General features: G+C 52.9%; 53 protein-coding genes, 1 tRNA gene and 1 other RNA gene (2 of these 55 cut by a window edge). 25 read left to right on the top strand and 30 right to left on the bottom strand.

All coding sequences use genetic code 11. The features are described from left to right. The 3 genes from M4I31_RS01100 to M4I31_RS01090 all read left to right on the top strand — a co-directional run. A protein-coding gene (locus M4I31_RS01100; RefSeq protein ID WP_085049065.1) for a LysR family transcriptional regulator crosses the window boundary here: on the top strand, window positions 1-190 show its final stretch. The gene continues 710 nt to the left of window position 1, outside the view; 190 of the gene's 900 nt are visible here — the last part of the coding sequence; its start codon lies beyond the left edge, outside the window; its stop codon occupies window positions 188-190. A 47-nt stretch (window positions 191-237) separates the two neighbouring features. Next, window positions 238-1,263, top strand: a complete 1,026-nt coding sequence (yhjD, locus tag M4I31_RS01095) for an inner membrane protein YhjD (protein ID WP_085049066.1) — start codon at window positions 238-240, stop codon at window positions 1,261-1,263. A gap of 349 nt (window positions 1,264-1,612) precedes the next feature. Beyond that, window positions 1,613-2,935, top strand: coding sequence for an MFS transporter (locus M4I31_RS01090; RefSeq protein ID WP_069323751.1), 1,323 nt, complete (start codon window positions 1,613-1,615; stop codon window positions 2,933-2,935). 43 nt (window positions 2,936-2,978) lie between these two features. Here M4I31_RS01090 and M4I31_RS01085 read toward each other — a convergent pair whose 3' ends face one another. Together M4I31_RS01085 and pdeH are read right to left on the bottom strand one after the other, a co-directional pair. Further along, window positions 2,979-5,039 (bottom strand): AsmA family protein, encoded by a 2,061-nt coding sequence (locus M4I31_RS01085; protein ID WP_085049067.1) that lies wholly within the window; start codon window positions 5,037-5,039, stop codon window positions 2,979-2,981. Window positions 5,040-5,116: 77 nt separating this feature from the next. After that, window positions 5,117-5,884, bottom strand: coding sequence for a cyclic-guanylate-specific phosphodiesterase (gene pdeH / locus M4I31_RS01080; RefSeq protein ID WP_038635128.1), 768 nt, complete (start codon window positions 5,882-5,884; stop codon window positions 5,117-5,119). 230 nt (window positions 5,885-6,114) lie between these two features. Here pdeH and M4I31_RS01075 point away from each other — a divergent pair, with 230 nt between their 5' ends. Further along, complete coding sequence (locus M4I31_RS01075; RefSeq protein WP_038635130.1) at window positions 6,115-7,044, top strand: sugar kinase; 930 nt, start codon at window positions 6,115-6,117, stop codon at window positions 7,042-7,044. A gap of 93 nt (window positions 7,045-7,137) precedes the next feature. Here the strand turns inward: M4I31_RS01075 and M4I31_RS01070 are convergent, their stop codons facing one another. The 5 genes from M4I31_RS01070 to M4I31_RS24035 all read right to left on the bottom strand — a co-directional run bounded on the left by M4I31_RS01070 (window position 7,138) and on the right by M4I31_RS24035 (window position 12,956). After that, window positions 7,138-8,631 (bottom strand): pitrilysin family protein, encoded by a 1,494-nt coding sequence (locus tag M4I31_RS01070; protein ID WP_085049068.1) that lies wholly within the window; start codon window positions 8,629-8,631, stop codon window positions 7,138-7,140. Between the two features lie 222 nt (window positions 8,632-8,853). Further along, the gene (gene dctA, locus M4I31_RS01065) at window positions 8,854-10,140 is read right to left on the bottom strand and encodes a C4-dicarboxylate transporter DctC (RefSeq protein WP_006687518.1); all 1,287 of its coding nucleotides are present in this window, start codon (window positions 10,138-10,140) and stop codon (window positions 8,854-8,856) included. A 157-nt stretch (window positions 10,141-10,297) separates the two neighbouring features. Continuing rightward, entirely contained in the window at window positions 10,298-12,304 is a 2,007-nt protein-coding gene (hmsP, locus tag M4I31_RS01060) for a biofilm formation regulator HmsP (protein WP_085049069.1), read from the bottom strand. A gap of 225 nt (window positions 12,305-12,529) precedes the next feature. Further along, a complete protein-coding gene (locus M4I31_RS01055) occupies window positions 12,530-12,637 on the bottom strand; it encodes a type I toxin-antitoxin system toxin Ldr family protein (protein ID WP_085049070.1) in 108 nt (35 codons plus the stop codon). A gap of 85 nt (window positions 12,638-12,722) precedes the next feature. Then, window positions 12,723-12,956 (bottom strand): hypothetical protein, encoded by a 234-nt coding sequence (locus M4I31_RS24035; RefSeq protein ID WP_139815586.1) that lies wholly within the window; start codon window positions 12,954-12,956, stop codon window positions 12,723-12,725. 105 nt (window positions 12,957-13,061) lie between these two features. On the opposite strand from M4I31_RS24035, the gene megL reads away from it, so the two are divergent. Continuing rightward, complete coding sequence (gene megL / locus M4I31_RS01045) at window positions 13,062-14,258, top strand: methionine gamma-lyase (RefSeq protein ID WP_061380953.1); 1,197 nt, start codon at window positions 13,062-13,064, stop codon at window positions 14,256-14,258. Window positions 14,259-14,375: 117 nt separating this feature from the next. Continuing rightward, window positions 14,376-15,674: an aromatic amino acid transport family protein gene (locus M4I31_RS01040; RefSeq protein ID WP_038635139.1), complete on the top strand. Its 1,299-nt coding sequence runs from the start codon at window positions 14,376-14,378 to the stop codon at window positions 15,672-15,674. Window positions 15,675-15,707: 33 nt separating this feature from the next. Here M4I31_RS01040 and M4I31_RS01035 read toward each other — a convergent pair whose 3' ends face one another. From M4I31_RS01035 to M4I31_RS00985, 11 genes are all read right to left on the bottom strand, one after another. Beyond that, window positions 15,708-16,910 (bottom strand): sigma-54-dependent Fis family transcriptional regulator, encoded by a 1,203-nt coding sequence (locus tag M4I31_RS01035; RefSeq protein WP_085049071.1) that lies wholly within the window; start codon window positions 16,908-16,910, stop codon window positions 15,708-15,710. Window positions 16,911-17,086: 176 nt separating this feature from the next. Next, window positions 17,087-18,091 carry a dipeptide ABC transporter ATP-binding subunit DppF gene (dppF, locus tag M4I31_RS01030; protein ID WP_038635143.1) on the bottom strand — a complete coding sequence of 335 codons (1,005 nt, stop codon included), beginning with the start codon at window positions 18,089-18,091 and terminating at the stop codon, window positions 17,087-17,089. Continuing rightward, window positions 18,088-19,071, bottom strand: coding sequence for a dipeptide ABC transporter ATP-binding protein (dppD, locus tag M4I31_RS01025; RefSeq protein ID WP_085049072.1), 984 nt, complete (start codon window positions 19,069-19,071; stop codon window positions 18,088-18,090). The genes dppF and dppD overlap by 4 nt, the downstream gene beginning before the upstream one ends. 10 nt (window positions 19,072-19,081) lie before the next feature. Then, on the bottom strand, window positions 19,082-19,984 hold the full coding sequence (dppC, locus tag M4I31_RS01020) for a dipeptide ABC transporter permease DppC (protein ID WP_038635146.1): 903 nt from the start codon (window positions 19,982-19,984) through the stop codon (window positions 19,082-19,084). 9 nt (window positions 19,985-19,993) lie between these two features. Continuing rightward, window positions 19,994-21,013 (bottom strand): dipeptide ABC transporter permease DppB, encoded by a 1,020-nt coding sequence (gene dppB, locus M4I31_RS01015; protein ID WP_032940634.1) that lies wholly within the window; start codon window positions 21,011-21,013, stop codon window positions 19,994-19,996. Between the two features lie 166 nt (window positions 21,014-21,179). Continuing rightward, window positions 21,180-22,787, bottom strand: a complete 1,608-nt coding sequence (dppA, locus tag M4I31_RS01010; RefSeq protein WP_038635147.1) for a dipeptide ABC transporter periplasmic-binding protein DppA — start codon at window positions 22,785-22,787, stop codon at window positions 21,180-21,182. Continuing rightward, the gene (locus M4I31_RS01005) at window positions 22,702-22,938 is read right to left on the bottom strand and encodes a hypothetical protein (RefSeq protein WP_162267364.1); all 237 of its coding nucleotides are present in this window, start codon (window positions 22,936-22,938) and stop codon (window positions 22,702-22,704) included. Before M4I31_RS01005 ends, dppA begins: the two co-directional genes overlap by 86 nt. 581 nt (window positions 22,939-23,519) lie before the next feature. Then, window positions 23,520-23,652: non-coding RNA, RtT sRNA (locus M4I31_RS01000), on the bottom strand. Between the two features lie 32 nt (window positions 23,653-23,684). Then, a tRNA-Pro gene (locus M4I31_RS00995) sits at window positions 23,685-23,761 on the bottom strand. Between the two features lie 92 nt (window positions 23,762-23,853). Next, complete coding sequence (gene eptB, locus M4I31_RS00990) at window positions 23,854-25,548, bottom strand: kdo(2)-lipid A phosphoethanolamine 7''-transferase (protein WP_085049073.1); 1,695 nt, start codon at window positions 25,546-25,548, stop codon at window positions 23,854-23,856. 209 nt (window positions 25,549-25,757) lie between these two features. Continuing rightward, a complete protein-coding gene (locus tag M4I31_RS00985; protein ID WP_038635150.1) occupies window positions 25,758-26,960 on the bottom strand; it encodes an MFS transporter in 1,203 nt (400 codons plus the stop codon). Here M4I31_RS00985 and M4I31_RS00980 point away from each other — a divergent pair. After that, window positions 26,959-27,135 carry a hypothetical protein gene (locus M4I31_RS00980; protein ID WP_159121630.1) on the top strand — a complete coding sequence of 59 codons (177 nt, stop codon included), beginning with the start codon at window positions 26,959-26,961 and terminating at the stop codon, window positions 27,133-27,135. The two genes, M4I31_RS00985 and M4I31_RS00980, sit on opposite strands and share 2 nt — an antisense overlap. A 76-nt stretch (window positions 27,136-27,211) precedes the next feature. Here M4I31_RS00980 and M4I31_RS00975 read toward each other — a convergent pair whose 3' ends face one another. Next, window positions 27,212-27,913, bottom strand: coding sequence for an autotransporter outer membrane beta-barrel domain-containing protein (locus tag M4I31_RS00975; RefSeq protein WP_038635151.1), 702 nt, complete (start codon window positions 27,911-27,913; stop codon window positions 27,212-27,214). A gap of 159 nt (window positions 27,914-28,072) precedes the next feature. Here M4I31_RS00975 and tag point away from each other — a divergent pair, with 159 nt between their 5' ends. Together tag and M4I31_RS00965 are read left to right on the top strand one after the other, a co-directional pair. Next, window positions 28,073-28,642 carry a DNA-3-methyladenine glycosylase I gene (gene tag / locus M4I31_RS00970; protein WP_038635153.1) on the top strand — a complete coding sequence of 190 codons (570 nt, stop codon included), beginning with the start codon at window positions 28,073-28,075 and terminating at the stop codon, window positions 28,640-28,642. Then, window positions 28,632-29,072 carry an N-acetyltransferase gene (locus M4I31_RS00965; RefSeq protein ID WP_085049074.1) on the top strand — a complete coding sequence of 147 codons (441 nt, stop codon included), beginning with the start codon at window positions 28,632-28,634 and terminating at the stop codon, window positions 29,070-29,072. The genes tag and M4I31_RS00965 overlap by 11 nt, the downstream gene beginning before the upstream one ends. On the opposite strand, the gene M4I31_RS00960 is transcribed toward M4I31_RS00965, so the two are convergent. Next, window positions 29,041-31,374 (bottom strand): molybdopterin guanine dinucleotide-containing S/N-oxide reductase, encoded by a 2,334-nt coding sequence (locus M4I31_RS00960; protein WP_085049075.1) that lies wholly within the window; start codon window positions 31,372-31,374, stop codon window positions 29,041-29,043. The two genes, M4I31_RS00965 and M4I31_RS00960, sit on opposite strands and share 32 nt — an antisense overlap. Window positions 31,375-31,533: 159 nt before the next feature. Between M4I31_RS00960 and M4I31_RS00955 the strand changes: the two genes are divergently transcribed. The 6 genes from M4I31_RS00955 to ghrB all read left to right on the top strand — a co-directional run bounded on the left by M4I31_RS00955 (window position 31,534) and on the right by ghrB (window position 37,448). Further along, window positions 31,534-32,196, top strand: a complete 663-nt coding sequence (locus tag M4I31_RS00955; protein ID WP_003827397.1) for an OmpA family lipoprotein — start codon at window positions 31,534-31,536, stop codon at window positions 32,194-32,196. 101 nt (window positions 32,197-32,297) lie between these two features. Beyond that, window positions 32,298-33,314, top strand: a complete 1,017-nt coding sequence (locus M4I31_RS00950; RefSeq protein WP_038635169.1) for a LacI family DNA-binding transcriptional regulator — start codon at window positions 32,298-32,300, stop codon at window positions 33,312-33,314. A 100-nt stretch (window positions 33,315-33,414) separates the two neighbouring features. Then, window positions 33,415-34,164 (top strand): sugar phosphate isomerase/epimerase, encoded by a 750-nt coding sequence (locus M4I31_RS00945; protein ID WP_085049076.1) that lies wholly within the window; start codon window positions 33,415-33,417, stop codon window positions 34,162-34,164. A 3-nt stretch (window positions 34,165-34,167) separates the two neighbouring features. Next, on the top strand, window positions 34,168-35,106 hold the full coding sequence (locus M4I31_RS00940; protein WP_085049077.1) for a sugar kinase: 939 nt from the start codon (window positions 34,168-34,170) through the stop codon (window positions 35,104-35,106). A 64-nt stretch (window positions 35,107-35,170) separates the two neighbouring features. After that, a complete protein-coding gene (locus M4I31_RS00935; RefSeq protein ID WP_038635177.1) occupies window positions 35,171-36,451 on the top strand; it encodes an MFS transporter in 1,281 nt (426 codons plus the stop codon). A 22-nt stretch (window positions 36,452-36,473) separates the two neighbouring features. After that, a complete protein-coding gene (ghrB, locus tag M4I31_RS00930) occupies window positions 36,474-37,448 on the top strand; it encodes a glyoxylate/hydroxypyruvate reductase GhrB (protein WP_085049078.1) in 975 nt (324 codons plus the stop codon). A 57-nt stretch (window positions 37,449-37,505) separates the two neighbouring features. Here ghrB and M4I31_RS00925 read toward each other — a convergent pair whose 3' ends face one another. Continuing rightward, on the bottom strand, window positions 37,506-38,216 hold the full coding sequence (locus M4I31_RS00925) for a DUF3053 domain-containing protein (protein WP_038635187.1): 711 nt from the start codon (window positions 38,214-38,216) through the stop codon (window positions 37,506-37,508). 380 nt (window positions 38,217-38,596) lie between these two features. On the opposite strand from M4I31_RS00925, the gene M4I31_RS00920 reads away from it, so the two are divergent. The 3 genes from M4I31_RS00920 (at window position 38,597) to cueP (ending at window position 40,106) form a co-directional block, all read left to right on the top strand. Beyond that, complete coding sequence (locus M4I31_RS00920; RefSeq protein ID WP_003024273.1) at window positions 38,597-38,887, top strand: HTH-type transcriptional regulator; 291 nt, start codon at window positions 38,597-38,599, stop codon at window positions 38,885-38,887. Between the two features lie 280 nt (window positions 38,888-39,167). Further along, window positions 39,168-39,380 carry an RNA chaperone/antiterminator CspA gene (gene cspA / locus M4I31_RS00915; RefSeq protein ID WP_000014594.1) on the top strand — a complete coding sequence of 71 codons (213 nt, stop codon included), beginning with the start codon at window positions 39,168-39,170 and terminating at the stop codon, window positions 39,378-39,380. Window positions 39,381-39,566: 186 nt separating this feature from the next. Further along, window positions 39,567-40,106 carry a copper-binding periplasmic metallochaperone CueP gene (cueP, locus tag M4I31_RS00910; protein WP_001620860.1) on the top strand — a complete coding sequence of 180 codons (540 nt, stop codon included), beginning with the start codon at window positions 39,567-39,569 and terminating at the stop codon, window positions 40,104-40,106. A 66-nt stretch (window positions 40,107-40,172) separates the two neighbouring features. Here cueP and glyS read toward each other — a convergent pair whose 3' ends face one another. The 3 genes from glyS to M4I31_RS00895 all read right to left on the bottom strand — a co-directional run bounded on the left by glyS (window position 40,173) and on the right by M4I31_RS00895 (window position 43,561). Then, window positions 40,173-42,242 (bottom strand): glycine--tRNA ligase subunit beta, encoded by a 2,070-nt coding sequence (gene glyS / locus M4I31_RS00905; RefSeq protein ID WP_085049079.1) that lies wholly within the window; start codon window positions 42,240-42,242, stop codon window positions 40,173-40,175. Window positions 42,243-42,251: 9 nt separating this feature from the next. Next, complete coding sequence (gene glyQ, locus M4I31_RS00900; protein ID WP_001168552.1) at window positions 42,252-43,163, bottom strand: glycine--tRNA ligase subunit alpha; 912 nt, start codon at window positions 43,161-43,163, stop codon at window positions 42,252-42,254. 95 nt (window positions 43,164-43,258) lie between these two features. Then, a complete protein-coding gene (locus M4I31_RS00895; RefSeq protein WP_038635204.1) occupies window positions 43,259-43,561 on the bottom strand; it encodes a YsaB family lipoprotein in 303 nt (100 codons plus the stop codon). A gap of 172 nt (window positions 43,562-43,733) precedes the next feature. Between M4I31_RS00895 and M4I31_RS00890 the strand changes: the two genes are divergently transcribed. Then, the gene (locus M4I31_RS00890; protein WP_069323830.1) at window positions 43,734-44,729 is read left to right on the top strand and encodes an acyltransferase; all 996 of its coding nucleotides are present in this window, start codon (window positions 43,734-43,736) and stop codon (window positions 44,727-44,729) included. Here the strand turns inward: M4I31_RS00890 and yiaB are convergent. The 3 genes from yiaB to xylA all read right to left on the bottom strand — a co-directional run bounded on the left by yiaB (window position 44,726) and on the right by xylA (window position 48,107). Further along, window positions 44,726-45,091: an inner membrane protein YiaB gene (gene yiaB / locus M4I31_RS00885; RefSeq protein ID WP_069323738.1), complete on the bottom strand. Its 366-nt coding sequence runs from the start codon at window positions 45,089-45,091 to the stop codon at window positions 44,726-44,728. The genes M4I31_RS00890 and yiaB overlap by 4 nt on opposite strands. A 166-nt stretch (window positions 45,092-45,257) precedes the next feature. After that, a complete protein-coding gene (xylB, locus tag M4I31_RS00880) occupies window positions 45,258-46,712 on the bottom strand; it encodes a xylulokinase (RefSeq protein ID WP_085049080.1) in 1,455 nt (484 codons plus the stop codon). A gap of 72 nt (window positions 46,713-46,784) precedes the next feature. Continuing rightward, window positions 46,785-48,107 (bottom strand): xylose isomerase, encoded by a 1,323-nt coding sequence (xylA, locus tag M4I31_RS00875; RefSeq protein WP_038635208.1) that lies wholly within the window; start codon window positions 48,105-48,107, stop codon window positions 46,785-46,787. A gap of 358 nt (window positions 48,108-48,465) precedes the next feature. Between xylA and xylR the strand changes: the two genes are divergently transcribed. Next, window positions 48,466-49,644 (top strand): D-xylose utilization transcriptional activator XylR, encoded by a 1,179-nt coding sequence (gene xylR, locus M4I31_RS00870; RefSeq protein WP_038635210.1) that lies wholly within the window; start codon window positions 48,466-48,468, stop codon window positions 49,642-49,644. Window positions 49,645-49,714: 70 nt separating this feature from the next. Here xylR and M4I31_RS00865 read toward each other — a convergent pair whose 3' ends face one another. Beyond that, window positions 49,715-50,539, bottom strand: coding sequence for a protein bax (locus M4I31_RS00865; RefSeq protein ID WP_038635213.1), 825 nt, complete (start codon window positions 50,537-50,539; stop codon window positions 49,715-49,717). Between the two features lie 316 nt (window positions 50,540-50,855). On the opposite strand from M4I31_RS00865, the gene malS reads away from it, so the two are divergent. Both malS and avtA read left to right on the top strand, forming a co-directional pair. Next, the gene (gene malS, locus M4I31_RS00860) at window positions 50,856-52,886 is read left to right on the top strand and encodes an alpha-amylase (RefSeq protein WP_085049081.1); all 2,031 of its coding nucleotides are present in this window, start codon (window positions 50,856-50,858) and stop codon (window positions 52,884-52,886) included. A 176-nt stretch (window positions 52,887-53,062) separates the two neighbouring features. Then, on the top strand, window positions 53,063-54,313 hold the full coding sequence (avtA, locus tag M4I31_RS00855; RefSeq protein WP_085049082.1) for a valine--pyruvate transaminase: 1,251 nt from the start codon (window positions 53,063-53,065) through the stop codon (window positions 54,311-54,313). Between the two features lie 34 nt (window positions 54,314-54,347). Here avtA and M4I31_RS00850 read toward each other — a convergent pair whose 3' ends face one another. Both M4I31_RS00850 and yiaJ read right to left on the bottom strand, forming a co-directional pair. Beyond that, on the bottom strand, window positions 54,348-54,821 hold the full coding sequence (locus M4I31_RS00850; protein ID WP_038635221.1) for a 4Fe-4S dicluster domain-containing protein: 474 nt from the start codon (window positions 54,819-54,821) through the stop codon (window positions 54,348-54,350). A gap of 117 nt (window positions 54,822-54,938) precedes the next feature. Beyond that, window positions 54,939-55,754, bottom strand: a complete 816-nt coding sequence (gene yiaJ / locus M4I31_RS00845) for an IclR family transcriptional regulator YiaJ (protein ID WP_038642923.1) — start codon at window positions 55,752-55,754, stop codon at window positions 54,939-54,941. 217 nt (window positions 55,755-55,971) lie between these two features. On the opposite strand from yiaJ, the gene yiaK reads away from it, so the two are divergent. The 3 genes in view from yiaK to M4I31_RS00830 are tightly spaced (at most 13 nt apart) and all read left to right on the top strand, a layout consistent with a single transcriptional unit that may run on beyond the window. Beyond that, window positions 55,972-56,970 carry a 3-dehydro-L-gulonate 2-dehydrogenase gene (yiaK, locus tag M4I31_RS00840; protein WP_085049083.1) on the top strand — a complete coding sequence of 333 codons (999 nt, stop codon included), beginning with the start codon at window positions 55,972-55,974 and terminating at the stop codon, window positions 56,968-56,970. 11 nt (window positions 56,971-56,981) lie between these two features. Further along, a complete protein-coding gene (locus tag M4I31_RS00835; RefSeq protein WP_085049084.1) occupies window positions 56,982-57,446 on the top strand; it encodes a YhcH/YjgK/YiaL family protein in 465 nt (154 codons plus the stop codon). Window positions 57,447-57,459: 13 nt separating this feature from the next. Then, window positions 57,460-57,671: the start of a DUF4862 family protein gene (locus tag M4I31_RS00830; RefSeq protein WP_085049085.1), read on the top strand. It continues 721 nt past the right edge of the window; only the first 212 of its 933 coding nucleotides appear in the window; the start codon lies at window positions 57,460-57,462; its stop codon lies off the right edge, out of view.

Genomic DNA, 57,671 nt, shown 5'->3' with positions numbered 1-57,671 from the left:
CATTATTCAGGTGCCACGCGTCGGCGTACGCGACGCCCTGCGCGCCGGTACGCTGGTCGAGGTGTTAGGGCAGTATCGTGCCGAGCCGATGCCGGTTTCTCTGTTGTATCCGCATCGCCGCAACCTCTCCCGCCGGGTTCATCTGTTTATGGAATGGCTGACCGGCGTAATGAAAGATTATGTGGACTGACAAGCTATACTGTCCTGAGAATGAACAGAACAAGGAATACTGGCCTGATGACGCAGGAAAAAGAGATAAAACGCCCCATTCAGGAACTTGAGCACGCACCGATCCCAAAAATTGAGACCCAGGAGCGTGAAAAAACAGAAACCAACGGTACGACCAACCAGGCATTGCAAACAGCCCTGACCCTCGCCGATAAAATTCAACGCCAGCCCGTCATCGCCCATATGATTCGAGCCGCAGAGCGTTTTAATGACCGCATGGGAAACCAGTTTGGCGCCGCTATTACCTACTTCTCGTTCCTGTCGATGATCCCTATCCTGATGGTGTCATTTGCCGCCGCCGGTTTTATTCTCGCCTCCCACCCTACGCTGTTGCAGGATGTCTTCAGCAAAATACTGCTTAACGTCAGCGACCCGACGCTCGCCTCCACGTTAAAAAACACCATTAACACTGCCGTTCAGCAGCGAACCACCGTGGGTCTGGTCGGGCTTGGGATCGCCCTTTATTCCGGGATTAACTGGATGGGTAATCTGCGCGAAGCGATTCGTGCCCAGTCGCGAGATGTCTGGGAGCGTACGCCGCAGGATCAGGAAAAAATTTGGGTTAAATACCTGCGCGATTTTGTTTCATTGATTGGTTTGTTGATTGCGCTGATTGTCACTCTGTCCATTACTTCTATCGCCGGTTCCGCCCAGCAGATGATTATCTCTGCGCTGTATCTCGACGGCATCGAATGGCTGAAGCCCGCCTGGCGCCTGATCGGCCTGACCATCTCTATTTTCGCCAACTATTTGCTTTTCTTCTGGATTTTCTGGCGACTGCCGCGTCACCGACCACGTAAGAAAGCACTCATTCGCGGCACATTTATCGCGGCGCTGGGGTTTGAAGTTATCAAAATGATCATGACCTACACGCTGCCGTCACTGGTGCAATCGCCGTCAGGCGCAGCGTTTGGTTCCGTGCTTGGACTGATGGCGTTCTTCTACTTCTTCGCTCGTCTGACGCTGTTTTGCGCCGCCTGGATAGCCACGGCGGAATACAAAGATGACCCGCGGATGCCGGGGAAAACGCAATAGCCACCGCCGGATTAGTTGTCAATTGCCGGATGGCGACGCACGCGTCTTATCCAGCCTACGGGTGAGTTTGTAGGCCGGATAAGCGCAGCGCCATCCGGCAATTATAATGCCGCCTGTTCTTACTGATTTAGTGAATAAATCCAACCCGTAACTTTTATTTAACCAAAAACCAGTTTTATCATCCAAGTTTTAAATTATGTGAAGCATTTCATGGAAGTGAAATCTTCAGCCTGAATATTATCCCCTTTTTGCTCTTTTTTTGACCAATTGCAGGGTTTGTTACAGATTGAAATATCGCTTTTGCTGTGCGTAATATGGCCTTTCGTTCGGCCAAAAATAAGAAAATATTATGCAAGCAACAGCCACAACACTCGACAACGAACAGGAACACACCCCGGTCAACTCGCGCAATAAAGTTGTCGTCGCCTCCCTCATTGGTACCGCCATTGAGTTCTTCGACTTCTATATCTACGCGACCGCCGCGGTGATCGTGTTTCCCCATATTTTCTTCCCGCAGGGAGATCCGACCGCGGCTACGCTGCAGTCCCTCGCCACCTTCGCTATCGCTTTTGTGGCCCGGCCAATCGGCTCCGCGGTGTTCGGCCATTTCGGCGATCGCGTAGGCCGTAAAGTCACGCTGGTTGCTTCACTGCTTACCATGGGGATTTCAACGGTTGTCATTGGCCTGCTGCCGGGCTATGAAACTATCGGCATTTTCGCCCCGTTGCTGCTGGCGCTGGCGCGTTTTGGCCAGGGTTTAGGTCTGGGCGGTGAGTGGGGCGGCGCGGCGTTGCTGGCAACGGAAAACGCGCCGCCGCGTAAACGCGCGCTGTACGGGTCATTCCCGCAACTGGGCGCGCCTATCGGCTTTTTCTTCGCCAACGGCACTTTTCTGCTGCTCTCCTGGCTGCTGACCGATGAACAGTTTATGAGCTGGGGCTGGCGCGTACCGTTCATCTTCTCTGCGGTACTGGTGATCATCGGCCTGTACGTTCGCGTTTCATTGCATGAGTCCCCGGTCTTCGCCAAAGTCGCTGCAGCGAAAAAACAGGTGAAAATCCCGCTGGGTACCTTACTGACAAAGCATATTCGCGTAACGATCCTCGGCACGTTCATCATGCTGGCGACCTATACACTGTTCTATATCATGACCGTCTATTCGATGACGTTCAGTACAGCCGCCGCGCCTGTAGGGCTTGGCCTGCCGCGTAATGAAGTGTTGTGGATGCTAATGATGGCGGTAATTGGCTTTGGCGTTATGGTGCCAGTGGCGGGTCTGCTGGCCGACGCGTTTGGTCGCCGCAAGAGCATGCTCATCATCACCACGCTTATCATTCTGTTTGCGCTGTTTGCCTTTAAACCGCTGCTCGGATCTGGCAATCCGGCGCTGGTGTTCGCTTTCCTGCTGCTGGGTTTAAGCCTGATGGGACTGACATTTGGTCCGATGGGCGCGTTGCTGCCGGAGCTGTTCCCAACCGAGGTTCGCTACACGGGCGCATCATTCTCATATAACGTTTCGTCGATTCTTGGCGCTTCCGTTGCCCCGTATATTGCCGCATGGCTGCAGGCTAACTACGGCCTGGCAGCGGTAGGAACGTATCTGGCATCGATGGCGGCGTTGACATTGATCGCGCTGCTGTTAACCCATGAGACCCGTCATCAGTCATTGTGATTCTTTTGCCGGATGCGGTGTAACCATCGCATCCGGCCTGACATCACTTCTTCATTTGCGACAGTATCGCCCGGCACTGGTTGGCTTCCCCTTCGGAAGGAGAAATCAGCGCCAACAGTGCCGCCGCTGGAGTGACTAACGTGGCTAATGCGGCGGCAACCGCACCACGCGCAATCAATGGCCCAGCTTTTACACCTGCCTGCGGGTTCTTGAAGGTCCCGCGAACATACAGCGGCGAACGCAGCGTAATAATACGAATACCTTTGCTCTCTGGATCGATGGTTAAATCCAGTTGCTCAGAGGCAAAACTCGCGGTCCCGGTCACATTGATCACCGCATTTTCCGTATCAAAAGCAAAGATTTGAGGACGCGCCACGCCGTTAACGATATCCAGATTCGCCGCCGCGCAGTTCACCCGGACCTCATCGTCACCAAATATCTGACCAACGAGATAGTTACCCAGATTTAATCCCACAATTTCCATCAGATTCCGGCTGATTAAGCCATCGTTCATCAGCAGCTTCAGGTTGCCATTGCTGTTCCCCAACAGCGCGGCCACCGAGTTTCCGCTGCCGCTAAATTTAGCGTCACCGTTCATTTCACCGAGCGTTTTCTGCATCAATTCTACATCCGGCATGAGCTCTTTTAGCTTCAGGCGGCGAGCCTGAATATCCGCCTGCCCACGCATCGGCTTTTTATCCCCTTCCAGATGGATTCTGGAAACAATGCTGCCTCCCGCCAGGCCAAATTTCAGCGGCTGCAGGCGCAGGTCGGCATTTTTCAGGATGATATGGGTGGAGAGATCGCTAATCGGTAGGCTGCTGCCGTGTTCAATGCGCCGACCTTTGAAACGTACGTCAGCATCCATCACATTCCATTTGTCAGTTTCGAAACGGTCATACGGTAAGACTTTATCGGCAGGCTGGACGCTCTTCTCACCTTTGCGCTGTTCAGACTGTTTGGCCTTTTCCGCGCCTTTCCCCGAATCCACACCAATCAGCGGTCCCAAATCAGCCAGTCTCAGCTGGCGTGATTCGACGTCCCCTTCCAGTTTCGGACGCGGCTTACCGGTCGTATAAGTTAGCGTCCCATGAATATCGCTGTCGCCAATGCGGCCATTAAAATCGCGGTAATCAAAAACAGAGGATTTTTCCGGGTCGATTTTCGCCACCAGACGCCCGTCGGTTTCAAACGGCGGCGTATCCGGGAGCAGCACCCCCGTCAAATCGTACAAATCCCCTAGCGAATCACCCGAGAATTTAAGCCGCAGATCCACGCCGCCCATATTCATCGGGTCATTTACCGTACCGGTAAATGCTACGCGCGTATTGCCCGAGCGGAAATCAGCCTGCACCGGGAAAGGGGTTCCTTCGCCCCTCAGCGCCAGCATCCCGCCTATTTTTCCGCTACCGCTTAGCGGTTCGTCGTTATAGCGTCCTTTGGCCTGCAAACCAAATACGTAGTCCTCAACGCGGGTTTGACTCTCTTTATTTTTTGCGCCCGTCACTTCGCTAAAAGGCAATGGCTTACCCAGCGGATCGACCAGGATCTCAAGCTCCGAGCGGGTCACCTTATCGTTTATAGCGATGCGTCCTTGATCGAAGAGAATATTATCCAGCCGGAAAGACCACGCAGAGGGCGACGCATTAGGATCGCGGTTTTCAGCTTCTGCGAGGGTAAAAGTCCAGTTATTATTTTTCTCCGACAGGCGAATAAGGCGCGCATCAGGCTTTACCAGCTTGACCCACGGTAGCCAGACGGTTTTTGTCAGCAATGCCAGCGGCGCGAGCGTGGCTTCCACGCGGGGAAGATGCACCATGGTGACGTCGGGAATGTCCGGCGGGTTGCCAAGGATAATATCCTCGGCATGAACGTGCGGCCACGGAACCCAGCTACGCCAGCCGGTTTCCTGCTTCTGGCGCTCCCAAACCACGCCCAGATCGCCCCGTATAGCGAAGGGCCGGTTGAGTTCTGTAGAGACTTTCTGGTTGATGGTCGGTTTGAGCCGGTTCCAGTCAAATGTCGCAATCACAATGATGAATACGACGATCAACAACAAGAAAACCCCTAATACTGATGCGGTTATTTTGCCTGCTTTTGTCATAGTTAGCGTCCTCACTTCCTTCCTTGCCTGTCCTAAAGATAGTCCAGCAGGGCAAAATGAGGGACGCTACATCCGAATCAAAGCGACAGGATCACCTCTTCGAGGGTGTGCAGAGGTACTGGACGAGAAAGAAAATAGCCTTGCGCCGCGAAAGCCGGTGAGTTTTGCACATCACGCCACTCTTCAAGTGTTTCAACACCTTCAACAATTACCCCGCGGCAATAGCGGTTCATCAGCTGTAACAACAGCGTGAAGAGATTGCGGCCTTCCGGCGTCTGGCGCAGCATGACAAACAGATCCCGCGCCACTTTAATATAGTCGTAACTCACTTCGCTCAGGGCCGAGAAGTTCGCCATTCCGGTACCAAAATCATCCAGCCAGAGGGGACCAAACTCGCACATTGAGGCGAACGACGACCCCTTCGGCAGGCGGATATGCTCCACCAGCTCAAAACGCAGCCACGGCAGGCATTCGATGATTTTCAGGATTTCAGGATCCTGGCGCATCGCAATCAGCGTTGGGCCATCGACATTCACTGAAGCCAGCAGGTTATTGGCTCTGAAAAAGTCCTTTTTCAGCTCAAGCTGCAGGAGCTGCTCTTTCACGACCTCTATACGGTGTCGGACGGCCACTTCAGCAAAATAGCGATCTGGCGCAATACGTTGGGCAGGATTATCAGGATGGGTCACGACGGTCAGCAGTTCAACGGCCATCAGCCGTCCGTCGGTCTGGTAAATCGGCTGATAGGTGTAAGCACGCTCGCACTGCAGCCAATAGCGTCTCGCCTGCAAGCTTTCGATACTCGCATCGGGCGTAATGAGCTGCTGGGTAACCTGCTTTATCATCAAAGATGTCCTGTAAATAAGAGTGTGACTGACCGGACTCGTCAAAGGTTATCGGCGCTCAGGCGCAGAACTTTACGTTCCGCCGCAGGCAAAATAAAAACCAGGCGGCAAAAAACAACACAGAACACGTGCTGGCTCAAAAAAATAATGGAACGTTGTTTTAATATGGTTGACCACTTAACACCCACAGCGCACACTAACGCTAATTTTTTTCAGAGCAGGTTACGACTATGTCCAGAAAGATTGCCGTGATTGGCGAATGCATGATTGAGCTGTCACAGAAAGGCGCCGACGTTCAGCGCGGATTCGGTGGCGACACGTTGAATACATCCGTTTATATCGCCCGCCAGGTCGATGCGGCGGCGCTTTCGGTACACTATGTGACTGCACTGGGTACTGACAGTTTCAGCCAACAAATGCTGGACTCCTGGCAGGGTGAAAATGTTGACACCTCATTAACCCAGCGTATGGAAAACCGCCTGCCGGGCCTCTATTACATTGAGACCGACAGCACCGGCGAGCGCACCTTCTACTACTGGCGTAATGAAGCTGCCGCAAAATTCTGGCTGGAGAGCGAACAGTCCGCCGCGATTTGCGAAGAGCTGGCGACATTTGACTATCTGTATCTGAGCGGAATCAGCCTAGCGATTCTAAGCCCGGCCAGCCGTGACAAACTGCTGACGTTACTGCGTGAATGCCGCGCTAACGGTGGAAAAGTCATTTTTGACAATAACTACCGCCCACGCCTGTGGAGCAGCAAAGAAGAAACGCAGCAGGTTTATCAGCAGATGCTGGAATGCACCAATATCGCGTTCCTGACGCTGGATGATGAAGACGCATTGTGGGGTGAAAAACCTGTAGCCGAGGTGATTGCCCGTACTCACGCGGCTGGCGTTCAGGAAGTCGTGGTGAAGCGCGGCGCAGACTCTTGTCTGGTTTCTATCGAGGGTGAAACGCTGATCGACGTCCCGGCCGTTAAATTACCGAAAGAGAAAGTGATTGATACCACCGCAGCGGGAGACTCCTTCAGCGCCGGGTATCTGGCGGTACGTCTGACCGGTGGCAATGCCGCCGATGCCGCAAAACGTGGTCACCTGACGGCAAGCACGGTGATTCAGCATCGCGGGGCGATTATCCCACGCGACGCTATGCCGCAATAACGTGTTGTTCTTGTAGGCCGGGCAAGCGAAGCGCCCCCCGGCCTACCCACCCAAGGCCGGATGGCAGCGTAATCGCCTTATCCGGCCTGGAGGTTACTGTACCGGCGGGATATCCGTCACTTCAGGATGTGATTCATCCGTTTCTACCGGCGTTGCCGCCGCGGTAACGGGCGCCATAATGCTATCCCACGTCGCCTGCAGTTCCTTCATATTGAATTCAGGCTCCCCCTTCGGCTGCAGCAGAATTAACGCCATATCTTGCGACAATTGCTGGCGCAGATCCTGATTCAGCATCTCAACGTTCAGACTGTTGAGGAAGCTCTGGCGTAAACGCTGATACTGTTCAGGCGCGATATCCACCACCTGATTTTGCAGCGAGCGCAAACGCTGGCTGATCAAAATGTCGGTATCGGTACGGCCATAGGTGGCAAACAGTTTCTGCAGTTCCAGATTTTTTTGCGCCACCAGCGCATTGAACTCTTCTTCCGGCAGGCCCTTATCACGCACTTTCGCCAGCTCACGCGCAACCGTACCGAGGTTCGCATTGAGCTTACCGTTCGGCGATTCCACGTTGATAGCGCACTGGGCACGCAGGAACAGCACCCGACAATCAAATCCAAGGCCGATATCTTTGGCATTGTTTTTGGTCAGTTCCTGCTGAATATGCCAGAACAGCGCTTCACGGGCTAAATCAGCGCGCCAGTAGCGCAACAGCGCGGCGGATTCACGGATTGGCTGCCATGGCGTGTCCCACATGATGGAAAGGCGATCCTGACGTACCGCATCGGTCATAATGCTCACGGCTTCCGCACGCAGCGGCGAAAGCGTCGGCACCGGCGCTGGGGTTTCCCGTTTTCCTTTTAACTCGCCAAAGGTTTTATTGATTTGTTCAGCCACGCTGCGCGCATCTACGTTACCCACGATAATCAGCGTCATCGCGTCCGGGGTATACCATTTCTGGTAGAAGGACTGGATTTTCGCGGCATCGACAGGCGTTTTTAGCGGATCAGCTGGATCGTGCCCCAGTAGAGTTGATCCCTTCAGACGGTAACGCCACCACCCCTCTTTGGTATCTGACGGCCAGGTTGCGACCATATCTTCGCTACTCAGCGCATGATTAACCGTTTCAGGAGTGATGCTCAGATTGCCGGAAATATTCGCCAGGTAAGTAAGTGACTCTTTCAGCAAGTCGTTACGGCTGTTAGGCAGACTGAGGTTATATAGCGTGGAATCATAAGAAACGATAACGGGCGGCATGGGACGTTTGGGATCGAACCCCTGCTGCCACAGTGAACGGGCTTGCGTGGCATCGAGGCCACCGCTTTGCGTCAGCGCGATACGCGGGATCGCATGGCTGAAACCACTCTGTTGCGTACTTTCGGTGAGTGAACCGGTATTGACCAGCAGGCGAACCTCAATACGGTCGCTGGGGCGCTGGGGAGTGGCTAGCACTTGCCACTGTAGACCATTTGTCAGCGTGCCCTGTTGCCACGCCGGGTCAGGCTGGAGCGCATCTGCCTGCACATAGCCGGCAGTGGCCATCATCAGCAAGCCGCCCGCTAAAAGTCGAATTTTTGTGCCCTGCATGTGAACCCCTGATCAACTATCCTGGTAATAAAAAGACAGCCCGCGAAAGGACTCTCTGAATATGACGTTAAAAACACTTCGTGTTAGACCGCAAGAACATGAAAATGTCACGGAGGAAGTGAAAAAATCCCGACGCCGCCGAATCGACGGTTTCAGGCACAGGGGGTAATTATGCGCAAACACCCGCAGTCCTGGAAGGGACTACGGGCATAAGTGACGAGATTAAGAGGATAAATCGTGCGTTTTGCCATCCGGCGCACGATTATTCAGCGTGTCATCCAGCTTTTTGGTATCCAATTCTTTCACCCATTTAGCCACAACGACAGTTGCCACACCGTTACCAATCAGGTTGGTCAGCGCACGGGCTTCAGACATAAAGCGGTCAATACCGAGAATCAGCGCCAGGCCAGCGACCGGTAAATGCCCCACCGCAGAGATAGTCGCGGCCAGAACAATGAAGCCACTCCCGGTCACACCCGCAGCCCCTTTTGAGGAGAGCAGGAGCACGACCAGCAGGGTTATCTGATGGAAAATATCCATATGACTGTTGGTGGCCTGAGCGATAAACACCGCCGCCATCGTCAGATAGATTGATGTCCCATCAAGGTTAAACGAGTACCCCGTGGGTATAACCAACCCGACAACCGACTTCCGACAGCCCAGTTTCTCCATTTTATCGAGCATACGCGGCAGTGCGGATTCAGATGAAGACGTACCCAGTACGATCAGCAGTTCTTCACGGATATAGCGGATGAATTTGAAGATGCTGAAGCCAGTCGCGCGAGCAATGGAACCCAGTACCAGAACCACAAACAGAATACAGGTGATGTAGAAGCAGATTATCAGCTGCCCCAGTTGCACCAGCGTTCCGACGCCATATTTACCGATGGTAAAAGCCATGGCACCGAAAGCACCGATCGGCGCCAGGCGCATGATCATATTGATGATGCCGAAAATAACCTGCGAGAAGCTTTCAATTACGTTGAAAATCATCTGGCCTTTGCTGCCCAGACGATGCAGAGCAAAACCAAACATTACCGCAAACAGCAATACCTGCAGGATATTACCGCTGGCAAACGCGCCAATGACGCTCGCAGGGATAATGTCCATCAGGAAACCTACGATCCCCTGGTCTTTTGCCTGTTCGGCGTAAATCGCTACCGCTTTGGCATCCAGCGTTGCCGGATCGACGTTCATCCCGGCACCAGGTTGCACCACGTTGACGATGATGAGGCCGATGATCAGCGCAATCGTACTGACAATTTCAAAATAGAGCAGTGCAACCGCACCGGTGCGGCCTACTGCTTTCATACTTTCCATGCCTGCAATGCCGGTCACGACAGTACAGAAGATGACAGGTGCGATGACCATCTTGATGAGCTTAACGAAAGCATCACCAAGCGGCTTCATTTGGGCGCCTAATTCAGGGTAGTAATGGCCAAGGAGAATACCAATGGCAATTGCTGTCAGGACCTGAAAGTAAAGGCTTTTGAATATAGAGGTCTTCATAGGGTGTCCTTAAAGTAAAAACCACAGGTCTTGTAAGGTTTTGTTTAACCTGCGGCCTTAAAGTAACACCCACTCAACATGACAGAAATGCACCTGGATCATAATTGATACAAAAATGTTAAAAATTTTGAGCTGGCTCGCACAAGCGAGACCTTTTTTAACTTTTGTAATCAGCGCCTTCCGGTGCCAGATAGCGTTCTTCAAAGATATTTGCCGGAACCGGTCGGGCAAACAGGAAGCCTTGCGCCACTTCCACCCCTGCTTGTGATAACCATTCGCGTTGCGCTTCCGTTTCAACGCCTTCGGCGATCATCTGCAAGTTGAGACTGTGTGCCAATTGAATGATGGCGGAGATCATGCTGCAATCTTCGGGCACGCCATCGACAAACATCTTATCAATTTTTAGTACATCCACCGGTAGCGACTTCATATGCTGTAGCTGTCGCAGACCCGCATACCCCATGCCAAAATCGTCCAGCGCGATGCGCACGCCCGCGTTGCGCAGCGGTCGCAAAATGGCCACCGCGGCATTGGGATCGTCAATATGTCGGCTTTCAGTCACTTCGAGGATCAATGTGCCAGGCTTAATGCGATAGCGCGTTAACAACTCCAGCAGATCAGACACCATATTGGGGTGCATCAACTGGAGAGCGGATAAATTCACCGAGAGCGGCAGCATCAGACCGCGTTCTTGCCAGGCTGACAGCTGGCGGCATGTTTCTTCCAGCACCCAATAACCGACGGTCACCATCAGACCACAAGACTCAATTCTGTCGATTAACCCTTCTGGCAGCTCCCAGCTACCGTCCGACTGTTGCATCCGCAATAATGCTTCTGCGCTCAATACCTTGCCGCTGGACATTTCTACCTGGGGCTGCATCCAGAGCGCAAATTGCTGGTTATCCATGGCGGTTAAAATATCGTTCTCCTGGGTTAAACGCTGCTGCGCCTCTTCCATTTGCAACGGATCAAAGAACTGAATTTGGTTTTTACCTTTATGACGCGACGTTAACACGGCGGAAAGGGCGCGGCGGTAGAGCTGCTCTGCGGTTAAATCACCATAAAACATCGCCACCCCGATGTTGCAGTTCGGACGTAGTTGAATGCCCTGAATCGGTAACCGCTCATTAACGATAGTGAGTACTTGCTGACCTAGAGTAATAGCATGCCAGGGTTCTTTTACACCATGCGCGATGATGGCGAAGTCATAGCCGCTCACCTGGGTAAGCACCATTCTGGGGGCCAATACGGATTTCAGTTTTTCGACTAACGTCAGCAGCAAGATTTCTCGCTGAGTTTCGGTTAACACGCCCGCGGTATCACGCAGGGTTTCACAGGTGACAATCATCAGTGCCGTCGTTTGCTGACGCGTCACCACCTGCTCCAGCAATCCCATTAAAAACGACTTGTTGGGCAATTCGGAAACCGGGAAGCGCATCGAATGGTCGCTTTGCTCTTCGCTATGGCGTTTGATGAGCTGCTGATTAAGGTTGTAGCTACGCACCAGCATACCAATCTCATCATCCTGATGCAGACGTGGTAATGCCAGTTGATAGCCAATCAGATCCTGCTGTTGAATGTCGTTCAGCTCGCGAGCGATTTTGCGCAATGGGTGCACAATCAAACGGTTAATACACCATGAGATGGCTACCGTGAGTATTAACGATAAAAGTAAGTAAATGGTCACTAACGTTGAGAGCGTGCTCATCACAAACTTGTACATGCGGTACGAATCCGCCTGCAGCACCAGATACGCCAGCGGCTGTGGGTTCGCTGAGCGCTCAAGTGAATAGACCGGCAGCGAAATTTGCACCGGAAGCTCAAACAGGCGGGTCACCGTAACGGGAACCGGGCGTTCGGGAATAAAGCTCATCCGCAGCGCCTGAAACTGATTAGGCAGCACCACATCAGCGCGGCTGACCACGCCCGCTGGCCGAATGCTGCGTAAAATGGCTTCCGCTTCGGGAATATCCCCTTTCAGGATAGTGTCGGAAAGAGGTTCACGGACGGAGCGAGCGATACTTTCCAGTTGTGTAGCCGTGTTATAGCGGTTCTGCTGTACCAGATGGAACAACAAAACGGTGCAAAAAATGAAAACAAACACCATGACAACGGCCGCGACCATTGCCATCTGCTTAATTGTTAACGAGCGACTGACACGCAAACTGACTCTCCACGGATAGACGAAACTGCCGTCAGAGTATACCCGATCGTAGCGGTATTAAGAGAGACGGTATCTGAAAACTTCCCAGCGTGCATTATCGCGACAGGATAGGCACCTGACGACGAGATTTATCTGCATTTAAGCCGAAAAAGGCCGCAAGGTCACCCCTGCGGCCTGGTTCGGGCGCATATTGCCATCACGGCAGGCAGACGCCCACTAAGCGCATTACTTCCTGTTACGTAGCCAGCTCACAATCAGACTGGCAATAATACCAGCGATGACTGGAGCCGCTAAATCGTGCCAGAAGGCCACGCCTAACTGTACGAGCGTCATATAGCCGCCTGTGTTGCAATGGCAACTGTTCGCGGCTATCCTTAACTTGTCTGGAGTCAAGTTAGCCCCCGTTTTGTTGCCAGGTTTATACTGAACAACGTGCGGGGGTTTTCTCTTTCCAGCAACCGATGCCGCCGAGGATCAAGCCCCCGCAACATTGCGCCTCACCGGTAATTCCCGGCTTGCCGCTGATTCTACGGTAGCCCATTCGCCATATCACTGCGCGATATTCCGCTCTGCGTAGCGCCTCGCATTTCACCCGTTTCTCGCCAGTACGCTGGAAAGATTCTTGCCAGTTGGCAACATTCCTGCCGACCATCAATCAAGGAAAACACATAACTCATTGATATCTATTAATTCAATTTCTGGCACAGCGATTGCTATTTGAGTGTGAGCTGTTCTGTTCCGAATTAAAGGAGATATCATGTCTGACTGTCGTACTTACGGATTCAACACCCAGATCGTTCACGCGGGGCAACAACCCGACCCTTCAACTGGCGCGCTCAGTACGCCTATTTTCCAGACTTCAACATTTGTATTTGACAGCGCCGAACAAGGTGCCGCCCGCTTTGCGCTTGAGGAGTCCGGGTACATTTATACTCGTTTGGGTAACCCCACCACCGATGCGCTGGAGAAAAAGCTGGCGGTGCTGGAAAGAGGTGAAGCCGGACTGGCAACCGCGTCCGGTATTTCTGCCATCACCACAACGCTGCTGACATTGTGCCAGCAGGGTGACCATATCGTTTCCGCCAGCGCAATTTACGGCTGCACCCACGCGTTTCTGTCGCACAGCATGCCGAAGTTCGGGATTAACGTCAGCTTTGTCGATGCGGCGAATCCTGAAGAAATTCGCGCCGCCATGCGCCCGGAAACCAAAGTGGTGTATATCGAAACGCCCGCCAACCCGACGCTCTCATTGGTTGATATTGAAACGGTGGCCGGTATTGCCCATCAGCAAGGCGCAGTGTTGGTGGTGGATAACACCTTTATGTCGCCGTACTGTCAGCAGCCTTTGCAACTGGGCGCAGACATCGTGGTGCACAGCGTCACCAAATATATCAACGGTCACGGGGATGTGATTGGCGGCATTATCGTCGGCAAGCAGGAGTTTATTGACCAGGCGCGGTTTGTGGGGCTGAAAGATATCACCGGCGGCTGCATGAGTCCGTTCAACGCCTGGTTAACGCTGCGCGGCGTTAAAACCCTGGGCATTCGAATGGAGCGTCACTGCGAAAATGCGATGAAAATCGCCCGCTTCCTGGAAGGGCATCCATCCATCACCCACGTTTATTATCCCGGCCTCTCTTCACATCCGCAGTATGAGCTTGGCCAACGGCAGATGAGTCTGCCAGGAGGAATTATCAGCTTCGAAATCGCCGGCGGCCTCGAGGCTGGCAGACGGATGATCAATTCTGTAGAATTGTGCCTCCTCGCGGTCAGTCTCGGTGATACCGAAACCCTCATTCAGCACCCAGCGTCTATGACACATTCGCCCGTTGCGCCAGAGGAACGGCTTAAAGCAGGTATTACCGACGGGCTTATCCGTCTTTCTGTGGGTCTTGAAGATCCAGAAGATATTATTAACGACCTTGAACACGCCATCAGAAAGGCAACATTCTGACCACTACAGTCTGAACCGACGCCGATCGGTTCAGACTGTTGAGAATCAAGGCACAACAGTCTGGCTATACGCGCAATCCTTTTCCGGGGAGAGCGTGTATTTTGGGCAGGGGGTTCTATGCAGGACAACACATTACAATTAAGCAACAATACAGCAACCGCCGTACCAATCTCAAAAAAGATACCGTTTACGAAATACGATTTTGGCTGGGTATTACTCTGTATCGGCATGGCAATTGGCGCCGGAACAGTACTGATGCCGGTACAAATTGGCTTAACAGGTATTTGGGTATTTATTGTCGCCTTTATTATTGCTTATCCCGCAACTTATATTGTGCAGGACATTTATTTAAAAACATTATCAGAGAGTGAAACCTGTAATGACTATACCGATATTATAAGTCATTATCTGGGGAAAAACTGGGGCGTATTTCTTGGCGTCATCTATTTCCTGATGATTATTCACGGCATATTTATTTATTCCCTATCAGTAGTATTTGACAGTGCCTCTTATATCAAAACTTTTGGCTTGACCGAGGCCGACCTTTCGCAGTCAATAATCTACAAAGTAGCCATTTTTGCCGTGCTGGTCGCCATTGCATCCGGGGGAGAAAAGCTGCTGTTCAAAATCTCCGGTCCGATGGTAGTAGTAAAAGTGGGTATCATCATCGTGTTTGGTTTTGCGATGATCCCGCACTGGAACTTTAGCAATATCAGCGCGTTTCCTGAAGCCTCGGTTTTCTTTCGCAACGTGCTGTTGACCATCCCGTTCTGCTTCTTCTCAGCGGTGTTTATTCAGGTATTAAACCCAATGAACATCGCTTATCGCAAACGGGTGGCTGACCGGGTACTGGCGACGCGCATGGCGATTCGCACGCATCGCATCAGTTACATTACGCTGATTGCGGTTATTCTGTTTTTCTCCTTCTCTTTTACCTTTTCTATTAGCCATGAAGAGGCCGTTTCGGCCTTTGAGCAAAATATTTCCGCCCTGGCGCTGGCAGCGCAGGTTATTCCAGGACAAATTATTCATATCACCTCAACGGTACTGAATATCTTCGCCGTATTAACGGCGTTTTTTGGTATTTACCTGGGATTCCATGAGGCCATTAAGGGTATTATTCTTAACATCCTGAGTCGCGTCATTGACGTTGAGAAAATTAATCCGCTGGTGCTCACGCTGGGTATTTGCACATTTATTGTGATTACTCTGGTTATTTGGGTATCGTTCCGCGTATCGGTGCTGGTATTCTTCCAATTGGGGAGCCCACTGTACGGGATTGTGTCGTGTATTATTCCGTTTTTCCTGATCTATAAAGTGACGCAGTTAGAGAAATTGCGCGGTGTTAAAACCTGGCTGATTCTGCTGTACGGAATTCTGCTGTGCCTGTCGCCATTATTGAAGCTGATTGAATAACCCGTCTAACGCGCCGTCAGCCACTGGCGGCGCTTAACTCACACTCTCCAACTGATAGCTGCGAATTTTATTCAACACCGTGGTATGCGACACCCCCAACGCTTTAGCGATATGCCGCGACGACACATTATCTTCTACCATTTGTTCGATGAGCTGGCGCTCAGCACTAAGCACTTGTTCTTTAAAAGGGCGTTCCGTTGGGGCTTGTTCAACCGCAGGTAAATTCACCATTCCCAGTTCGTCCAGGGTAATGACATCCGATTCCGCCATCAGCATCAGACGAATAATGGTATTTTCCAGTTCACGAACGTTTCCCGGCCAGGCGTGATGATGCAAGGCCGCAAAACAGGCTTTATCCAGGATTATCCGGCGCTGGAACTCCTTCGCATACTTCTGCACAAAGTGGCGAATAAGCAGACTAATATCCTGCGGGCGCTCCCGTAAGGGAGGAATGGTGAGTGAAAGTACGTTGATCCGATAATAGAGATCGGCGCGCAACAGACGTTGTTCCACCATCTCTTCCAGATTAGCGTTGGTTGCCACAATAATACGTACATTAACCGGTATAATTTGTGCGCCGCCAACGCGACGAATCCCACCATCCTGAAGCACGCGCAGTAATTTAGCCTGTAAGCTCAGCGACATTTCACCAAACTCATCAAGAAAAAGGGTGCCTTTATCGGCCATTTCAAACAGCCCTTTTTTGCCTTTACAATCTGCGCCGCTAAAGGCTCCTTTCTCATAGCCAAAGAATTCACTCTCCATCAGCGACTCAGGCAATGCAGAGCAGTTGACCGGAATAAACGGATAAAACCGCCGCTTCCCGGAATTATGGATAGCCCGAGCCAGTAGCTCCTTGCCGGTTCCGGTGTCACCGCGGATCAGAACGGTATATTTGCTGTCGGCAATTCTGATCGCCTTTTCGATAAGCAAGCGCATGCTCTGGCTAGTGCAAATAATGTCAGAGAAATAGCGCGGGCGTTCCGGCTCGGACGTTGACAGTTCGCTTATCTCTTCACACAGGTAAGCGACATTAATAATATCGGCTCGCTGGCTCAAACACGTTTGCACGTAGGAAATATCCTGCAGCTGGCGGCACCAGGATTTAATCAGGATCCGTCCCGGTGTGACTTTCATTGAGATGATATTGATATCACAGCAGGAAAATTCCTTCAGGACATCCTCAACCATCGATAGTCGATCAATTGTTTTAATATCCCAGCGTATCGTGACCACATTTGCTCCTGATCGTTAGCAACTGCGAAATCGCTATTTCTGTGACAAAAGGGTATCTGACTACATTTTAGACGCTATGGAATAATGTTCTGCCAGAGGACTCACATTGTGGACGTAAAAACAAAATATAAAAAAACCGGAGCACAAGGCTCCGGTTATTAGGTCATAACCCACGTTTATCGCTGTGGGTTTTCATCCTGGTCCACGGCGAAACAGGCCACCAGTTGACCGCCATAATCTTTCAACTGCGGCTGAAGCTGGGTACACGGACCAAAACGACGGCGGCAGCGGGCGTTGAACGCGCAGCCCGGCGGCGGATTCAGCGGGCTTGGCAGCTCACCGGTCAGCTTGATACGTTCGCGGCGGTCGTCCGGATTCAGACGTGGCGTGGCTGAAAGTAGCGCCTGGGTATACGGATGACGCGGATTATTGAAGATCTGATCCTTGGTCCCTTTTTCCACACAGCGGCCTAAATACATCACCATCACTTCATCGGCAATGTGCTCCACCACCGACAGGTCGTGCGAGATAAAAACGTAGGACAGTCCAAGATCCTGTTGTAAATCCATCATCAGATTCAGGACCTGCGCACGCACTGAAACGTCGAGCGCCGAGACCGGTTCGTCGGCAATCACCACGTCCGGGTCCAGCATCAGACCACGGGCAATGGCGATACGCTGACGCTGGCCGCCGGAGAACATATGCGGGTAACGATCGTAGTGCTCAGTTTTTAGCCCCACTTTCGCCATCATCGCCAGCGCTTTTTCACGCCGCTGCTCTTTGCTGAGCGTGGAGTTGATCAGCAACGGCTCTTCCAGAATCTGCCCCACTTTCTTACGCGGATTCAGAGAACCGTACGGGTTCTGGAACACAATCTGGATTTTCTGCCGACGCAGCTTTTGCGCTTGCGGATCGTGCTTGAGCAGATCCTGCCCCTGGTAATACAGCTCACCGCCAGTTGGAACTTCAATCATCGTCAACAGACGGCCAAGCGTGGATTTTCCACAGCCAGACTCGCCTACTACCGCCAGCGTTTTACCGCGTTCAAGAGTAAAGGAGACGCCGTCCAGCGCCTTCACCAGGCGCTCAGGGGAAAATAATCCTTTCTTTACCGGGTAGTGTTTTTTCAGATCGATAGCCTGCAACAGTGGCTGTTGCAAGGTGGCCTCATGCGTACTCATAGTGTGGGCCTCCCGGCATCATCAAGTGGGTAGTGGCATTTCGACTGACGACCGCCTTCCAGCAGATTCAGTTCAGGTTCTTCAACGCGGCATTTGTCGGTTGCATACGGGCAGCGCGGGTTCAGCAAACAGCCGTTCGGACGGTCATATTTACCAGGAACCACACCTGGCAACGAAGCCAGACGCGCTTTATCCTGCGCAAACTCCGGTAGCGCACGTAGCAATGCCTGGGTATACGGATGACGCGGCGCGCGGAAAATATCCTGCGCAGCGCCAGTTTCCACGACCTGCCCGGCGTACATCACGATGATTTTGTGTGCCGCTTCCGCCACCAGCGCCAGGTCGTGGGTAATCAAAACCAGCGCCATATTCTCTTTTTGCTGCAACTCCAGCAGCAGCTCAATGATCTGCGCCTGAATGGTCACGTCCAGCGCCGTCGTCGGTTCGTCGGCAATCAGCAGCTTCGGACGACAGGCAATCGCCATCGCGATCATCACGCGCTGGCTCATCCCACCGGACAACTGGTGCGGATACACGTCCAGACGCGAGGCCGGATCGGGGATCCCCACCAACGTCAGCAGGTCAATCGCCCGCTGAACGCGCGTTTTTTTATTGCCGCCCTGATGCACTTTGATGGCTTCCATAATCTGATAGCCGACGGTGTAGCACGGGTTAAGGCTGGTCATCGGATCCTGGAAAATCATCGCCACTTCTGCGCCGACTAACTGACGACGCTCTTTCTCAGAAATGCGCTTCAGGTCACGACCGTTAAACTCCAGATTTTCGGCCATCACGCGGCCAGGGTAATCAATCAACCCCATAATCGCCAGCGAACTGACAGACTTACCAGAGCCGGATTCACCCACAATGCCAACCACTTCACCCTGGTTCACACTGTAGCTAATGCGGTCTACGGCGCGGAACTCGGAGCCTACGTCGCCGAAGTGCACCGATAATTTATCTACATTTAATAACGCCATCTCGAACCTCTTACTGCTTCAGTTTGGGATCGAGCGCGTCACGCAGACCGTCACCCATCAGGTTAAATGCCAGCACCGTCAGCAGGATCGCCAGCCCCGGGAAGGTCACGACCCACCAGGCGCTTTGGGCAAACTGCAGAACGTCAGAGAGCATGGTGCCCCATTCCGGCGTAGGCGGCTGTGCGCCCATCCCCAGAAAGCCGAGGGCAGCCATATCGAGAATGGCGTTAGAGAAGCCGAGCGACGCCTGAACAATCAGCGGCGCCAGACAGTTAGGCAAAATGTTTACAAACATCTGGCGCATCGCACCGGCTCCCGCCACGCGCGAGGCGGTAACGTAGTCGCGGTTGACTTCCACCAGCACGGCGGCGCGCGTCAGACGCACATAGTGCGGTAACGCCACGAACGTCAGCGCCAAGGCAGCGTTGCCAATCGAAGGACCAAATACCGCCACCAGCACCAGCGCCAGTAACAGGCTCGGCAGCGCCAGCATGATATCGACCACGCGCATGATGACGTTATCGATAATCCCGCCAAAATAACCGGCGACCAGCCCGAGAATTACGCCCATCAGCAGGGAGAGCACCACGACCAGACAGCCGACCAACAGCGACAGACGCGCGCCGTACATCAGACGCGAGAGCACATCGCGGCCCACATCGTCAGTACCAAACAGGTGCGCCATCGTGCCGCCTTCCTGCCACGCAGGCGGCGCCAGCAGCGCATCACGGAACTGCTCAGCCGGATTATACGGGGCGAGAACATTCGCAAAGACCGCAATCAGAATCATGATGACAACATAAACCAGCCCGACAACCGCGCCTTTATTACGCTTGAAATAGTGCCAGAACTCCTGCATCGGGGTCATTGGCACCGGTGCGGCAATAACTTTATTTTCAGTAACCTGTGACATGATGGCCCCTTACTTCTTATGACGAATACGCGGGTTCACCACGCCGTACAGCAGGTCTACCAGCAGGTTGACGAGAATAATCATCGTCGCGACCAGTAACACCCCGCCCTGCACTACCGGATAATCGCGGCGCTGTAGCGCATCGATCAACCAGCGCCCCAGCCCAGGCCATGAGAAGATAGTCTCGGTCAGGATCGCCCCGGCCAGCAATGTCCCAACCTGCAGGCCGATAACGGTCACGACGGGCAGCATAGCGTTACGCAAAGCGTGAATGATGATGACGCGCATCCGGGTCAGACCTTTGGCACGGGCGGTACGAATGTAATCTTCACCCAGTACTTCCAGCATTGATGAACGAGTCATACGCACAATGACCGCCAGAGGAATGGTACCCAGCACCATCGCGGGCAGGATCATATGCGCCAGCGCATCAATAAAGTTACCCTCTTCGCCCCAGATGGCGGTATCTATCAGCATAAAACCGGTCAGCGGGTTGGAATCATCAAGGAATACCATGTCGCTCACCCGGCCGGAAACCGGGGTCAGGTTTAACTGCACGGAAACCAGCATGATCAGCATCATGCCCCACCAGAAAATCGGCATAGAGTAACCGGTCAGCGCCAGGCCAACGGCGGTGTGATCGAAAATGGAGCCGCGCTTCACGGCAGCAAGTACCCCCACCGGAATACCTACTGCGACGGCGAAAATCATCGCGCAGACGCCGAGTTCCAGCGTGGCTTTAAAACGAGGCACGAACTCATCCCACACAGGTAAACGGCTTTTCAGCGAGATACCTAAGTCACCATGCATAACCCCCCAGATATAATGGAGGTACTGCTGCCACATCGGTTTATCCAAACCAAGTTCGGCCAGCAGTTGAGCATGACGCTCAGGGGAGATCCCACGCTCACCCGCCATGATCATTACCGGATCGCCGGGGATCATATGGACGAAGGCAAAAGTGAGAAGAGTGATACCGATAAACGTGGGGATGACGAGTCCCAAACGTCGGAGAATGAACTGCAACATAACCCGGATTCTCTCTAATGACGCACGGCCTGGAACCGTGAGTCTGTATTGCTCACAAATTTTATCCCACGCAAACTGCATCGCGGGTAAAGCATTACGCCGGATGGCGCTGCGCTTATCCGGCCTACACAACACCGGGGCGCAGCGCTTCCTTGATTGCTTTTAATTATTCGACAGAGACGTTTTCGAAGTGATGTTTGCCTAATGGATCAACCACATAGCCTTTAACTTCTTTACGCACTGGCTCGTACACGGTGGAGTGAGCAACAATCAGAGCCGGAGCCTGATCGTGCATAACAACCTGAGCTTGTTTGTACAGTTCGATACGCTTGTTGTGATCGTCGGTGGCACGCGCCGGCTGGATCAAGTCTTCAAACGGCTTGTAGCACCAGCGAGAGTAGTTGGAACCGTCTTTCGCTGCCGCACAGCTGAACAGGGTGGCGAAGAAGTTATCCGGATCCCCGTTGTCACCGGTCCAGCCCATCATGACGGCCTGATGCTCACCCGCTTTGGCGCGTTTCAGATACTCGCCCCACTCGTAGGTCACAATCTTGGCCTGAACGCCAATTTTCGCCCAGTCAGCCTGAACCATCTCCGCCATACGGCGTGCGTTCGGGTTGTACGGACGCTGTACCGGCATTGCCCACAGCTCAACGGTAAAGCCTTTGTCCTGACCGGCTTCTTTTAGCAGCGCTTTCGCTTTCTCAGGATCGTAACTGTAGTCTTTAATGTCATCGTTATAGCCCCACATAGTCGGTGGGATCAGGTTCTTCGCGGCCACGCCAGCGCCCTGATAAACGGCTTTGATGATCGCTTCTTTGTTTACCGCGTAAGTCAGCGCCTGACGAACTTTGACGTCATCAAACGGTTTCTTCTCGGTGTTGTAAGAGAGGTAGCCCACGTTCAGACCAGCCTGCTCCATCAGGTTGATGTTTTTATCCTGCTTCATGCGCGCGATGTCTGCCGGGTTTGGATACGGCATCACCTGGCACTCATTCTTCTGCAGTTTGGCGTAACGTACGGAAGCATCAGGCGTAATAGAGAAGACCAGACGGTCGATCTGCGGCTTAGTACCCCAGTAGCCTGGGAAAGCTTTATACAGAATACGGGAGTCTTTCTGGTATTGCTGCAGCTGGAACGGACCGGTACCAATTGGGTTGAGGTCTACTTTCTCCGGAGAACCGGCTTTCAGCATGTTGTCTGCGTATTCTTTAGAAAGAATAGAAGCGAAGTCCATCGCCAGATCGGCCAGGAATGGAGCTTCCGGACGCGTCAGTACGAACTGAACGGTTTTATCGTCCACTTTTTTCACTTCGGAGATCAGATCTGGCAGACCCATCCCTTCGAAGTATTCATAACTGCCGCCAGAGACTTTGTGGTACGGGTTCTGGGCATTTTTCTGACGATCGAACGAGAACACCACGTCATCGGCGTTAAAATCGCGCGTCGGTTTGAAATCTTTATTGTCCTGCCACTTCACGCCCTGGCGCAGGTGGAAGGTGTAGGTTTTACCGTCTTCGCTGATTTCCCACTTCTCAGCAAGGCCCGGGATTACTTCGGTGGTACCGATTTTGAATTCAACCAGGCGGTTATAGATCGGTACGGAGCTGGCATCATAGGTGGTGCCAGAGGTGAAAAGCTGCGGGTTAAAGCCTTCAGGAGATCCTTCTGAACAATAAACCAGAGTTTTAGCCTGTACGCTTGCTGCGACGGTCATGGCCACCAGGCTCAGACCAAGCTTCAGCATCCCTGACTTCTTCAAGGAAATACTCATTCTTCTGCTCCAAATGTGATGTTTGTTGTTTTACCCTTTGCAGTGGGTTTGCACCGCCTGGCCTTTTTTGTTTTTTACCCGGCCGGGTCGGCGTTAAGAGGATGGGGATTCCGTTCACATAAGCGACTGAGTTGCAGTGCGGATTCTCCATGAAATGCCCCTCATGCCCTACAATCTGTCAACAGAATGTGAAAACGTCAATACAGGTAACCGTGATTTACACCAACGGTGAGAATTGACAAACAAAGATTAAAAAAAGTGCAGGCGGCTATTTTCAGCAGGGAAATTTGTGCTACGCGCTCTGTACCAGAATAAATATCTTAATATTTAGCAACATTTGGTGATTAACATTTATGCAAATTCTTAAAACTTTCTAAATTAATGCTGCATATCTGAGCGATTAATACCATGAACGTTAAAACGCACAGCGGAAAATGCCAGGTTCAGCCATAACTAGCGCAAAAAAAGTTTCATGCAAATATAAAAAAAGGCAATGGAATATGTCACAGAATCGTTAACAGTCAGTGGGAAGTGGCGCACAATTTTTGTAGACAAAATGAAGGTCAAAGATGGGGTTGGAAACGCCATACACGCCGGGGTGAAACTGAGCCTGTAGGCAGGATAAGGCGTCCATGCCGCCATCCGCAATATCTCCAATATTGCCTGATGGCGCTGCGCTTATCAGGCCTACAAATGCAAAAAAACCCTGCTCGTTGAGCAGGGTTTTGAATTTGGTCGGTGATAGAGGATTACTCGCCACTGCGTGGCTCGCCCTGCGGGCCGTTGCTGACGCAACGTTCTCTCGCTACGCTCGAGTCGAACCTCTTGCCCCCGGAGGTTCTCATCCTCACGGGCCATAATGCAAAAAACCCTGCTCGTTGAGCAGGGTTTTAAATTTGGTCGGTGATAGAGGATTCGAACCTCCGACCCCTTCGTCCCGAACGAAGTGCGCTACCAGGCTGCGCCAATCACCGAATGCGGGGCGCATCTTACTGCTCAGCAGCGCGCCCGTCAATCCCTTAGCATCAAAATGGCATTTGATCGGCGAGAAAGTCAGCAGCCTCCGTTACTGGGCTGCAACCTTCTTCGCGTCCGGGATACGGCACCAGTTGTTATTCTCGTTAATACCGCCATTTGGCGAGGTATAACCAAGGCAACCTAAAATAGTGTCGTACAGCTCCACGTGACGACGCGGCACCTTCATATCCGCTTCTTGCTTCAGATGGGCGAACGCCTTCGCATGATCGGGGTCTTCCAGATACTTGTCAGACATCCACACCAGCATAGGAACGCGGAACTGCTCAGGCGGCGCCATTTTACGCGGCGTCCCGTGCAGGTGCTCACGCTCGTTAATTGACTCACCGTGATCGGCAGCGTAGAACACTATCGCTTTCTTATCGCGCAGTTGATCAAATACTTGAGTGATAAAGTGATCAACATAAGTTACCGAGTTATCGAATGAGTTGATCATCTCCGCTTTTGAGCAGCCGCTATCAACATTGACGCATTCCGGCTTCCACTGTGCATATTCACGGGTGTAGCGCTGCGTATAGTTAAAATGCGATCCTTTGGTATGCAGAATAATCAGGTGATTACTACCGTCATCGTTCTGCTGCAGAGACTGCTGCATCTCGGGAATCAACAGCATGTCATCAACGTTTTTGCCACGGTTACGCGGCTCAGCGCCGATCTGCTCACGGTAGGAGATATTCTCCGCCATGGTATTACTGTAAAACCACATCTCGCTTTGCATGGCGTAGAGATCTGTCTTGAACCCTAGCTGAGTAAGCACGGCGAAAACGTTTTGTTCTTTCAGCGTACGCTGCGGATTTTCTTCCGCCCCACCCTCACGGACAAACATGCAGCGCAGAGAAAGTTTGGTTGCCGTATCGCAGGAATATCCGCGGAATGCGGCCAGATTTTTCTCCTGGGCGAGCCTTGGCGTGGTATTTCGCTCATAGCCAAAAATTCCCATATGATCCCAGCGGGTCGTTTCCCCGATAATAAAGACCACATAGGTGTCGTCGAGGTTCTTCGGCGCGACATAGGTAAACTTTTTGGCCGGGTTCATCAGCGATTTGTTATCTGAAGACTCATCCACCTGCGCCCAGGCGTACAGGCCCAACGCTGAGAGCCAGTTTGACGGCAAATAAGAGTTCGCCACAACCCCGCCATAGCTGGGTAGATCGATGCCGGTTTCCCGTTCAACGCTTCTCTGTTGCATGCTCAACAGGCGAATCGGCACCCACACCATCAGGCCTGCCAGTAACACCACCGCCACGCTACGCCATCTCATGCCCGGGGTACGAATCTGTCTCATTAGCGTATAGCGGCAGCGGTTACTCCAAATAAGAACCAACGGCACAATACTGACTGAAACCAGCCACACGATAAAATGCCAGCCGACGACTTCTTTAGATAAATCAATATCCGTGGTCATGACGGAGGCAATAATACCATAGCCAATTACCACGTTCAGGAAGGTCATATAATAACTGGCGCCGGCAGAACACAGCACCACAAAGGTTGCCAGCACACGCCAGACCCGGCGGCCGAATAAAGAGAGAAGACGTAATAAAAAGAAGGTCACCAGCACAGTGCCAGCTAATTCAACAACCGCAGAGAGTCCTTTCCAGACGGTGAATTCGTGCGCATATCCGCTAAAGCGACGGAAAAATACAGCACAGTTCATAAACAAACCGATATAGATTGCCAGCAAGAAACTGAGTTTCTGCTGCGTCATCGACTTAATGTATCTCATGCAAACAAACCCTGGGGATCGGGATAAAAACTCCCTGTGCAGCGGCCAAACAGACCTAACAGGGGAAAAATGCGACAACAGCAGAGGTGAAATCTACGGGCGCGGGTAAGTAGACCACAGGAGGGAAGAAAAGTGCTTATAGAGAATGCAAATGACGCATATATTTTTGTAAATATATGCGCCAGGTATTAATCAGGCTACTAATAGATTTAGGCGTGCGCCTCAGTATATACGCTACGTTGCGGCTGGCGAATAGTGGTGGAAAGTGCCAGCGAGATGATTAACAGCGCAAAGATAACGCAGAAGGTCACATAGAATCCGCCAAACAGCGAGGCGATAATGGAACCACAAATACTGCCGATACCGAAGCCCAGGTAAATAACCCCGTAGTTTTTAGCCAGGTTATTGAGACCAAAGAACTCACTCACCAGTGACGGGAACACGGTGATGGTGCCGCCAAAGTTAAATGCCACGCAGGCAATCGCCGCAAAGAACGTAACGTCATTGAGCGGGGCGAACAGCAGTGCCGCCATACCGACCAGCGAAACAACCTGACCAATGGTGATAACACGAATACGAGAGATTTTGTCGGACAGAATACCCAGTACCAGACGGCCTGACAGGTTAGCGATGGAGATGACGGTTACTGCATTTGCCGCCGTGGCTACATCCATATGCGCCAGGCTCTGTGCAATATCTTTCGCCACGCCAATTACATACAGCCCGCTCATACATGCAGTCAGGAACATCACGGCCAGCATCCAGTACTGTGGTTTACGCATGGACTGCGCCAGAGTGTAGTCGTTCTCGACCACGCCATTTTTCGCCTTCACTTCCTGATTCGGCGCATCTTTCATCAGCATGGAGCCAAAGACGATCATCACCAGCACAATTGCGCCCCAGATCATAAAGGTTTTTTCCAGACCCACGGTGCTGAGCAGTTGGCTGTCGATAAATTTAAAACCGAGGCTACCCAGGCCATAAGAGCCGATGGCAAAGGCGGAAATCAGCCCCTTACGCTCAGGGAACCATTTTACGCAGTTGGAAAGGGTTAACAGGTATCCTGCGCCATCCGCCAGGCCGACCAGTACACCGGCGCTCAACCACAGCATAATCAGGCTGTCAGAGTGGGCGGTTAAGAAGAAGCCGACGCCCAGTAAGATACCGGAGGCCATGGTGACGCGTTTCACGCCAAAACGTTCTTGCAGTTTTCCGGCGACGGAAGAAGAAATCGCCAACCCCAGGCTCAGCAAACCAAAGGAAAATGCAACCTGACTCACCGGCGCGTCCAGTTTAGAAGAGAGCGCGCCATTAAACAGGCTCCAGGTATAAACAGAACCTAAGGCAAATTGGGTAATGATGGTGCCGATCAGTGTCAGCCAACGGGTACGCTGATAATCAGAAGTTTTCATGGCAGTCTTCCTGCATAAGCAAAATGGGAAATTCTCTGCCAACAACCATACCGAAGCGCCATTTATACCAGGAAAAAACGGCATGAAATGCCGCCAGGACGGAATGAAATGCCTGGATTGCGGAATGAATGACGAGACAAAAAGTCGGGATACTGAATTTTATCGCAAGAGTTAGTACCCACTATCGCTGGAAGGCGTGTGATTATTGATCCTAATATGTAACTAAGATGTAAAACCAATGATTTCTTTCGTTAAAATTTAGCGCTAACCCCCATGGTGTACATATAGTCGCTATTGTTGGTACTGTTTTCTGCCTGAGAAAGTGCGGCGTAAGCCGCCATATGCGGGTTCAACAGCATATCCGCACCGACGGTAACATCCAGCCAGTTACCGTCCTGTCCTGCTGTCGTCATGCGGCTGAGGCCCGACTGCGCCTTCCAGATATTCTCGCCAAACTGTTGGTTATAGCTGATTTGCGCCCATGGACGCACATCACCGAACTGCGAATTGACTCGCCAGCCTAACGTGCTGACGCTGGCATGCCACAACGGATCGGTCGGTGTTATCGAGGTCGCGCTATCACCAAACTCGTTGTAGGTAGACGTGGTCGAGCCGTCATAATGTAAGGCGGCGACCGGTCCGGTCGTTACCTGTCTGGAAAGCGGAAAGTTCCAGCCCATACTCATGCCGCTGGTCGTATCCATCAGCGTCTGATCGGCCAGATTCACCACCGGACCCGCCACGTTCTGCGTAGAACGAATACGTTCCTCCAGAATGTCGTTATAACGTGGTTGGTGATCGCTGTCCCATGTATAACGTTCAGCCGTATGCCCTGACATCGCATCAACGATATATTCTTGTTGCCAGCCATATGCTGTATTGATGGACAGCGCACAAACTACGACGCTCGCCAGAGTTAACCTTTGGCGACCACTACTGTTTCTTATAATCATCAACGCGACTCCAGAAAAGAGCCGAATTCGGCGATATTATTGTCATTGTGTGTAGGAAATCGGGCCCATCAGGCCCTGTATTAAATATTGTCTTTTTAGCTGGCGCGTCAAGGCGGGCCGAATGAAATTTTTACGCCAGTAAAAACAGCGAGGAAGAATATGCAGCGTTGCGGATGGGTCAGCCAGGACCCACTTTACATTGCCTATCACGACAAGGAATGGGGCGTCCCCGAAACCGATGGCAAGAAGCTGTTCGAAATGATCTGCCTGGAAGGCCAGCAGGCGGGATTATCATGGATTACCGTACTGAAGAAACGGGAAAATTATCGCCACGCCTTCCACCATTTTGATCCGGAAAAAGTGGCAGCCATGACCGAAGAGGATGTGGAAAGGCTGGTACAGGATGCCGGCATTATTCGCCATCGCGGAAAAATTCAGGCCATTATCGGTAACGCTCGCGCCTTTCTGACCATGGCGCAAAACGGTGAACCGTTTAGCGAGTTCGTCTGGTCATTTGTTGATAACCAACCGCAAGTGACCTGCGCCGCCAACCTGAGCGATATCCCCACCTCAACCCCTGCGTCAGATGCTCTGTCTAAGGCATTAAAAAAACGCGGGTTTAAGTTTGTCGGCACCACCATCTGTTACTCCTTTATGCAGGCCTGTGGTCTGGTCAACGACCATATCACCAGTTGCATCTGTTACCCAGGGGCACAACATGATTCGTGAATCTAAAGCTGACGATCTGCCGTCAATTCTGGCGCTGTGGATGGAAAGCACGATCCATGCCCATCCGTTTATCGACGAACGCTACTGGCGCGAAAGTGAACCCGTCGTGCGTGATGTATACCTGCCCGCCGCACAAACCTGGGTGTGGGAAGAGGAAGGTGTACTCAAAGGCTTTGTCAGCGTGATTGACGAACGCTTTCTTGGCGCGTTGTTTGTCGCGCCAGCGGCCATCAGAAGCGGAATTGGCACAGCGCTGGTGCAGCATGTCCAGCAGCGCTTTTCCCTGCTCAGCCTGGAGGTCTACCAGAAGAATCAGTCAGCGGTAAACTTCTACCATGCGCTGGGTTTTCGCATTGAAGACGGCGCATGGCAGGAAGAGACTCACCACCCCACGTGGATTATGGGCTGGCAGGCGGATCAAACGCCGTAAGCGTCAGGGCGGGTCCATTGTATTTTTCGAGCCACGCCAGCGCAGTGTTGCCCGCGCAGCCATTCCCCAGCTTCGAGCTGGGGAGATCTTTGGTCAGCACATTGACGGCGCCATTTTTACAAATACCACCGGCAGTAAGATCCAAATCAGGCCAGGCGCCTTCATGAATGCAGATGACGCCCGGTTTGATCCCTGTCGTCACGACGGCACCCGCCAGAATTTGCCCACGCGGGTTCCACACCCTCACCGTGTCGCCATGCTTAATACCACGAGCGTTGGCGTCCTGCGGATGGATCGTAACGGGCTCACGATCCGCCACCGCATACTGCTCACGCAACGCACTGTAATTCAACTGGCTGTGCAAACGGTGCGCCGGATGGGCGGAAAGCAGCTGTAACTGACCCGGCTCGGCGTTACCGAACCACTCATCAGGCGCCAGCCACATCGGGTGTCCCGTACAATCCGCATAGCCGTAACCCGCAATCCTTGCGGAGTAGATTTCAATTTTCCCGCTGTCCGTTTTCAGCGGATGCGCCTGTGGGTCGCGGCGAAAATCCGCAAACCGAATAAATTGCGCGCTGGCGGGGTTTTCCGGCATTTCGATCAGGGCGTTGCGCTGCCAAAACTCGGTGAAGGGCGGCAGTGTAACCTGCTGGCTGGCCCCGCGCTGCCCGGCAATATTATAAAAGGTCTCCAGCCACGCCAGTTCGCTTTTACCTTCGGTGAAGCGTTCATACCCGCCCTTTTCCCAGCGCTCGCTCAGTTCGGCAAAAACATCAAAATCATTGCGCGCCTCATACTGCGGCGGCACAACCTGCTTCATCGGCACCAGGTGCTGGTTGCTGTAATCACCCGTCATGGTGAGGTCGTTGCGCTCAAACGAGGTGGTCGCCGGTAATACGATATCGGCATGCTTTGCTGCGGCGGTCCAGAAACACTCCGAGATAACCACCAGCTCCGGTTTTTGCCAGGCGCGAATCAGACGGTTGGTGTCCTGGTGATGAGTAAAGTTGGCCCCGCCGGCCCACCACAACATGCGGATGTCCGGGAAATGCCGGTCCATTCCATTGTGCTGGTAAAACCCCCCGGGGTTCTCCAGCGCTTCGACAATTCGCGCCACCGGGATTTTATCCACCGCGTCGGTGCCGCCTTTAACGCTGCCCTGCATTGAAGCCAATACAGCGGCACGACGCGTTGGGTTACCGCCGTTGGCAAAATGGTACGACAGCCCAAAGCCACCGCCAGGCGTGCCGATTTGCCCGAGCATGGCGGCCAGGGTGACAATCATCCAGTGTTTCTGCTCGCCATACTGTTGGCGCTGCATCCCCCACCCCGCCATCAACATGGTGGTGTTTTGGTGAAATATCGCCGCCAGTTCGCGTATTTTTTCCGCTGTTATCCCACAAATTTCAGCAGCCCACTCTGCCGTTTTTGCGACATTATCAGTTTTACCCAGCAGATAGTCGGCAAAGCGGTCATAACCGGTGGTACAGCGGGCGAGAAAGTCCGCGTCGTGCCAGCCGTTTTCCACCAGCGTATGCGCGATGCCCAGCATCAGCGCCACGTCGGTTCCCATATGCGGGGCGATCCATTCCATCTTATCGCCAAAGAAATCCACGCTTTCCGATCGCATCGGATCGATACAGATCAAACGTTTGCCGCTATCACGCAATGCCTCGAAGTAAGCGAGACCCTGTTCGTCGGAAGCATTCCAGGCAATCTTCAGGGTATTCAGCGGATTGGCGCTCCATAACACCACCACATCGCTGTGTTCCAGCACGACAGGCCAGCTGGTCTGTTGCTGGTAAACTTCGTTACCGCCCACCACGTACGGCATGATGGCCTGCGCGGCGCCCGTGGAGTAATCCCCCAGATGCCCGGTATAACCCCCCGCCAACGCCATGTAGCGCTGTAACAGGGTCGCGGCTTTATGTAACACACCGTTGGAGCGCCAGCCGTAGGAACCAGCGAAAATCGAGGCCGGGCCATAGCTGTCACGGATGCGTTTATGCTGCGTATGGATAAGCGTCAGTGCGTCATCCCAACTGACGCGAACAAACTCATCCTGCCCGCGCACGCCTTGTGGGCTTTCCGGCGAGACGAGGAAGCCTTTACGTACCATCGGAAAACGTACCCGCGTTTTACTGTGTACCTGGTCACGCACCACAGTTTGCAAAGAGTTGGGACGAGTGGTGGGCAATGCGCCACGGGAGGAGAAAACGGTCTCGCCATCGGTTTCGACGAGAATAGGTCCCCAGTGGGCGGCGGTTAACACTGAGTAGTGTGCGGGTGAATTAGCCAAGATGGCGCTCCTGAATATGATGTGGCGGCTTATTTATTCTGCCGTTCAATGTTACTTACAAATTTCAGAGTCTTCCCTGGAATTTTCTTCATGTTCACACGTCATAATCAACCGCCACCGTCGCTGTGGCAAAGAAGAATAAGTCATTAAGGAATTGAGATGAAGAAACGTGTTTTTGTTATTGCTGCCATCGTGAGCGGCGCCCTGGCGGTTTCTGGCTGCACAACAAACCCTTACACCGGCGAGCGCGAAGCGGGTAAATCCGGCATTGGCGCAGGCATTGGCTCTCTGGTCGGCGCGGGTATTGGCGCACTCTCTTCTTCGAAGAAAGATCGTGGCAAGGGCGCACTGATTGGCGCAGCGGCTGGCGCGGCCGTTGGCGGTGGTATCGGCTATTACATGGATGTGCAGGAAGCAAAACTGCGCGAAAAAATGCAGGGAACTGGCGTCAGCGTGACGCGTAGTGGCGATAACATCATTCTGAACATGCCAAACAACGTCACCTTCGACAGCAGTAGCGCTAACCTGAAACCTGCCGGGGCTAACACCCTGACCGGCGTGGCCATGGTCCTGAAAGAGTACAATAAAACCGCGGTTAACGTGCTGGGCTTCACCGACAGCACCGGCAGCCAGGATCTGAATATGCGTCTGTCGCAGCAGCGCGCGGACTCCGTCGCCAGCGCCTTGATCACTCAAGGGGTCGCGGCTAACCGTATCCGCACTCAGGGTATGGGTCCGGCAAACCCAATCGCCAGCAACAGCACGGCGGAAGGTAAGGCGCAGAACCGCCGCGTAGAGATCACCTTAAGCCCGATCCAGTAACGTTTTGAGCCGGAGACAGGGTGCGCCCGATCCGGCATGAAGCACTTGCCATCGTTGATTTTCGCGTTAAGGTGTTGTCACCAAATTCAGGGAAATCAGCGATGAGCAAATCAACACGGGCAACCATCAGCGATGTGGCAAAGGCCGCAAAAACCGGCAAGACCAGCATTTCACGCTACCTCAACGGTGAAAAGCACCTGCTTTCCGACGCGCTGCTGGCCCGCATTGAACAAGCCATTGCCGATCTCGACTACCGACCCAGCCTGATGGCACGCGGCCTGAAACACGGTCGCACCCGCCTGATTGGCCTGATCATCGCCGATATTACCAACCCCTACTCCGTCAACGTATTGAGCGGAATTGAAGCCGCCTGTCGCGATAAAGGCTTTACCCCGCTGGTGTGTAACACCAACAATGAAGTGGATCAGGAACTGCACTATCTTGACCTGTTGCGCAGTTACCAGGTCGAAGGGATTGTGGTCAACGCCGTTGGGATGCGTGAAGAGGGGCTGAACCGCCTGCAACAGTCTGCGCTACCGATGGTACTAATTGATCGTAAAATACCTGATTTCGCCTGTGATATGGTCGGACTGGATAACACCCAGGCCGCAACGATTGCCACGGAACACCTGCTTGAACAAGGCTTTGAAGCCATTCTGTTTCTCAGCGAACCACTCGGCATGGTGAATACCCGCCGCGAACGTTTGAGCGCCTTTCGCGCCACGCTCGCACGCTACCCCGGCGTTATCGCGCAAAATGCCGAAGTTCCGCTAACGGACAATGCGCAACTGGATGACACGCTGCGCCAGTTCCACCAGCAGCATCGAGGCATGCGCAAAGCCGTTATCTCCGCCAACGGCGCCCTCACGCTACAGGTTGCCCGCGCCCTGAAACGCATTGGCCTCAACTGGGGCAGCGATATCGGCCTGCTCGGGTTTGACGAGCTGGAATGGGCCGAGCTGGCGGGTGTCGGCATTACCACGCTGAAACAACCCACCTGGCAGATTGGCTACACCGCCGTGGAACAGGTTGTACGCCGGATCGATGGCGGTTCTGATGCCATTCAGGAGCAGGTTTTCTCTGGTGAATTGATCGTGCGCGGATCTACCGCCCGTTAAATTTCCTTCGTGATGGTGATCATAAATTCAGCATCATGGGCTTTTCTTTGGAACCGGTTCCATCTAGCGTTATAGCAAGAACGCTGGTTATGGAGTTTCCATGAAAAGAAAAATTATGGTGGTCACCGCCGCCTACGGCTATGAGCAGGTCCGCGCTGCGGGTGGACAAACCGCCATGCTGCCCATCATTGCTGAAGCCGGTGCTGACGGCGTCGAAATTCGCCGCGAGATGTTAACTGACACCGAACTCACCACACTGTCAACGATGGCCTCAGCGATCGAAATCTTCTGCCTGCTGGCCTGTTATTCAGCGCCTGAGCCACTGTTCCTTGAGGACGGTAACCTCAATCCCCGTCTTCCGGCGTTACTCGCGGAAGCGCAGGCCCTGCAAGCGCTGTGGTTAAAAGTCTCCCTTGGTCATTTTTCCCATACCGGCCAGTTCGACGTTTTACGTACATGGCTGGCTGACAGCGGGATGGAGCTGGTTGTCGAAAACGATCAGACCACCTGCGGACGCCTGCAGCCAATGCAGCGCTTTAACGAAGCCTGTCAGGCGCAAAACCTGCCGATCTCGCTGACCTTTGATATGGGCAACTGGCTGTGGGTTGGCGACTCCCCGGAAGAGGCGGCGAAAAATCTGGCGCCAACCGTGGGATACATCCATGTCAAAGCCGCGGTTACACATCGCGACAGCTACCGCGCAGTGCCGCCTGATGCCGCCGAACCGCGCTGGCTGGCGCTGTTAAAAACGCTGCCTGACGATGTTCCGCGCGGCATCGAGTTTCCCCTGGAAGGGCAGGATTTGACGGCGGTTACCCGCCATTACGTCGAGCTGTTACGCGAGGAGTAACGCATGAAGAATTCACTGGATGTGGTCACCATTGGTGAAGCGATGGCGATGTTTGTCGCCACGCAAACCGGCGACCTGGCGGATGTAGAGCAATTTATCAAGCGCGTGGCAGGCGCTGAACTCAACGTGGCGACCGGTCTTGCTCGTTTGGGTCTGAATGTCGGCTGGGTAAGCCGCGTAGGTAACGACAGTTTTGGCCGTTTTATTATTAATTCGCTGGAAAAAGAAGGGATTAATGCGCAGGGAGTCACCCAGGATGAGCGCTTCGCTACCGGCTTTCAGCTTAAATCTAAGGTCGAAAATGGAACCGATCCCATTGTGGAGTACTTCCGCAAAGGGTCCGCAGCCAGCCATCTCAGTATTGAGGATTACCACGAGAACTATTTTGCCAGCGCACGTCACTTGCACCTGAGCGGCGTGGCAGCCGCGCTTTCCGCCAGCTCCTATGAACTTCTGGCGCATACCGCCCGCACGCTGAAAGCCCAAGGGAAAACCATCTCCTTTGACCCGAATTTGCGTCCGGTGCTGTGGAAAAGCGAAGCCGAGATGGTGGAAAAACTGAACCGGCTGGCATTCCAGGCTGACTGGGTTTTGCCAGGTCTAAAAGAGGGAATGATTCTCACTGGACAACAAACACCTGAAGCCATCGCCGACTTTTATCTGCGCCATGGGGTGAAGGCAGTCATTATCAAAACCGGGGCAGATGGCGCCTGGTACAAAACCGCCAGCGGCGAGCACGGCTGCGTCGCACCGGTAAAAGTCGACAACGTGGTTGATACGGTCGGCGCAGGAGATGGCTTTGCCGTGGGCGTGATCAGCGCTCTGCTGGAAGGCCGCTCGCTGCATCAGGCGGTGACCCGCGGCAATAAAATTGGCGCACTGGCCATTCAGGTTCAGGGCGACAGCGAAGGATTACCCACACGTGAACAATTAGGGGAATAAACCCCCGGCCAACTCTGTACCCTACATACAGAGGCGGTGTATCAGCATAATCAGAGGGCAGTCTATGAATAGCTCAACCAATGCAGCAAAACGCTGGTGGTACATCATGCCAATCGTGTTTATCACGTATAGCCTGGCGTACCTTGACCGCGCGAACTTCAGCTTCGCCTCCGCCGCAGGCATTAACGAGGATCTCGGCATTACCAAAGGGATCTCTTCCCTGCTGGGCGCTCTGTTTTTCCTTGGCTATTTCTTCTTCCAGATCCCGGGCGCAATTTACGCCGAGCGTCGCAGCGTACGAAAACTGATTTTTGTCTGCCTGATCCTGTGGGGGGCTTGCGCCTCGTTAACCGGGATGGTCAGCAATATTCCGATGCTGGCCGCTATCCGCTTTATTCTTGGTGTCGTTGAAGCTGCCGTGATGCCCGCAATGCTGATTTACATCAGCAACTGGTTTACGAAATCCGAGCGTTCACGCGCTAACACCTTCTTAATCCTCGGTAACCCGGTGACTGTCTTATGGATGTCCGTCGTTTCCGGTTATCTCATTCAGGCGCTGGGCTGGCGGGAAATGTTCATCATCGAGGGCTTCCCGGCCATCATCTGGGCGTTCTGCTGGTGGGTACTGGTAAAAGACAAACCGTCTCAGGTCGGCTGGCTGTCGGAATCCGAAAAAGCTGCGCTTCAGGCCCAACTGGAACAAGAGCAACAAGGGATCAAAGCCGTGCGTAACTACGGTGAGGCCTTCCGCTCACGTAACGTCATCCTGCTGTGTATGCAGTATTTCGCCTGGAGTATTGGCGTCTACGGTTTTGTGCTGTGGCTGCCGTCCATCATTCGCAACGGTGGCGCAAATCTGGGGATGGTGGAAGTTGGCTGGCTGTCATCCGTACCGTATCTGGCGGCGACGGCAGCGATGATTCTCGTCTCCTGGGCCTCTGATAAACTGCAAAATCGTAAGCTGTTTGTCTGGCCGCTGTTACTGATTGCCGCTTTCGCCTTTATCGGCTCCTGGGCCGTTGGCGCAGATCACTTCTGGGTGTCCTACACGCTGCTGGTTATTGCGGGCGCGGCAATGTACGCCCCATATGGTCCCTTCTTCGCCATCATTCCTGAAATGCTGCCGCGCAACGTGGCCGGTGGCGCCATGGCGCTGATTAACAGCATGGGCGCATTAGGCTCATTCTTTGGTTCCTGGTTTGTCGGCTACCTCAATGGCGCAACCGGCAGCCCATCCGCCTCGTACATTTTTATGGGGGTAGCGCTTTTTGCCTCAGTATGGCTAACTCTCATTGTTAAGCCTGCTAATAATCAACAGCTACCTGTTGGCGCACGCCACGCTTAAATTTTAACTTACGGAGATCCGCATGAAGCCGTCCATTATTCTCTATAAAGCGTTACCTGACGATTTACTGCATCGCCTGGAAGAGCATTTTACTGTGACTTCTGTACCGAACCTGCGCCCGGAAACGGTCGCACAGCACGCCGAAGCCTTTGCCAACGCCGAAGGCCTGCTGGGCTCCAGTGAAGCCGTCAATACCGCGCTGTTGGAGAAAATGCCCAGGCTGCGAGCGACATCCACAATTTCCGTAGGCTATGACAACTTCGATGTCGATGCCCTTAATGCGCGTAAGGTGCTGTTGATGCATACGCCAACCGTACTAACGGAAACCGTCGCCGACACGGTGATGGCGCTGATGTTAAGCACCGCTCGCCGTGTGGTGGAAGTTGCTGAACGGGTTAAGTCTGGCGAATGGACCAAAAGTATCGGGCCGGACTGGTTTGGTACCGATGTCCACCACAAAACGCTGGGAATTGTCGGCATGGGTCGTATTGGGCTCGCGCTGGCGCAGCGTGCGCATTTCGGCTTTAGCATGCCGATTCTCTATAACGCCCGCCGTCATCATCACGAAGCGGAAGAACGCTTCAACGCGCGTTACTGCGATCTCGACACACTGTTGCAGGAGTCTGATTTTGTCTGCCTGATCCTGCCATTAACCAACGAAACACATCATCTGTTCAGTAGCGAGCAGTTTGCCAAAATGAAGTCTTCCGCCATTTTCATTAATGCCGGACGTGGTCCGGTGGTCGATGAAAAAGCGTTGATTAGCGCTCTGCAAAACGGCGACATTCATGCCGCAGGTCTGGATGTGTTTGAGCAGGAGCCATTAGCGACAGACTCTCCGCTGCTGTCACTGCCCAACGTGGTGGCCGTGCCGCACATCGGTTCCGCCACGCACGAAACGCGCTATAACATGGCGGCCTGCGCGGTGGATAACTTAATCGATGCGCTGCAAGGAAGAGTGGAGAAGAACTGCGTCAACCCGCAGGTCGCGCAATAAACAAAAGGCCGGGTAGCGCTCACGCTTACCCGGCCTTGCATGTATTACAGTACTCTTTTACTGAGTGGCATTCACCGCAGCAGTCCAGGCTTGAGTAAACGCCTGATGCTGAGCAGCCAACGGGCCAATCAGCGTGTTGTACTGACTTGCCTGTTGTGAGGTTGGGAACTGGATACCGTTGGCGACAAAGCTCACCTGCGTATCCTGTTGCGCCACAAAATCACCGACCTGCACCAGTTGCTGCGTGAAGATTTGCGCGGCAGGGATCAGCGGCTGTAACGCCTCTGAAGGCGCAGTGACGACTTTATTGTAGACCTGATCAAAGACCGGCTTGAGATCCTCGCCCTGTTTCAGCGCGCCATGCGCAGCATCTGCCTGCAGTTTCGCATTCTGCAACTGTTGCCCTAACACACCCAGTGCGCCATTTGCCTGACGCAGCGGTTCACGCTGAGTCACATAATCCTGAGGAACACGAATCGCATTTACGCTATCAACGACCGGGCGCAGACCGGAGTCCATCGCCTGATTAATTTGTTGAGAATAGCCATACAGAATCGCGTAATCGGACACAAACGGGCCAAACTGTTTTTTCTGATCGGCGGTCAGCGTTGGTAAACGCTCCCCGCTACGCATTGCAGTATTCTGCAGAAAATCGATAAACGCTTTGCGCTGATCGCCTTCTTTATCAAAACACCCACTCAGGCCAACTACCATTAAGAGCGCCAAAACAGGCGCAAACCAGCGAGAGCAGGACTTACCTGTCGCCATTTTAATACTCCTTTCACCCAAAAATGCGCACAACGACACCCGCGTGCCAGACGTTGACAAGGATAGTCCAGGTCAGGCTCGCAAGATACCCTTTCCGCGTAATCTTGTGAGGGAAAATAACCGCTCCCGCCCCCCTTTTTTTTGCTAAACAATGCGCCATTCAGTACCCAGGGTCATATTTTCGTCATCTTTACAATCGGGAGCGATCGTTCGGAGATCGCGACCTTAATCAGTTTGTTAGCCTGTAAAGGCTTGTCGCTCATACTCTGCTGAAACGAATCCATCACGCAAACCTTAGATCCGACTTCATTTTTTCCGACTACTCTTAAGGAGCTTCGATGAAATTCACGATCCCGCTGTGTGATTTATAGGAGTTCTCAATGGAATACAAAGATCCAATGTTTGAACTGCTGAGCAGTCTGGAGCAGATTGTTTTTAAAGATGTATCGCAGACAGTTACTCTGACGCAAAAAACCAACCCTTTCACCGAATTTGAACAGCTACGACGAGGGACAGGTTTAAAAACAGATGATTTTGCCCGAGTGATGGGCGTGACGGTCGCGATGGTGCATGAATGGGAGTCTAAACGCGTTAAGCCTTCCACTACCGAATTGAAGTTGATGCGCCTGATCCAGGCCGATCCGAGATTAAGTAAGCAGTTGATGGATTGAACTATTTTTTAATTTTGCTGAAGAACGGTCCGGTAAAAGGGCCGTTCCCTTACGGAGGGTATCCACAAATAAGAAAATAGTAGTTGCATCCACAGGCGTAAAATGAGTTAATGCTCTCAACGGTTTGACGTACAGACCATTACAGCAGTTTAGTAAGGCAAGTCCCTTCAAGAGTTATCATTGATACCCCTCGTAGTGAGCATTTCCTTTACTGTTAAAAAATCTGTAGAGCACGCCATATCGCCGAAAGGCACACTTATTTTTTAAAAGGTAATACACTATGTCCGGTAAAATGACTGGTATCGTAAAATGGTTCAACGCTGATAAAGGTTTCGGCTTCATCACTCCTGACGATGGCTCTAAAGACGTGTTCGTACACTTCTCTGCTATCCAGAACGATGGCTACAAATCTCTGGACGAAGGTCAGAAAGTTTCCTTCACCATCGAAAGCGGCGCTAAAGGCCCGGCAGCTGGCAACGTAACCAGCCTGTAAGCTTAAAAAGCTCAAAATTCTGAATCCCTGCCAAACGGCGGGGATTTTTTTATCTGTATTCCACAATACATCCCACCGAAACGCGTCTTTGCATTACTTTACCCGCCGTACCTTTGACCTTTCCCTAAGGGCAAGCTTTATAGTGAGCCAGTCTGTATTCCATAATGTTCACAAGGAATTGAAGCTATGTCGAAATCCTCACTGCTGCTGGTTTTAGGTTTGCTCACAACGGGCACTGCATTCGCGGCGACCCCGGAAGCCACTTTTCTGGCGGAACATGGACTCAGCGGTAAATCCGTTGAGCAAATCGTAGAGACTATTGACCAGTCGCCGCAGAGTCGCCCGTTGCCTTACTCAGCGTCTGTCACCAGCACCGCGCTGAAACTCTCTTCTGGCGATCAGGTTTATACCCTGCCGCTCGGTGACAAATTCTACCTGTCATTTGCCCCCTATGAATGGCAAACACACCCTTGCTTCAACCATAGTCTGTCTGGCTGCCAGGGCGAAATGCCGGAGAAGACATTCAATGTCAAGGTGACGGACAGTAAGGGAGAGGTCGTGGTACAAAAAGCGATGAAGAGCGGTCGAAACGGCTTCGTCGGGGTATGGCTACCGCGCAATATGGAAGGCACCATCGCAGTAAGCTACAACGGTAAATCAGCCGAGTATCCCATTAAGACTATGGAAGACAGCCAGACCTGCCTGACTAAGTTGCAGTTGCGCTAACAACATAAAAAAATGCCGGATAAGGCGGAGACGCCATCCGGCATTTTCTAAGTCAGCTCAGGACCGTTACTGTAGCAGCGAAATATCCGCCACGCGCAGGAACAGCTCGCGCAGTTTTTCGAGCATAGACAGACGGTTAATACGCAGTTCTTTATCTTCTACGTTAACCATGACTTTCTCGAAGAACGCATCGACCGGTTCACGCAGAGCTGATAGCTCAACCAGCGCTTCCTGGTAACGCCCGGCTGCAAAGACTGGCTCCAGCTTGTCGCGCAGCACCACAACCTGCATCGCCAGCGCAATTTCTTCCGGCTCTTTCAGCGTTGCCGCATTCACGCGGTCGTTCAGCGTTTCTTCAGACTTCGCCAGGATGTTCGATACACGCTTGTTCGCCGCAGCCAGCGCGGACGCGGTTTCCAGCGTACGGAAGTGCGATACCGCCTTCATACGTGCGTCGAAATCAGCTGGACGAGTCGGACGACGCGCCAGCACGGCCTGAATGGTATCAACGGTGTAACCTTCGTCCTGATACCAGGCGCGGAAGCGACCGAGCATAAAGTCGATAACGTCATCCACGACTTTCGCGTTGGTCAGCTTGTCACCATACAGACGAACCGCTTCTTCGGTCAGCGTTTGCAGATCGAGATTCAGGTTCTTCTCAACGATAATACGCAGCACGCCCAGCGCGGCACGACGCAGCGCAAACGGGTCCTTATCGCCTTTCGGATGCTGGCCGATACCAAAGATACCCGCCAGGGTATCCATCTTGTCGGCAATCGCCACGGCACAGGCTACCGGGTTAGACGGCAGGTCATCGCCGGCAAAGCGCGGCTGATACTGCTCGTTTAGCGCCACGGCCACATCTTCCGCTTCGCCATCATGACGCGCATAGTGCATGCCCATCACGCCCTGGGTGTCGGTGAACTCAAAGACCATGTTGGTCATCAGGTCACACTTGGACAGCAGGCCCGCACGCGTTGCGTGGTTAACGTCAGCGCCAATCTGGCCAGCAATCCAGCCCGCCAGCGCCTGGATACGATCGGTCTTGTCGCGCAGCGTACCCAGTTGCTGTTGGAACAGCACGGTTTGCAGACGCGGCAGATGATCTTCCAGACGTTTTTTACGGTCGGTATTGAAGAAGAACTCGGCATCCGCCAGACGCGGGCGAACCACTTTCTCGTTACCGGAAATAATCTGGCTCGGATCTTTCGATTCGATGTTGGCAACGAAGATAAAGTTCGGCAGCAGTTTGCCGTCGTTGGCGTAAACCGGGAAGTACTTCTGGTCGCCTTTCATGGTGTGAACCAGCGCTTCTGACGGAACCGCGAGGAATTTATCTTCGAACTTCGCGGTCAGCACTACTGGCCATTCCACCAGCGAGGTGACTTCTTCCAGCAGGCTTTCGCTCAGATCGGCGTTACCGCCAATCTTGCGCGCCGCTTCTTCAGCATCGGCTTTGATTTTCGCTTTACGCTCAGCGTAATCCGCAATCACTTTACCGCGCTCACGCAGGATTTCTGGGTATTGATCGGCAGAATCGATGGTGAACTCCGCTTCGCCCATAAAGCGATGGCCGCGAATCACGCGATCGGACTGAATGCCCAGAATCGTTGCCGGAATCACTTTGTCACCCAGCAGCAGAGTCACGGTGTGAACCGGACGCACGAAATGGACGTCAGACGCGCCCCAGCGCATCAGTTTCGGGATCGGCAGCTTAGCCAGCGAGGTGGCGATCATGTTCGGCAGCAGCGTTTCAGCGCTTTCGCCTTTCACATGCGCGCGGTACAACAACCACTCGCCTTTATCGGTGGTCAGACGCTCGGCCTGGTCAACGGTGATACCGCAGCCACGCGCCCAACCTTCTGCCGCTTTACTCGGTTTGCCTTCGGCGTCAAACGCCTGAGCAATTGCCGGGCCGCGTTTTTCAACTTCACGGTCAGGTTGCGCTTCAGCCAGGTTCGCGACTTTCAGCGCCAGACGACGCGGTGCGGCGAACCACTCAACGTTGCCGTGCGCGATGCCAGCGTTATCCAGCTCCGCGGTAAAGTTCGCAGCAAAGGACTCAGCCAGGCTGCGCAGTGCTTTTGGTGGCAGCTCTTCAGTGCCGATTTCCACCAGAAAAGTTTTCTCAGACATGGCCGCCTCTTATTTCTCTTTGTTGCACATCGGGAAGCCAAGGGCTTCACGGGAAGCGTAGTAAGCTTCTGCCACTGCTTTGGTCAGGGTGCGAATGCGCAGGATATAGCGCTGACGCTCGGTGACGGAGATGGCTTTACGCGCATCCAGCAGGTTGAAGCTATGAGCGGCTTTCAGAATACGTTCATACGCAGGCAGCGGCAGTGGGTTTTCCAGCGCCAGCAGCTGCTGCGCTTCTTTCTCGTACTGCTCGAAGCAGGTGAACAGGAAGTCCACGTCGGCGTATTCGAAGTTATAGGTGGATTGCTCCACTTCGTTCTGATGGAACACGTCGCCGTAAGTGGTTTTACCCAGCGGGCCGTCGCTCCAGACCAGGTCGTAAACGCTGTCTACGCCCTGAATGTACATGGCCAGACGTTCCAGACCGTAGGTAATTTCCCCGGTCACAGGTTTACATTCCAGACCACCAACCTGCTGGAAGTAGGTGAACTGCGTGACTTCCATACCGTTCAGCCACACTTCCCAACCCAGCCCCCAGGCACCCAGCGTCGGGTTCTCCCAGTTATCTTCCACGAAACGGATGTCGTGAATGGTCGGGTCCATACCCAGCTCTTTCAGAGAACCCAGGTACAGCTCCTGAATGTTGTCCGGAGACGGCTTAATCACTACCTGGAACTGATAGTAGTGCTGTAAGCGGTTCGGGTTTTCGCCATAGCGGCCGTCGGTCGGACGACGAGAAGGCTGCACATACGCAGTCGCCATCGGTTCCGGCCCCAGCGCACGCAGGCAGGTCATTGGGTGAGATGTCCCCGCGCCGACTTCCATGTCCAATGGTTGAACGATGGTGCAGCCCTGGCGAGCCCAGTAATCCTGTAAGGTCAGGATCAAGCCCTGGAAGGTCCTGGTATCAAACTTTTGCATATTATTTCGTGCTGGATACGTGTGGATTTAAAGGAAGCGGTCAGTATACCCGCTGGCTGCAAGATATACAGTACGAAACGGGAAAAAGGGGGAACTTAGCGCATGGAAAGGTGCAAAAACTGCCCGTCTGCATCAAAAGAGCAGACAAAACTCTCTTTACGGAAGGTCGAACCGCGCATTTCATAGCTGCCCTGGAATTGTTCCAGGCCGGCGATATCAATTTTCTGCGCGCCGGTGTTATAAAGCTCTGCCGCTTCACTTTTGCACAATGCCGCCATATCGAGCGAACGTGCGGCATTCACCTTTTGCGCCTTCTGCGCAGGTGCAGGCGGCTGTGTGTCGGCGCACGCCGCCAACAAAAAGATAGCGAGCGCGGGAAAGAAATACTTCATCATCATTTTATTACCGCCTGGTTTGCTGGTCAGTCTTATTATTAGTGTCTGGAAACGGATCTTATTTTGAGAATCTCATCAGACCATCTCAAGCTTTAGCGTAAAAACTCAGATTATTCCAGTGAGTTACGCTCGCAAAAAATCGGTCAGACTTTTTTTAATGGAGACAGAGGAACTGATGCAGCCCAAAATTTTCTGGATTGATAACCTGCGCGGAATAGCTTGTTTAATGGTCGTGATGATCCACACCACAACCTGGTACATCACCAATGCGCACAGCGTCAGCCCGTTTAATTGGGATCTGGCCAATGTGCTCAATTCCGCCTCTCGCGTCAGCGTACCGTTGTTCTTTATGATTTCGGGTTATCTGTTTTTTGGCGAACGCAGCGCCAAACCGCGTCATTTCACGCGCATCGCGCTGTGCATTCTTTTTTACAGCAGCGTGTCGCTGGCCTATATCCTGTTGTTTACCTCGATCAACGCTGAGCTGTCGCTGAAAAACCTGCTGCAAAAGCCGGTGTTCTATCACCTGTGGTTTTTCTTCGCCATCGCCGTCATCTACCTGGTTTCCCCGCTGATACAGGTGAAAAATATCAGCGGCAAGATGCTGCTGGCGCTCATGGTAGTGACTGGGGTGATTGCCAATCCCAACACCGTCTCGCAAAAAATTGGCGGTTTTGAGTGGCTTCCCATCAACCTGTACATCAGTGGCGACACTTTCTATTACATCCTGTACGGCATGCTGGGAAGGGCGATTGGCATGATGGATACACAGAAACGTTCGCTCACCTGGCTCTGTGCAGCGTTGTTCATCGTCGCCGTGTTTGTTATCTCTCGAGGCACGTTGCATGAACTGCGCTGGCGAGGCAATTTTGCCGATACCTGGTACCTCTACTGCGGCCCGGCAGTATTTATTTGCGCCGTCTCGCTCCTGACGCTGGTCAAAAACACGCTCAGCACGCGCACTCTGCCGGTATTGGGCCTTATTTCCCGTCACTCGTTGGGTATTTATGGCTTTCATGCGCTGATCATTCACGCGCTACGCACCAACGGTTTAGAACTCAAGAACTGGCCGCCGCTGGATATGCTATGGATTTTTAGCGCCACGCTGGCGGGTAGCCTGCTGTTATCCATACTGTTGCAGCGCATTGATACACGCAGGCTGGTGAGTTAAGACTCACCGTTCTGTTCATTCTGCCCTGGACGCAGCAGTAAAACTTGTCCGACCAAACACACGAAGAATGCTGCCGGGTATAGCCCCTTTTCGATGGGCGCTAACGGAATATTCCATATCCCTACCAGCAGTAGTCCCAGCGTTATCAACGCCACCATCTTGCATATGGAGGTGAAGCATTCGTCATTCTGATTAAGATTTACAGCACGCTGATAAGCATACGTCACGAACATTCCCGTCATCAGCGCACCCAAAAAATAGCCTTTGCCACTCAATAACGGGCAGGCATGCCATAAGCCAACAACGTAAATCAGTATGCCAGAGAAGAATAATATCCATGGCAACAGCCTGGTGGTCTTCATTGGGATCTCCTTATCCATCATGGGTACAATATGAATAACCCGCTAAAGACAACACAGAAAAATGCCACCACACTGGATTTTCAGAATAAATCCATGTGTATCAATTATTTATTAGATTGAAATATATATTAAATCAATCCCCTCTGTTATCCAGAGGGGAAGGTCGTCAGGACATCAGCGGCTGTAATTGCTGATAAATACGACGGAAGGTTTCCCGACGCTGTTGGTAGAGCGCATGGCGCTCAGCATCAGGATAATGCGCCTGTTCCAGCGTAAGCTGAGGCAGTATGTCTGATAACGGCTTTTGCGGGTTCATGGCAATTTGCGCCAGGCGCGCCGCACCGAGTGCAGGACCGACATCGCCGCCGGTACGATAATCCAGTTGCAACCCGCTGATATCAGACAGCATCTGACGCCAGTATTCGCTGCGAGCCCCGCCGCCAATGAGCGTAATGCTGGCTGGCTGTACACCGCACGCATGCACGACATCCATGCCGTCGGCCAGCGCAAAACCCACACCTTCCAGTACCGCCTGCGCCAGTTCTGCCGGGCCATGCTGATGCGTCAGACCGAAAAATACGCCCTTCGCCTGCGGGTTATTATGCGGCGTACGTTCACCGGACAGATAAGGTAAAAACCAGACCGGCTCGGCGTCTGCATTCGCTTGTTGCGCTGCGGCGATCAATGCCGGTACGCTCGCCAGTCCGGTTAATTTCGCCGCCCAATCCAGGCAGGATGCCGCACTCAGCATCACGGACATCAGGTGCCATCGCTCCGGCAAAGCATGACAAAAGCTATGGACCGCGCTTTCCGGCTTACTGAGGAAGCCGTCGCTTACCGCAAAATAGACGCCGGATGTACCCAACGAAAGCATCGCCTGACCGGCATTCATCATGCCTACGCCGACCGCTCCCGCCGCGTTATCACCGCCCCCGGCAACGACCGCAACCTCATTCATTCCCCAGTCCAGGGCGACTTCTGGCAGTAATGTTCCGGTAATCGCACAACCTTCGTATAGCGCAGGCATATGCGCACGAGACAGCTTACAGGCCGCCAGCATGACATCACTCCAGTCACGTTTGGCGACATCCAGCCACATCGTACCTGCCGCATCAGACATATCGCTGGCAAAATCGCCGGTCATACGCAGACGCAGGTAATCTTTCGGTAGCAGCACTTTATCTACCCGGCTGAAAATCTCCGGCTCGTGACGTTGCACCCACAGCAACTTTGGCGCGGTAAAGCCAGGCATCATCAGGTTGCCGGTGATAGCACGAGACTGCGGAACCAGGTTCTCCAGCATTACGCACTCTTCAGCGCAGCGACCATCGTTCCACAGGATTGCGGGACGTAATACTTTCTGTTGCTTGTCCAGTAACGTCGCGCCGTGCATCTGGCCGGCAATCCCTAACGCTTTCACCTCACTGAGCGAATGCTGCTGGCCCAGCGCTTTTACGGCGCGATCCGTTGCCAGCCACCATTGTTCAGGGTCCTGCTCTGACCATAACGGATGCGGACGCGAGACCGTGAGTTTCTCCGTTTGCGAAGCGATCACATCGCCCTGCTCATTCAGCAGAATGGCCTTTACGCCTGAGGTGCCAAGATCTATCCCGATATACATAGCGTATCGTTCCTTAAAGAAAGGCCCGGCAGCGCGTGGCTTTCCGGGCTTACGGACGTTCTCAGAAACCTGTTATTTGTCGAACAAATAATGGTTTACCAGATTTTCCAGCAGTTCCTGATGGCCGCTCTGATGCACTGGCGCCAGATTATGTTGTTCAGCGTACTGCGCAATTTCCGTCAGCGTCATCTGCCCTTTCAGAATTTGCTGGCCCAGCTCACCATTCCAACCAGCGTAACGCTTGGCCACACGCTGATCCAGACCACCGTCCTCAATCATACGGGCCGCAATTTTCAGCGACAGCGCCATGGTATCCATTGCGCCAATATGACCATAGAACAGATCGTATTTATCGGTGCTCTGACGACGAACTTTGGCGTCAAAGTTCAGACCGCCGGTGGTGAAGCCGCCCGCTTTGAGGATTTCGTACATCACCAACGCATTCTCTTCTACGCTATTTGGGAACTGGTCAGTATCCCATCCCAACTGTGCGTCACCGCGGTTGGCATCGACAGAACCAAACAGACCCAGCGCGATAGCAGTGGCGATTTCATGATGGAATGAGTGACCCGCCAGCGTGGCGTGGTTGGCTTCGATATTCAGTTTGATCTCTTTTTCCAGGCCGAACTGCTTGAGGAACCCGTACACGGTCGCCGCATCGTAGTCGTACTGGTGTTTGGTCGGTTCCTGCGGCTTCGGTTCGATAAGCAAAGTGCCCTGGAAACCCGTTTTGTGTTTGTGCTCTACCACCAGTTGCATAAAGCGGCCAATCTGCTCACGTTCCTGACGCAGATCGGTATTCAGCAGCGTTTCATAGCCTTCACGGCCGCCCCACAGAACGTAGTTTTCACCGCCTAACTTGTGCGTGGCATCCATCGCCGTGACTACCTGTGTGGCAGCCCAGCTGAACACTTCCGGGTCCGGATTCGTGGCCGCGCCCGCGCCGTAGCGTGGATTGGTGAAGCAGTTTGCCGTTCCCCACAGCAGCTTGACCCCACTTTGTTCCTGTTTTGCCGCCAGCACATCAACCATCTGCGCAAAGTTGTTTTTGTACTCTTTTAGCGACGCGCCTTCCGGCGAGACATCCACGTCATGGAAGCAGTAGTAAGGGACGTTCAGCTTGTGAAAGAACTCAAATGCGACATCCGCTTTGCGTTTCGCCAGCTCCAGTGCTTCTCCGGGCTGCTGCCACGGACGATCGAAAGCGCCCATGCCGAACATGTCCGCACCGTTCCAGCAGAATGTATGCCAATAGCAGGCGGCAAAACGCAGATGATCTTCCATGCGTTTGCCCAACACGATTTCGTCAGGGTTGTAATGGCGAAATGCGAGCGGGTTAGTAGTTTTAGTCCCTTCAAAACGAACACGATCGAGTTGGTCGAAATAAGCCTGCATAATAAGCTCCATAATCAGGTAATACGGCAAGTAAACTGCGATATAGCTATACTGGAATTTCCTGATTTATTGCTCAATTACGTTATTTCACACCGCCATTAAGAGAATACCCAAACGTGCGCTGGCTCCCAAAAAAGCGCAGTGAAAAGAGAATTAAAAAAGCGATCGCGATCGAAGGTTAATCATTAAACAAAAAACCGTAATGCGCAGATAAAAAATGGCAATTGTCATCCCGCGTTCAGTATGTGAATTTTGCGTAGCATTAAGAAAATAAAAATTTGTCACGCTTCATCAAGCAGTCGTCCCTGCGGTTTTGCTAGTATCGACAGGCCACGTTAACCTTCCAGGACAGATTCTTATGTTTGATAAACGTCACCGCATCACTCTATTATTTAATGCCAATAAAGCCTACGACCGCCAGGTGGTAGAAGGGGTGGGTGAATATTTACAGGCATCACAATCAGAGTGGGATATATTCATTGAGGAAGATTTCCGCGCCCGCATTGATAATATTAAAGACTGGTTAGGCGATGGTGTTATTGCCGATTATGACGATGATGACATTGCACAATTACTTGCCGATGTGGATGTTCCTATCATCGGCGTCGGGGGTTCCTACCATGCGGAACAGGATTATCCGCCGGTGCATTACATTGCCACCGATAACCACGCGCTGGTAGAAAGCGCTTTCCTGCATCTGAAAGAAAAAGGGATCAACCGGTTCGCGTTCTACGGACTGCCCGCTTCAAGCGGCAAACGCTGGGCGGCTGAACGTGAATATGCGTTTTGCCAACTGGTCGCTAAAGAAAAGTACCGTGGAGTTGTCTATCAGGGACTGGAAACCGCGCCGGAAAACTGGCAGCACGCGCAAAATCGTCTGGCGGACTGGCTGCAAACTCTGCCGCCGCAAACCGGCATTATCGCCGTCACCGACGCGCGAGCGCGGCACATTCTGCAAGCTTGCGAACACCTGCATATTCCGGTCCCGGAAAAACTGTGCGTGATTGGAATCGACAACGAAGAACTGACCCGTTACCTGTCGCGGGTGGCGCTGTCATCCGTTGCTCAGGGGGCCAGACAGATGGGGTATCAGGCCGCTAAGCTTCTGCACCGGTTACTGGCGAATGAAGAACTACCGCTGCAACGCATACTGGTCCCGCCAGTGCGCGTCATTGAACGCCGTTCAACTGACTATCGTTCATTGACCGATCCGGCGGTGATTCAGGCGATGCACTTTATCCGCAACCATGCCTGCAAAGGCATTAAAGTCGAACAGGTGCTGGATTCAGTGGGGATTTCGCGGTCGAATCTGGAGAAACGTTTTAAAGAAGAGGTCGGAGAAACTATCCATGCGGTGATTCATGCCGAGAAGCTGGAAAAAGCGCGCAGCCTGTTGATTTCCACCACGCTGTCGATCAACGAAATTTCACAAATGTGCGGCTATCCATCACTGCAGTACTTCTATTCCGTCTTCAAGAAAGAGTACGACACGACGCCAAAAGAGTATCGCGATGTGAATAGTGAAGTGTTGCTATAGAGGGAATTGCCGGATGGCGGCTTCGTCTGATCCGGCCTACGAGATGACTTGTAGACCGGATTAGCACACGTTACATATGCGCGGCAATTAAGCGCTGGTTATCCTGATACATTGCGAACAGATAGTTGTTGTAGCTCTGTCCCTTAGTGGAATAACCCTTCAGCTTATGGATCATCGCAGTAGCGGTGACTTCCTGATCGGCTTTACGCAGTTGCGCACGTGACTTCCGGAAAGAAGAGTAAGCTGGGTGCGTATTCAAGTTAATGACATAGGCATTGACTGACTCTTTCACTGATTCAAACTGTGAGTAGCCTTTCACCTTACCAGGGGCATTATTACAACGCCCTTTGCCACATTTCATGCCAAACAGGTTGTTGTTGCTCCGCGCCAGCTTCGACGTCCCCCAGCCGCTTTCAGCCGCAGCCATGGTTGCCACCATACTGGTCGGGATAATGTCTACACGCTCAAGCAGCGTGTTCCACGGAATTTTACGCGTGTTGCCAGACCAGCTCACCTTATAGCGCTTAGCGATGTCTTTCATCCGCGTACGCTCTGTCGGTGACCAGCGATTCTGGTACTGTTTTGAAATCAGCCAGTTACGATCCGCCGTAATGGCAGCATTTTGACTGGTAATATAAGGCATAACCGTCCGGAGAAACGCTTTTTTCCTTGGTGTTCCGGAAGGGTATTTTCGCAAATCAGGAAGTGAACTACTCTTTGCACTATTGCGAGAATACTCTTGTTTACTGCTAACCTGTTTATTACTTGCCTTGATTACCTGGGGCTTGTGACTCGTTGTCGCCGTGTGTGTCTTTGCCAGCGCCTCACCCGAAAATGCAACGGTGAGTAACATAAGAATCATTGCCCCATATCGTCGAATGGGAGTCAATATCATTAGGTCTCCTGGTCGGATTTATACATTCCAACACCTTATATTTTTCAAAAAAATGAGAGATGAATCTCAAATCATATCAAAAATAACGGTCAAGAGCACCCAAAGGAATAGTCCAATTCTGAAACTATGTCACGCGTTAACGATTCGGGCTGCCATTAATTTGATGAAAATGTGGGGGTTATCGCAAAATCAGTTCATTTTTTGCGCGCATTAGCTCCCCCTCACTTCTCCTCCTGGCGGAATCACCTCAAAGGAGGAGTTTCCGGCCTGATTTCACTGGCAAACTGGCTAAAATCGCAGCATCAAGGACAGCATTATGAAACTTGCCGCCGTTGCGCTGGCGCTAATGCCCGGCATTGCCATCGCCTCAACATGGACTTCTCAGGGACTTCCCGCCTTCGAAGCGGAAGGTACGGGTAAATTCGTCAGCCATGCAGCGTTGACGAAGGGTACTCGTCCTTTAATTCTGAATTTTGACCAACAGTGCTGGCAGCCAGCTGACGCGATAAAACTCAACCAGATGCTGTCGCTTAAACCTTGTGAAGGCGCGCCGCCGCAGTGGCGTTTATTCAAGGACGGCGATTACACGCTGGAAGTCGATACCCGCTCCGGCACGCCAACGCTGATGCTCTCAGTCAAAAGCGCCGCAGACCCCGTCAGTAGCCAAATTCGCCAGTGTCCGAAATGGGATGGTTCGCCATTAACGCTGGACGTCAGTCAGACCTTCCCGGAAGGCGCCGTGGTGCGCGACTACTACAGCAACCAAACGGCGACGGTAAAAAACGGGTCGATTACCCTGCAGCCCGCCGCAACCAGTAACGGGTTGTTGCTGCTGGAACGAGCGGAAACCGACGCCCCCGCCGCTTTCGACTGGCATAACGCGACGGTGTATTTCGTCCTGACGGACCGCTTTGTGAATGGCGATCCGGACAATGACCACAGCTACGGTCGGCGCAACGACGGTATGCAGGAAATTGGCACCTTCCACGGCGGCGATTTACGCGGTCTTGCCAGCAAACTCGACTATCTGCAACAACTGGGCGTCAATGCGTTATGGATCAGCGCGCCGTTTGAGCAAATCCACGGCTGGGTCGGCGGTGGCACCAAAGGCGATTTCCCCCACTACGCCTACCATGGCTACTACACTCAGGACTGGACCACGCTCGACGCCAATATGGGTCACGAAAACGATCTGCGCGCGCTGGTTGACGGCGCTCACCAGCGCGGCATCCGTGTCCTGTTTGATGTCGTGATGAACCATACTGGCTACGCCACGCTGGCGGATATGCAGGAATATCAGTTTGGGGCGCTGTACTTATCAGGCGATGAGCTGAAAAACACGCTCGGCGAACGCTGGACGGACTGGAAGCCAGCTGCCGGGCAGAGCTGGCATAGCTTTAATGATTACATCAACTTCAGCGATAAAGCCGGCTGGGAAAAATGGTGGGGCAAAAACTGGATCCGCACCGATATTGGCGATTACGACAACCCTGGTTTTGACGACCTGACCATGTCGCTGGCTTTCCTGCCCGATCTGAAAACCGAATCCACCACGCCTTCCGGCGTGCCTAATTTTTATCAGCACAAACCGGATACTCACGCCAAAGCGATCGCCGGCTACACGCCCCGTGATTATCTGACCCACTGGCTCAGTCAGTGGGTGCGCGATTACGGAATTGACGGCTTTCGGGTCGATACCGCCAAACACGTCGAGCTTCCCGCCTGGCAGCAGCTCAAAACACAGGCCAGCGCGGCGCTGGTCGAATGGAAGAAAGCCCACCCGGACAAAGCCCTGGATGATAAACCCTTCTGGATGACCGGTGAAGCCTGGGGTCACGGCGTCATGCAAAGCGACTATTATCGTCACGGTTTCGACGCGATGATCAATTTCGACTATCAGGAGCAGGCGGCGAAAGCCGTTGATTGTCTGGCAAATATGGATCTCACCTGGCAACAGATGGCGGAAAAACTGCAGGATTTCAACGTTCTGAGCTATCTCTCCTCCCATGATACCCGGCTGTTTCGCGAAGGTGGAGACAAAGCCGCCGAGCTATTGCTGCTGGCGCCTGGGGCAGTACAACTGTTTTACGGTGACGAGTCGGCCCGGCCTTTCGGCCCCACGGGGTCCGATCCCTTGCAGGGTACGCGCTCAGAGATGAACTGGCAGGACGTAACCGGGAAATCTGCCGCCAGCGTCGCACATTGGCAACATATCAGCCAGTTCAGGGCCAGACATCCCGCCATTGGCGCCGGTAAACAAACCACACTGACATTGAAGCAGGGATACGGATTCGTCCGTGAATATGGCAACGATAAAATCATGGTGGTGTGGGCCGGTCAGCCCTGATCCTGACGGGCTTCTCGTACTCGCTGATGCGAGAAGCCAAATTCACGATAAAACACCAGCTCGACAAAAATTTGCAGCACAAAACATCAATCCAGCCTGATGCCCCTGATTTGCACCCCGCCATAGGTAGCGCTATGGTTAGCCACTTTACTACTCAGCTCGACAGACCACCTGCTATGACATTCTCACTTTTTGGCGACAAATTTACCCGCCATTCAGGCATCACACGCCTGATGGAGGACCTCAACGATGGCTTACGCACACCAGGCGCCATCATGCTCGGCGGCGGTAATCCGGCGCAAATTCCAGAGATGAAAAATTACTTTCAGTCTCTGCTGGCAGATATGCTGGAAAACGGCAAAGCCGCTGATGCGCTTTGCAATTATGACGGTCCACAAGGTAAAACCGAGCTACTGGCCGAACTGGCGAAACTGCTACGTGAGAAGCAGGGTTGGGATATCGAGCCACAAAATATTGCACTGACAAATGGCAGTCAGAGCGCATTTTTCTACTTATTCAATCTCTTCGCCGGACGCCGCGCCGACGGAACAACGCAAAAAGTGTTGTTCCCATTAGCGCCGGAATATATTGGCTATGCCGATTCCGGGCTGGAAGAAGAACTCTTTGTCTCTGCGCGCCCAAACATCGAGCTGTTACCAGAAGGCCAGTTTAAGTATCACGTTGATTTTGAACATCTGCACATCGGTGAAGAAACGGGGATGATCTGCGTGTCGCGCCCGACTAACCCGACAGGCAACGTGATCACCGACGAAGAGCTGATGAAGCTGGATCGGCTGGCCAACCAGCACGGCATCCCGTTGGTGATCGATAACGCGTATGGCGTGCCGTTCCCTGGCATCATTTTTAGCGAAGCACGGCCGCTGTGGAACCCCAACATTGTGCTGTGCATGAGCCTTTCTAAGCTGGGTCTGCCAGGCTCCCGCTGCGGCATCATTATCGCCAATGAAAAAATCATCACCGCCATCACCAATATGAACGGCATTATCAGCCTTGCGCCCGGCGGAATGGGACCGGCGATGATGTGCGAAATGATTAAACGTAACGATCTTCTGCGCCTTTCTGAGACGGTGATCAAACCGTTTTATTACCAGCGCGTTCAGCAGACTATTGCGATCATTCGTCGCTATTTATCTGAAGATCGCTGCCTCATTCACAAACCAGAAGGGGCGATTTTCCTGTGGTTATGGTTTAAAGATTTGCCGATCACCACCGAGCTGCTGTATCAGCGCCTGAAAGCGCGCGGCGTACTGATGGTTCCCGGTGATTACTTCTTCCCGGGGCTGGATAAACCCTGGCCGCATACCCATCAGTGCATGCGCATGAATTACGTTCCGGAGCCGGAGAAAATCGAGGCTGGCGTGAAGATTCTGGCGGAAGAGATCGAGCGCGCCTGGCTGGAAGGCTAACGCAAATCCCGACCCGAGCGCGGGTCGGGTCGCTTCACAGCGGCAGCGAACGCAGACGCTGTCGCTGCATACTGACAGCATCAATACACTGCAAGGCACTGGTCGGGCAGGCTTCTACACATGCAGGTCCCGTCTCGCGATGCCAGCACAAATCACATTTTATCGCCTGCGCCCGTGACGTTCGTGCGACAACGTTCATCGCCCCAAACGGACACGCGATCATGCAGCTTTTACAGCCAATACACTGCGCCTGTTCAACGAAGATATGTCCATGTTCACGACGAATTGCGTGGGTTGGGCACACGTTAGCGCAGGGAGCATCTTCGCACTGATGACAGGCAACTGCCGTCGTAAAGGCGTCGTCTTTAATCACCCGAATCCGCGGGATAAATGCCCCGGAGGAGACCGATGCGCAATCCTGATTTTCCTGATGTGCGACAACGCAGGCAACTTCGCAGGTACGACACCCAATACATTTTGCCGCATCCGCCATAATAAACTCGTTCATTGCCCCCTCCGTCAGAGTGAAAACCACAGATTGCCAGAGAGAGACTCCCTGCTGCCTTGATCGGACAGGGGAAACGGTTAAATTTTGTCAGGTGACTGAACGACGCCGGGCACGCGCCTAATCGCGAACGGTAAAGCCCAGCTCATTGGAAATTGCCTGAGCGGTTTCGCGTAGCGGCTTGAGTAAATTCTTTTCCCCTACCTGCTTCAGACGCGAGGTAGAAAGTGAAATCGACACCGAATATGGCACCCGACCGTGAATATCAAACACCGGCACGGCAATACAGGAAACCCCCAGCTCGTTCTCTTCCCGATCCATCGCCATACTGCTTTCGCGGATTTGCGCCAGTTCATCGTACATCGCCGGTAAACCAGTGATGGTATTGCGGGTCAGCGGCTGAATCAGATCCTGATGGCTCTCCCAGTAGGACGCCACGTAATCCGCATGCCCAAACGCCATATAGATTTTGCCCATCGCGGAGCAGTACAGCGGCATATGCTGGCCGATATAGGCGCGGGTACGCAGCATGCCCGTCGTCGGCTCGAGCTTATAGATCAAAATAGCGTGGTCATCTTCACGGCTGGAGAAGTTGATGGTTTCGCCGGTGGCAATATTCAGCGCTTCAAGGTGCGGCGCGGCGACATGGATGATATTCAGTGACGACAGCGCCTTCTGCCCAACGGCGATAAATTTAGTGGTCAGCCGATAGCTGCCCGCAGCGGGTGCGGGTGTGACATAGCCGCAGGATTGCAATCCTTGCAAGAGTCGATGCACGGTACTTTTGTTCAGCCCCGCCAGTTCAGACAGGTGGGCCAGCGGGCACCCATTCGGATAGTTGCTCAGGATCTCAATCAACATCAAACCACGGAACAGGCTCTGACTTCCGGCTGGCCTCTCTTTGTCTTGCGTCATTTCACTCTCTTTTGTGCCCATTTTTTCCGCTCCCCTTTTCGTCGCGCTCTGATGGTAGCGCAAAGTGTGTTTCAGTTCACGATCTGAACCGAAAAAACACAACTGTTTGATTTTGCAGATTTTAAAAAACAGGCCACCCCGTTGATCTGTTAAATTTTGATCGCTATATTTGAAATCAGATTTCGCATAGTGAAATTTAGAGATAAAAAAGCGATCAAATTTAAACAAGGAAACAGGAATGAAAGTCACCTTTGAACAGTTAAAAGATGCGTTCAATCGGGTACTGCTGGCACGCGGTATCGCCGCTGAAACCGCAGATGCCTGTGCAGAAATGTTCGCCCGCACCACCGAATCCGGCGTCTATTCGCATGGCGTCAACCGTTTTCCCCGCTTCATTCAGCAACTGGATAACGGCGACATCGTTCCTGAAGCCAAACCACAGCGCATCACCAGCCTGGGGGCGATTGAGCAATGGGATGCCCGGCGTTCGATCGGCAATCTGACGGCGAAAAAGATGATGGACCGAGCCATTGAACTGGCCTCCGATCACGGTATTGGTCTGGTGGCGCTGCGTAACGCCAACCACTGGATGCGCGGCGGCAGCTATGGCTGGCAGGCCGCGGAGAAAGGTTACATTGGTATCTGCTGGACCAACTCAATTGCCGTCATGCCGCCGTGGGGTTCGAAGGAGTGCCGCATTGGTACTAACCCGCTGATTGTCGCGATCCCCTCCACGCCAATCACCATGGTTGATATGTCGATGTCGATGTTCTCCTACGGCATGCTGGAAGTGAATCGCCTGGCCGGTCGCGAACTGCCGGTAGACGGTGGCTTTGACGATGAAGGTAATCTCACCAAAGAGCCTGGCGTTATCGAAAAAAATCGTCGCATTCTGCCAATGGGTTACTGGAAAGGTTCAGGTCTGTCGATTGTGCTGGATATGATCGCCACCCTGCTTTCTGACGGCTCTTCTGTTGCGGAGGTCACTCAGGATAACAGCGACGAATATGGCGTTTCGCAGATTTTCATCGCCATTGAAGTGGATAAGTTGATCGATGGCGCCACGCGCGATGCGAAACTCCAGCGGATTATGGATTTCATCACCACCGCCGAACGCGCTGATGAAAACACGCCTGTTCGTCTGCCTGGCCACGAGTTTACAAAGCTACTGGAAGAAAATCGCCGTAACGGCATCACCGTTGATGACAGCGTCTGGGCAAAAATTCAGACGCTGTAAGGAGCAACCCCATGATCTTTGGACATATCTCACAGCCTAATCCGTGTCGTTTGCCCGAGGCGATTGAAAGAGCGCTCGACTTCCTGCGCACCACGGATTTCCGCAAACTTGAGCCGGGCGTGGTGGAGATCGAGGGTAAAAATATCTTCGCGCAGATTATCGATTTAACCACGCGTGACGCTGCCGAAAATCGCCCTGAAGTACATCGTCGCTATCTGGATATTCAGTTTTTAGCCTGGGGTGAAGAAAAAATCGGTATCGCCATTGATACCGGAAATAACGAAATCAGCGAATCGTTATTAGCACAGCGCGATATTATTTTTTATCACGCCAGTGAACATGAATCTTTTATTGAAATGATTCCGGGAAGTTACACCATATTTTTCCCGCAGGATGTTCATCGCCCCGCATGTCATAAAACTGTCGCCACGCCGATCCGCAAAATAGTCGTGAAGGTTGCTATTTCAGTTTTATAAAAGGAGCACAAAAATGAAAGCTAACACTACCGGTTATATTATCGGTGCGTACCCTTGTGCACCCTCATTTCACCAAAAGAGTGAAGAGGAAGAGAAGGAATTCTGGCGTCAACTCTCAGATACCCCGGATATTCGCGGACTGGAGCAGCCCTGCCTTGAGCATCTGCATCCGTTAGGTGACGAGTGGTTATTGCGCCATACGCCAGGCGAGTGGCAAATCGTGGT

Source organism: Citrobacter sp. XT1-2-2, assembly GCF_023516235.1.
GTDB classification, from domain to species: domain Bacteria; phylum Pseudomonadota; class Gammaproteobacteria; order Enterobacterales; family Enterobacteriaceae; genus Citrobacter; species Citrobacter werkmanii.
This window is presented reverse-complemented; position numbering and strand designations above follow the sequence as displayed.

Bases quoted from the DNA above. Each gene is read 5' to 3' on its own strand.
- yhjD (WP_085049066.1), top strand. From the start codon at position 238: ATGACGCAGGAAAAAGAGATAAAACGCCCCATTCAGGAACTTGAGCAC.
- M4I31_RS01090 (WP_069323751.1), top strand. From the start codon at position 1,613: ATGCAAGCAACAGCCACAACACTCGACAACGAACAGGAACACACCCCG.
- M4I31_RS01085 (WP_085049067.1), bottom strand. From the start codon at position 5,039: ATGACAAAAGCAGGCAAAATAACCGCATCAGTATTAGGGGTTTTCTTG.
- pdeH (WP_038635128.1), bottom strand. From the start codon at position 5,884: ATGATAAAGCAGGTTACCCAGCAGCTCATTACGCCCGATGCGAGTATC.
- M4I31_RS01075 (WP_038635130.1), top strand. From the start codon at position 6,115: ATGTCCAGAAAGATTGCCGTGATTGGCGAATGCATGATTGAGCTGTCA.
- M4I31_RS01070 (WP_085049068.1), bottom strand. From the start codon at position 8,631: ATGCAGGGCACAAAAATTCGACTTTTAGCGGGCGGCTTGCTGATGATG.
- dctA (WP_006687518.1), bottom strand. From the start codon at position 10,140: ATGAAGACCTCTATATTCAAAAGCCTTTACTTTCAGGTCCTGACAGCA.
- M4I31_RS01055 (WP_085049070.1), bottom strand. From the start codon at position 12,637: ATGACGCTCGTACAGTTAGGCGTGGCCTTCTGGCACGATTTAGCGGCT.
- M4I31_RS24035 (WP_139815586.1), bottom strand. From the start codon at position 12,956: ATGGTCGGCAGGAATGTTGCCAACTGGCAAGAATCTTTCCAGCGTACT.
- megL (WP_061380953.1), top strand. From the start codon at position 13,062: ATGTCTGACTGTCGTACTTACGGATTCAACACCCAGATCGTTCACGCG.
- M4I31_RS01040 (WP_038635139.1), top strand. From the start codon at position 14,376: ATGCAGGACAACACATTACAATTAAGCAACAATACAGCAACCGCCGTA.
- dppF (WP_038635143.1), bottom strand. From the start codon at position 18,091: ATGAGTACGCATGAGGCCACCTTGCAACAGCCACTGTTGCAGGCTATC.
- dppD (WP_085049072.1), bottom strand. From the start codon at position 19,071: ATGGCGTTATTAAATGTAGATAAATTATCGGTGCACTTCGGCGACGTA.
- dppC (WP_038635146.1), bottom strand. From the start codon at position 19,984: ATGTCACAGGTTACTGAAAATAAAGTTATTGCCGCACCGGTGCCAATG.
- dppB (WP_032940634.1), bottom strand. From the start codon at position 21,013: ATGTTGCAGTTCATTCTCCGACGTTTGGGACTCGTCATCCCCACGTTT.
- dppA (WP_038635147.1), bottom strand. From the start codon at position 22,787: ATGAGTATTTCCTTGAAGAAGTCAGGGATGCTGAAGCTTGGTCTGAGC.
- M4I31_RS01005 (WP_162267364.1), bottom strand. From the start codon at position 22,938: ATGGAGAATCCGCACTGCAACTCAGTCGCTTATGTGAACGGAATCCCC.
- eptB (WP_085049073.1), bottom strand. From the start codon at position 25,548: ATGAGATACATTAAGTCGATGACGCAGCAGAAACTCAGTTTCTTGCTG.
- M4I31_RS00980 (WP_159121630.1), top strand. From the start codon at position 26,959: ATGGCAGTCTTCCTGCATAAGCAAAATGGGAAATTCTCTGCCAACAAC.
- M4I31_RS00985 (WP_038635150.1), bottom strand. From the start codon at position 26,960: ATGAAAACTTCTGATTATCAGCGTACCCGTTGGCTGACACTGATCGGC.
- M4I31_RS00975 (WP_038635151.1), bottom strand. From the start codon at position 27,913: ATGATTATAAGAAACAGTAGTGGTCGCCAAAGGTTAACTCTGGCGAGC.
- tag (WP_038635153.1), top strand. From the start codon at position 28,073: ATGCAGCGTTGCGGATGGGTCAGCCAGGACCCACTTTACATTGCCTAT.
- M4I31_RS00965 (WP_085049074.1), top strand. From the start codon at position 28,632: ATGATTCGTGAATCTAAAGCTGACGATCTGCCGTCAATTCTGGCGCTG.
- M4I31_RS00955 (WP_003827397.1), top strand. From the start codon at position 31,534: ATGAAGAAACGTGTTTTTGTTATTGCTGCCATCGTGAGCGGCGCCCTG.
- M4I31_RS00950 (WP_038635169.1), top strand. From the start codon at position 32,298: ATGAGCAAATCAACACGGGCAACCATCAGCGATGTGGCAAAGGCCGCA.
- M4I31_RS00945 (WP_085049076.1), top strand. From the start codon at position 33,415: ATGAAAAGAAAAATTATGGTGGTCACCGCCGCCTACGGCTATGAGCAG.
- M4I31_RS00940 (WP_085049077.1), top strand. From the start codon at position 34,168: ATGAAGAATTCACTGGATGTGGTCACCATTGGTGAAGCGATGGCGATG.
- M4I31_RS00935 (WP_038635177.1), top strand. From the start codon at position 35,171: ATGAATAGCTCAACCAATGCAGCAAAACGCTGGTGGTACATCATGCCA.
- ghrB (WP_085049078.1), top strand. From the start codon at position 36,474: ATGAAGCCGTCCATTATTCTCTATAAAGCGTTACCTGACGATTTACTG.
- M4I31_RS00925 (WP_038635187.1), bottom strand. From the start codon at position 38,216: ATGGCGACAGGTAAGTCCTGCTCTCGCTGGTTTGCGCCTGTTTTGGCG.
- M4I31_RS00920 (WP_003024273.1), top strand. From the start codon at position 38,597: ATGGAATACAAAGATCCAATGTTTGAACTGCTGAGCAGTCTGGAGCAG.
- cspA (WP_000014594.1), top strand. From the start codon at position 39,168: ATGTCCGGTAAAATGACTGGTATCGTAAAATGGTTCAACGCTGATAAA.
- cueP (WP_001620860.1), top strand. From the start codon at position 39,567: ATGTCGAAATCCTCACTGCTGCTGGTTTTAGGTTTGCTCACAACGGGC.
- glyS (WP_085049079.1), bottom strand. From the start codon at position 42,242: ATGTCTGAGAAAACTTTTCTGGTGGAAATCGGCACTGAAGAGCTGCCA.
- glyQ (WP_001168552.1), bottom strand. From the start codon at position 43,163: ATGCAAAAGTTTGATACCAGGACCTTCCAGGGCTTGATCCTGACCTTA.
- M4I31_RS00895 (WP_038635204.1), bottom strand. From the start codon at position 43,561: ATGATGATGAAGTATTTCTTTCCCGCGCTCGCTATCTTTTTGTTGGCG.
- M4I31_RS00890 (WP_069323830.1), top strand. From the start codon at position 43,734: ATGCAGCCCAAAATTTTCTGGATTGATAACCTGCGCGGAATAGCTTGT.
- yiaB (WP_069323738.1), bottom strand. From the start codon at position 45,091: ATGAAGACCACCAGGCTGTTGCCATGGATATTATTCTTCTCTGGCATA.
- xylB (WP_085049080.1), bottom strand. From the start codon at position 46,712: ATGTATATCGGGATAGATCTTGGCACCTCAGGCGTAAAGGCCATTCTG.
- xylA (WP_038635208.1), bottom strand. From the start codon at position 48,107: ATGCAGGCTTATTTCGACCAACTCGATCGTGTTCGTTTTGAAGGGACT.
- xylR (WP_038635210.1), top strand. From the start codon at position 48,466: ATGTTTGATAAACGTCACCGCATCACTCTATTATTTAATGCCAATAAA.
- M4I31_RS00865 (WP_038635213.1), bottom strand. From the start codon at position 50,539: ATGATATTGACTCCCATTCGACGATATGGGGCAATGATTCTTATGTTA.
- malS (WP_085049081.1), top strand. From the start codon at position 50,856: ATGAAACTTGCCGCCGTTGCGCTGGCGCTAATGCCCGGCATTGCCATC.
- avtA (WP_085049082.1), top strand. From the start codon at position 53,063: ATGACATTCTCACTTTTTGGCGACAAATTTACCCGCCATTCAGGCATC.
- M4I31_RS00850 (WP_038635221.1), bottom strand. From the start codon at position 54,821: ATGAACGAGTTTATTATGGCGGATGCGGCAAAATGTATTGGGTGTCGT.
- yiaJ (WP_038642923.1), bottom strand. From the start codon at position 55,754: ATGGGCACAAAAGAGAGTGAAATGACGCAAGACAAAGAGAGGCCAGCC.
- yiaK (WP_085049083.1), top strand. From the start codon at position 55,972: ATGAAAGTCACCTTTGAACAGTTAAAAGATGCGTTCAATCGGGTACTG.
- M4I31_RS00835 (WP_085049084.1), top strand. From the start codon at position 56,982: ATGATCTTTGGACATATCTCACAGCCTAATCCGTGTCGTTTGCCCGAG.